Here is a 57,671-nt window from a genome sequence, read left to right as displayed (position 1 = left end):
CATCATCAAGGCTGCCGTCAGTCGTCAGCGTGAGTTTCTTGCGGATGCGTCTGCGGTACAGTACACCAGAAACCCTCATGGAATTGGAGGGGCTTTGCGCAAGCTAGCGGGCTACTCGGAAGGTTCATCCTTGCGCTCTGCGGCGGCAGAAGAATATAGCCATATGTTCTTTGGTCAAGCGAGCTTATCTGGTTTAAGTGGTCTTTTTGCCACACATCCTCCGTTGAAAGAGCGAATTGCACGTATCGATCCGAACTGGAAACCCAGTCCCTCTGACGCTTCAACATCGACGATTCAAGATTCTGCTAAAAACTCGGCTAATGTCAGTAACGCCGCGCTCACTCAATCAGGATTTGCTGGGTTAGCACCTTTATCGACCCCGATGCCCGCAAAGCAAGCCAGTCAGGACTCGATGGAACACATGGGTGATCCTGATGGACGTCACTTAAACTATGTCAGGGAACTTCTGCATCAGCTAGACGATGAGCTGCAGCAAGCAGCACACGAACCTTTTTCTGCAAGAGCATTAGTTTACGGACTGTTATTGAATCAACAGTCTGATATCCGGGAACACCAATTAGAAAAGCTAGCAGAAACGGCGCACCCCGACACCTTTGCTGCTTTGCAGGGTTATCAAACACGCTTAATCAGCTTAGATCCTAGGCTTCGTTTACCGCTGATCGAGCTAGCTTTGCCTGCATTAAAACAGTTATCCCCATCGCAATATCAAACCTTCAAAACCTGTATGGATCTGTTAATTCGTGCCGATAATCGGATCAGTTTGTTTGAGTGGTCGTTACGCAAGATTTTAACACGCCATTTGGAACCATCTCCGAGCAAACGATCTCATCTACGTCTACACGACTGTAAAGAAGAGACTCAGCGCCTGTTGTGGTTACTTGCAGAGGCAGGGCAAATGCAGCCAGATCAGGTGAATGCCGCTTACCATGCCGCGTTAAAATCCTTGAATTTTCAAGAAAAAATGACGACCCCTGAGCGTCCTGGTTTAACCCAACTAGAAAAAGATCTAGATAAACTCGCGTTACTCAAGCCGTTAGAAAAACCTGCTTTACTGAATGCCTTAGTTATTTGCGCCAGCCATGATGGTAAGATCACCGCCAATCAGGCAGAACTGCTACGTGCCGTCGCTGACTGTATCGATTGTCCCTTACCGCCACTGCTCCCAAACCCTTAAGGAAACTTCATGGCACTGAAAGCCCAGGTGATCAAAGCTGAATTACAGATCGCCGATATGGATCGCCATCATTACCAAAATTACGCATTGCGTTTGGCCCAACATCCCTCAGAAACAGATGAACGTTTAATGATTCGCTTATTGGCATTTATTCTGAATGCCACTGACAATCTTGAGTTTTCTCGTGATCTCAGTGGAGAGGGTGGTGCAGAGTTAAGTAGGGTTAATCTTGAAGGCGGCATCGATCTGTGGGTCATGTTTGGTACACCCGATGAAAAGTGGATACGTAAAGCATCGCAACAAGCGAAACAGGTGAAAATCTATGCCTACGGTGGTCGCAGTGTGCCGGTGTGGTGGCAGCAAAACTCGACTGCCTTACAGCGCTATACGAATCTGGAGGTGTGGCAATTAAGTGACGAGAGTGTCAGCGCCATGGCGGAATTGCTCAATCGGAGCGTTAATCTGCAATGTACGATTAACGAAGGACAGGTCTGGATAACCGATGGCACTAAGAATGTAGCACTGGAACCTCAGTGCCTAAAAGGCACTGAGGCGTAAGCCAACACTTAGGATGGAAAAGAGAACTGCGCCCCTTCACGCACACCGGAAGAGGGCCAGCGCTGGGTAATGGTTTTACGGCGCGTATAAAAACGCACGCCATCAGGGCCATAGGCAAACAAATCTCCAAACAGCGAGCGCTTCCAACCACCAAAACTATGGTAAGACACCGGCACAGGTAAGGGGACATTGATGCCGACCATACCGACTTTGATGTTGTCACTAAAGTAACGTGCCGCTTCACCGTCGCGAGTAAACAAGCAGGTACCGTTACCATATTCATGAGCATCGATCAGATCCATCGCTTGTTGCATGGAATCAACACGAACGACCACTAATACCGGTCCAAAGATCTCTTCATCATAGCAACGCATACCGGGCTTGACGTGATCGATTAAGGTACCACCAACAAAGAAACCTTCATTATTGGTTACTGATGGATTACGTCCATCCACAACCAACACAGCGCCTTCTTCGGTCGCACTTTGAATATAACCTTCCACTTTCGCTTGATGCGCAGCGGTAATTAGCGGCCCAAAGTCGTTTGTACTGTCGGAGTAAGCACCCACTTTCAGGGTTTTCATACGATCTTTAAGCTTGCGAACTAAAGTGTTTGCCGCTTCTTCACCCACAGCAACAGCAACTGAGATCGCCATGCAACGCTCTCCAGAAGAGCCAAACGCAGCACCGGTTAAAGCTTCTACGGCGTTATCCATGTCCGCATCTGGCATGACGATCGCATGATTTTTTGCGCCGCCTAATGCCTGACAACGCTTACCATGCGCAGAAGCGGTTTGATAGACATATTCTGCAATGGGGGTCGAACCAACAAAGCTAACCGCTTCAATATCCGGATGGGTCAGTAGGGTATCTACCGCTTCTTTATCACCATTGACGACATTCAACACACCCGCGGGTAAACCGGCTTGATGCAGAAGTTCGGCAATCAATAAAGTTGAAGAGGGATCGCGTTCAGAAGGCTTTAATACAAAACAGTTACCTGACACGATCGCCAGTGGATACATCCATAAAGGGACCATCGCAGGAAAGTTAAACGGTGTAATACCCGCAACAACGCCTAAGGGTTGCATTTCACTCCAGGAATCAATGCCCGGGCCAACATTTTTGCTGTGTTCACCTTTTAACAGTTCCGGTGCGTAGCAAGCATATTCAACGTTCTCGATGCCGCGTTGTAATTCACCCATGGCATCATGGCTGATTTTTCCATGTTCCAGACCAATTAAACGAGCGATTTCTTCAGCATGGGTTTCTAAAAGTTCTTTAAACTTAAACATCACCCGTGCACGTCTCGCCGGTGGTGTGTTTCTCCAGGCAGGAAATGCCGCTTTAGCACTGGCGATGGCTTCTTTTACTGTGGTTTTTGAGGCTAACAACACCTGTGCATGCGCTTCACCTGTCGATGGGTTATACACAGGCTGTTGACGTCCTTCGGGTGTCACCACTGTGCCATTGATTAAATGTCCAACTTGATTCATCAGTCTCTCTCTTATCTCGTTAATTCAGTCAGCTTTGATCAACTAGCTCTTTATTCAGTTGCGTTTAAGGCATCGCCCAGTGCATTGATCAACAAATCAATCTCTTCACTATCCACCGTAAAAGGTAAACCTAATTGAATCGTGTCTCCACCGTAACGCACATAGAAACCTTTTTCCCAGCATTTCATCGCAACTTGATAAGGGCGCTTCAGGGGTTCACCTGGAACGGCTGCCAGGGTCATGGCGCCAGCTAAGCCATAATTACGTATGTCAGTTAAATGACGGCATCCTTTTAAGCTATGTAGCTTCTCTTCAAAAATCGGCGCCATGCTGGCAGAACGCTGGATCAACTGATCTTTTTCCAACAGATCCAGTGCCGCTAATCCGGCTGCACAGGCCACAGGGTGGGCTGAGTAGGTATAGCCATGCGGTAATTCCAGCATGTAATCCGGTCCACCCTGTTCCATAAAGGTGTTATAAATTTCTGAACGCACCACGACGGCACCCATCGGTACGGCACCATTGGTCATCTGTTTGGCAATATTTAGAATGTCCGGTTTCACGCCAAACGCCTCGGCACCCGTTTTGGTTCCACAACGGCCAAATGCAGTGATCACTTCATCAAAAATCAGCAGAATATTGAATTGATCACAAATTTCGCGCAATCGTTGCAGATAACCCACTGGCGGTGGAATGACACCGGCAGAACCCGCCATCGGCTCAACAATCACCGCCGCCACATTGGAAGCATCGTGTAAGGTGATCATCTCTAGCAGTTCGTTTGCCAGTTCTGCACCGGTTTTCGGCATACCACGTGTGAAGGCATTTTCTTTCAGGATGGTATGGGACATATGATCCGCTTCGACCGCTTGTCCAAACATAGCACGGTTAGCGCCGATACCTCCGACAGAAATTCCACCAAAGTTAACGCCGTGATAGCCCTTGATACGGCCTATCAAGCGTGTTTTTGTCGGCATTCCTTTTTTACGCCAATAGGCACGCGCAATTTTCAGTGAGGTATCCGCACTTTCTGAACCCGAACCAGTGAAAAAGACATGATCGAGTCCTTCAGGCATAAACTCGACGATCTTATTCGCCAGTTGGAATGACTTAGGATGACCAAATTGAAAAGCAGGGGAGTAATCCAATTGCGTCAACTGCTTACTGACCGCTTCGGCTATCTCTGGACGATTATGGCCAGCACCACAGCACCACAAACCTGATAGACCATCAAAAATACGGCGACCCTCAGCATCGATGTAATATTTACCGTCCGCTGCCACGATCATACGCGGGTTATCTTTAAACTGACGATTGCCGGTATAGGGCATCCAATGGGCTTCGAGCTCTTGTCGGCTCAGGCCAGCCGCTTTTTCATTCGCCATGACGATCTCCTAGGACAATGCTTTTATATGCTGATTATTAATATTGATTTAACCAGTGTGCTAGCAATGTTAGTTTTTTAAAATATTTATTTAGTTATCTTTACTTAACCTTTTAGTTAACTAAAATTGAATGATACGTCTATCGGAAACAATCACCATGAAAACTTTAAAGCCTGCGCTATCGGGGCAAATCGCCGATGCCGATATTCGCCTATTGCGAATCTTTAGAACGGTTGTAGAGAGAGGCGGTTTCGCTGCAGCAGAAGTCGATCTGAATATCAGTCGTGCTGCCATCAGTACCGCCATGTCAGATCTTGAGCAACGCTTATCTTTAAGGTTATGTCAGCGTGGTCGAAGTGGTTTTTCGTTAACCGAAGAAGGGCGTGAAGTCTACGCTTACACTTTGCAGCTGCTGTCCGCTCTAGAGGAGTTTCGCACTCAAGTGAATAGCCTGCATGCGCACCTAAAAGGCGAGTTGAATATCGGTATTACCGATAATCTGGTGACCATGCCACAAATGCATATCACCGATGCGATAGGTGAAATTAAAGCGCGCGGTCCAGAGGTGATGATCAATATTCGCATGACTCCTCCGGCTGAAATTGAAGTGGCCGTATTGGATGGGCGTTTACACTTAGGTGTGGTACCTGTTATCAAGGCGTTACCGGGTCTTAACTATCTAGCTTTATACAGTGAAACCTCTCAACTCTATTGCAGCCATGATCATCCACTGTTTGATCAAACTCAGGTAACAAACAAACAATTAGCGACCTTAGATGTCGTCGCGGCTGCGTATGCCCAAACAGATGAAGCCTTGGCGCAGTATCAATCGCTGCGTGTCAGTGCCACCGCAACCGATAGGGAAGGGATAGCATTTCTGATTTTAACCGGCCGCTATTTGGGATTTTTACCCACGCATTATGCCGATCGCTGGGTTAAAGAAGGGCAAATGCGTGCCATTGAGCCTGAACATTGGCAATTTTCAACGGAGTTTTCTGCCATCACCCGCAAAGGGAGTCGTCCCAATCTGATTTTAGAAACCTATCTATCACTGTTGCAACACACTATTCAGATGGCATCATAAACACTGATTCTCATGATAAGAGGTTTTTCACGTGTACGATTTCATCATTATCGGCGGTGGTATTCTGGGTTTCTCTACGGCGATGCAACTGCAGCAACGCTATCCAGACAAACGCATTCTTGTATTAGAAAAAGAGTCTGGTCCCGCCCAGCATCAAACAGGCCATAACAGTGGTGTCATACATGCAGGGGTTTACTACACACCCGGCAGTTTAAAAGCACGCTTCTGTTTAGAGGGTAATCGTCGCATCAAAGCGTTCTGTGACGAACATCAGGTGCACTATGATGAGTGCGGAAAACTCTTGGTCGCCACCAACGAGATTGAAATGCAACGGATGCAAGCGCTTTGGGAAAGAACCGAAGCCAATGGGCTAGAGCGTTATTGGTTATCAGCAGATGAATTAAAAGAAAGAGAGCCCAACATCGTCGGCATAGGAGCTATTTTTGTCCCTTCGAGTGGCATCGTTAATTACGCCCAAGTGACTGCAACCATGGCCAAGGTATTTCAACAAGCGGGCGGTGAAATTCGCTATGGACATCGCGTAAATGCCCTGTTAGAAACATCCAATGAAGTGCGCGTATCCACAGAGCAAGAAACCTTCACTAGCCGCTATATGATCAGTTGTTCCGGACTGATGGCAGATCGTATCGTGAAAATGCTGGGACTTAAGCCTGATTTCACGATTTGTCCTTTCAGGGGTGAATACTACCTGTTGCCCGAAAAGCATAATCAGATAGTGAACCATCTAATCTATCCCATACCTGATCCATCCATGCCCTTTTTAGGGGTGCACTTAACACGCATGATTGATGGTACCACCACCGTAGGACCTAATGCAGTATTAGCGCTTAAACGCGAAGGCTACCGTAAAACAGATATTTCACCAGCCGATCTTGTGCAGATGTTTACCAACCTCGGCATTCTTAAGGTATTGGCAAAAAACCTAAAGCCTGGATTAGTTGAAATGAAGAACTCGTTGTTCAAATCAGCTTATCTGGAAGAGGTACGCAAGTATTGCCCAGCCATTGCGTTATCAGACCTAAAGCCCTATCCAGCGGGTGTTCGTGCTCAGGCTGTCAGTCGAGACGGTAAACTCATCGATGATTTTCTGTTCATGAATACTAAACGCAGTGTGAATGTTTGTAATGCGCCTTCTCCAGCGGCAACTTCGTCCTTACCCATTGGTGAACATATCGTTGATCAGATAACACAGTTAGTTGATGACTTGGAGAAATCGCACTAAAAAGTCAGACTCGGTAGCGTATGACGAACCCATGCAGGCAAATCCTTTGCGGGCATGGGTTTAGCAATGCCGTAACCTTGCCCGGAATAGCAATTTAATGCTAATAATTGACGACAATGAGCAGGGGTTTCAACACCTTCTGCAATCACATGCAAGTTGAATGCTTTAGCCAAACCTAACACACCTTCGATAATCGAGAGGTCATCAGGATCACCCAACATATCACGCACGAAAGCCTGATCTATTTTCAAACAATCCACAGGCAAGCGTTTAAGATAAGCTAAAGAGGAATAACCTGTTCCAAAATCGTCCAAGGCTAAACTAACGCCTAACTGACGGCACTGAGATAGGATACTTGAGACTAGTTCAATATCTTCTAAGGCACTGGTTTCCAGAATTTCCAGCTGAATAAGTTGTGGATTAATATGTGGGTAAGCATTTAATAACTTATTTAATTCATCAATGAATTCAATCCGTTGTATATGTTGTGCCGCGATATTGATACTCAGTGGACAACTAAACCCCTGCTGATGCCAATCCTGTAATTGCTGCAATGCTGCATTCATGACCCATTTACCAAGATCTAACTCTAACTGATGCCCATCTATCACCGGTAAGAACTGTCCAGGTGGAATTAATCCTTTTTCAGGATGTTGCCAACGTATCAAAGCCTCAGCACCCTCAAACATCAGTGTTTTCATATTAATTTTGGGTTGGAAGAAGAGAATGAACTCATCGTTAGACAGACCATCCTCTATACGATGCAATGCTATTTGTTTCTCTCGTATTTCTGTTTCTAGCTTAATATCAAAAAGATGGTAACGATCTTTACCTGCTTGTTTCGCAAGATACATGGCTTGATCGGCATGACGCATGAGTTGATCTGGGTCAGCATCATCTAAAGGATATATGGTTACCCCTATACTGGCTGACACTTTGAAATTTTGTCCTTCTAATTGCACGGTAGAGGAAACAGCTTCTAAAAGTCTCATCATTACGGGTTCGCAATCGTCAACCTTATCTAAACCGCCTAGCACTGCCACAAACTCATCACCACCGATCCGTGCTAAGGTATCCTCATCGCGTAATGTCTGTTGCATCAGTACGGAAAGATGCTGTAGCACGCGATCCCCCATTTCATGTCCAAAACCATCATTGATGCCTTTAAACCCATCGAGATCTAAATAAGCAACGGCCACCAATTGATGATTTCTTCGTGACAAACTGATCATCTGGTTTAGTCGATCAGAAAGTAAAATGCGATTAGGTAGGCCGGTTAAGGCATCAAAATGAGCCAGTTTTTCCAATGCATCCTGCGCTTTTTTTAACGGCGTTAAATCAACATCAACACAGTAGAGTTCTTTACCACCGTGTATAGTTGTATGCATGACATGGCTTGAAAATACCTGAAGTTCGGTACCATTTTTATGAAGAAGAGTCACTTCCTCAGAGGGTATCTCTTTATCTTGCGTTAACCACTGTTGATGAACGTCTATCACAGCTTGTCTATGCTCGGGAGGGATAATCAGATCTTCAAGCTGTTTACCTAAGACTTCTTCTTCTGTGTACCCATATAGCAATTCACTAGCATGGTTCCATAAAAATACACGGCGATTAACATCATAGCCCTGAACAGCAATGGCAGGGATGCGTTCAAATAGATAGCGTAATCGTGACTCACTGGCTTTAAGCATATCTTCAGTTCGCTTATGCTCCAACGCATGGGTAAACATCTCGCCAGAAATTCTTAGTAGGTCAATTTCTGCTGTTGACCAAAATTGCTGATCAACGACTGCATCCAATCCGATAAATCCTACTAAACGGTCTTTAGATACCATGGGTATAAGGACTAAAGACTGGATGCCCTGAGTCTGAAGAAACTCTCGCTCGAACTGATGCTCACCAGACAGGCTTGCTACGTCAGGATAATGAAAAAGTTCTTTATTTAGAATCCGTTCTGCCATAGGAAAGTTTTGGTTTAATTCAAGATTCTGCAATAGCTCCTTTTGTGGGATGATGCCCTCTGCACACCATTCATGTGTATTATTAGCAAGACCAGAATCCTGAATGAGAAATAGATAACTTCGATCAGAATGGGTAAATTCTGCTAACCAGCGCAGGCACTCTTCTATCTGATGGTCAAGCTCCGAATAAGGACACAATACAATGGCAGAAGAGATGCGGCTGATCAGGCTTTGCAACTCATATCGCTGATTGGTCGTTACATCCGTTCGGCTAGAATCCATCACTATTACCATCCAGTTAAGTGGTTAACTAAAAAAGTATAGCGTTAATAATAAACAAGAAGATCAATATTGATGATAAAAAATCAGAAAAAAGCCGTTTTTTATGCGTTAGGTGCTGTAGCCTGTTGGTCGACAGTCGCGACTGCTTTTAAACTGTCATTAAATTATTTTTCGCCTGCTCAGCTGTTATGGGTTGCCACCTTAACCTCCGTTATCTTATTGATCTCCGTTCTTGCTTATCAAAAACGACTCAATGAACTACTTCCTAGCTTTAAACAACAGCCAAGTTTTTTTCTGATCGCAGGTCTGATGAACCCAACGCTTTACTATTTGGTGCTCTTCCAAGCCTATGACCGCTTACCCGCTCAGCAAGCGCAAACACTCAATTACACCTGGGCCATCACACTCACCCTGCTAGCCGTTCCTTTCTTAGGACAAACAATTCGTCGACAAGATTGGATCGCTATTCTATTGGGTTATACGGGTGCGATGGTGATTGCGACTCGGGGTGATCTGTTAAGCCTCCAGTTTGATGATTCCATCGGTGTCGCCTTAGCACTCTTCTCTACCTTTATCTGGGCAGGTTACTGGATATTAAATACCCGTAATCAAGTCGACCCATTAATCTCTCTTGCGCTGACCTTCATTCTTGCGTTTCCTATGATTACTGTTGCGACAGCGTTTTTTTCTGACTTTCACATGACGCAATGGCAAGGTTGGGTGGGGGCAACTTACGTGGGTATTTTTGAAATGGGAATCGCCTTCATTATGTGGCTAATGGCCATGCGCTATGCGGTTAACACTGCGCGTATCTCTAATCTCATTTTTATATCGCCTTTTTTATCCTTAGTCTTTCTCCGTTTTCTGGTTGGAGAAGAGATCTACCTCGCTACTATCGTTGGTCTGGTCATGATTATTGTGGCGCTTTTGATTCAACAATTGAAAAAATCAACTTAACGAGGGGTTTCAGAGCCCGCTTTATTGACAACACAGCACTTTGAAAACTTTCATCAGATCAGTGATCCAATTCTAGGCTAACAACGCATACCTAGGTTAGTAAACAATCGTTTACCCGACTAAGCTTGTGAAAAATATTAACATAGTGAGTTAACAGCAAAGCATTACTTAATCTATTGTAATAAATAGATAAAAAGACTTAATCCACGACTTTTTCAGCGGCTTTTTACACATTAACCACAAACTTATCCACAGAGATAGATTCGATGGAACTGCGTCTGATACTAGGTGATCAACTTAATGCTGCCCACTCATGGTTTAAAGAGGTAGACGATGATGTGATCTACCTGATCGCTGAGATGCGACAAGAGACAGATTATGTTGTTCATCATTTACAAAAAATCTGTGCTTTTTTTACGGCAATGGAAAAGTTCGCTAGAGCCCTTCAACAAGCAGGTCACAAGGTCGAGTATCTGACATTGGATGACACCCAGGGTTTTGACGATTTACCCCAACTCTTAAGTCACACCATTGAACATCACAATATTAAACATTTTAGCTATCAAGAACCTGACGAATATCGTTTGGATCAACAGTTACTTAAATTCTGCCAAACCTTAAGCATTAATAGTCGTTGTGTCGAGAGTGAGCACTTCATTACGTCAAGAGACGCTTGGGAAAAACTCCCCAACCATCGAATGGAGTTTTTTTATCGGGCACTTCGAAAACAACATAATGTTTTGATGGAAGCTAACAATAAACCCTTAGGAGGACGTTGGAATTTTGATACCGAAAATCGTCAATCTCTGCCTGAAAAGGTGGCGATTACTGAACCTTTATTATTTTCTGAGGATGTGACCAGTGTTATCGAAAGACTTAAGCGACATCAGGTAAAAACACTGGGAAATATTGCTGACAAAATGCTTATTTGGCCAGTCACACGACAAGCATCAAGACAGTTGTTATCTCATTTTTTAGAACAGTGTTTACCACAATTTGGTCAGTACCAAGATGCCATGACAGAAAGAGGTTGGAGCCTATTTCACAGTCGATTATCTTTTTCACTGAACAGTAAAATGCTGCATCCTATGGAGGTGATTCGTGCCACTGAAAACTATTGGCATGAACACCAGGATAAAGTTTCACTTGCTCAAGCAGAGGGTTTTATTCGGCAAATACTCGGCTGGCGTGAATACGTTCGTGCACTTTACTGGTCACAAATGCCTGATTACAAAACTCTCAATCATTTGCATGCTGAACGACCATTACCTAGCTACTTCTGGGATGGTAAAACAAAGATGCGCTGTATGTCTCATGCGATTCAACAATCATTAGATTTTGCCTATGCTCATCACATACAACGCTTAATGATTACCGGAAACTTCGCACTATTGGCAGGGATTCATCCTGATGCAGTGGATAACTGGTATCTAGGTATCTATATTGATGCGATTGAATGGGTTGAACTGCCTAACACACGAGGCATGAGTCAGTTTGCAGACGGAGGATTAATCGCCAGTAAACCCTATGCCGCCTCAGGTAACTATATTCAACGCATGAGTCATTACTGCAAATCCTGCCATTACGATGTTAAGAAAAAAACAGGCGAGGGAAGTTGTCCATTTAATAGTCTTTATTGGCACTTTATTCACAGACATCAAGCAGAGTTTGAGACCAACCCTCGCATGGGATTTCCGTTAAAACATTGGAAATCACTCGATGACGCAGCAAAACAGCCCATTCTGGATACAGCAACGACCTATCTGGATCAGATAGACCAACTTTGATAGCGATTAGATTGAAAATACCCCCTTTTTCTATACTCTTATACTATAGTTAAAAGCTTGAAATAAAATTGCCCCTTAATCAAAAAATCATTCTCAAAGGATGTGTCATGAGTCACGTATTGCATCGCAGCCTCGTCCAAAACTACCCCACTGCTGTTAAAGGAGACGGGGTGTATATCTTAGATGCGAACAATAAGCGTTATATTGATGCCTGTGGTGGAGCAGCGGTATCCTGCCTAGGACATAGCGATTCTGCAGTCATTGACGCGATAAAAAAACAAATCGATAGCATTGCTTACGCACACAGCTCTTTTTTCACTACCGAACCGATGGAAGTGTTAGCAGATTTTTTAGCTGAGCGCGCACCCGCAAGCCTAAATTCCGTTTACTTTGTTTCCGGTGGATCAGAAGCGGTAGAGTCAGCATTGAAGTTGGCGCGTCAATATTATGTTGAAAAGGGCGAACCACAACGTAAACACATCATTGCTCGTCGCCAAAGCTACCATGGTAATACCCTAGGAGCGCTTGCAACCGGGGGTAACCTATGGCGTCGCCAACAATTTGAACCCTTATTAATCAACATTCATCATTTAAGTCCTTGTTATGCTTATCGCGAACAGCTAGAAAATGAAACTGATTCAGCCTTTGCAGAACGCTTAGCGAATGAACTGGAAGCAAAAATTGCTGAATTAGGCGCTGAAAATGTGATGGCCTTTATTGCTGAACCCGTTGTCGGTGCCACCATGGGTGCGGTACCTCCGGTTGCGGATTACTTTAAACGTATGCGGGAAATCTGCACTCGTCATGGCATTTTATTGATTGCTGATGAAGTGATGTGTGGTATGGGTCGGACTGGCGCCTTATTTGCCAGCGCACAGGAAGAAATCGAACCTGATCTTATCTGTATCGCCAAAGGCTTAGGTGGAGGATACCAACCCATCGGCGCCACACTAGTCAGTGATGACATCATTACCACGATAAAAAATGGCTCAGGATTTTTCCAACATGGCCATACCTATATAGGACATGCAACCGCATGCGCGGCATCTTTAGCCGTACAACACCGCATTGAATCGGACAATTTGCTCGACAATGTCAATATCATGGGACAAAAGCTTCATGATGCACTGGTATCAACGCTCGGTGAGCATGTTCATGTTGGCGATATCCGAGGCCGAGGATTGTTTAGAGGTGTCGAACTGGTTGAGGATCGAGACACTAAAGCGCCTTTTGATCCATCACTTAAGCTTCATGCCAAAATTAAAGCAGCGGCTATGCAGCAAGGTCTTATGTGCTATCCCATGGGTGGCACACTGAATGGTAAAGATGGTGATCATATTTTATTGGCGCCACCTTTCATTATTAACGAGAACCATATAGATGAAATCGTCAGTAAACTCGATCTTGCCATCAATCAGGTTTTAAATGGATTGTAAGGAAATCAGATGCAGTCACGCTTAACACACTTAAACTCCGACAATACCACACCTGAACAACAACGGGTGTTGACGAAGATTCTTAAAGGACCTCGTGGCAACTTGGATGGTCCTTTCCTAGCTTGGGTTCATAGTCCAGAGCTAGCTGATCCCGCTCAGGAACTAGGTGCTTATTGTCGTTACCATACTCGGATACCCTTACGCTTGAGTGAATTAGCGATTCTTACAACAGCTGTTTGTTGGCAATCACAAGCAGAATGGCAAATACATGAGCCCATTGCCCATCAAGCGGGTATAAGTAAACAGATAACAGAAGCTATCAGAGTAGGAAGCGAGCCTGTTTTTGCGAATGCTGATGAGCAACTGGTGTATCAGTTAACCACTTCACTTTATAACACTAAACGTATACCCGATGACTTGTATCAACAAGCAGTCAATCACTTTGGCGAATCTGCTTTGGTCGACTTGATCGGAATTTTGGGTTACTACAGTCTTGTAGCTATGACTTTGAATGCCTTCGAGGTCAGAAGAAATACGGATCAACCCTTACCTTTTAAAGAAGCTTTTTAGATAAGTCTTTCTAGAACCTTTGTGATATAAAAACTGCCACTAATGTGGCAGTTTTTATATCACCGTCCATTGCATTAACTTAACGCATTAACGAATCAATGGGTCCGTCATAATTCCTTCATCTAAACCCTCAGTACGACGAGGTGTTCTTCCTGGCTGCATCGGATCAGTGCGCATATTTTCCAGCATACGATCGCTCGATACACCGACAGAACGCACTTGAACACGTACCGTTTCCTGATCACCATTGTCAAAATGCAAAGTTAGATTAAAACGACTACCTGCACGCTGTTGAGATGTTATTCCCTCAAGCATCAAAAATAATGACGAATCGTCCATATTCACCGGGACAGCAATAGGCAATTCAACTCGGTCTATATAACTCATTCGCATTCTATTACTGCTCTGCGTTAGCGCTTGAATAGTCACCTGGCTGGCAACCTCCGTTGAAGCACCCACTAAAAAACGTGAGGTATCAGAAAGGTTGGTTAAGTTGAGGTAAACCGGTGCTCTATCCAAGCCTGGAACAGAAAAAGAGGGGCTCCATGCATTGTCCGAATAGATTTTTGTAGCCATAGCGGGGTTAGCAAAAACGACAGAAAGCAGCAAAACGCTGAAAAAACGACTAACTCCTAACATATCACACTCCTAAGTAATGGGGGATTTCCCTTATATTTACTCATGATATCTTAATTTGTCCACACTTCCCAATTCGATTTTAGTCGGTTGTTTTAATAAGATTTGTGGATAAAATCACAACTTAACGACAGGATATACAAAGATTAGACACAATATCGAGTGAAAAAATACTTATCCACATTAACCTGTGTGCAATATGTATAAATAGGCAGGTATAATCTGCTTACAAAAATGTGGATAACTCTATCTGTTGATAAGTGTCGGTTTTATGCACAAACTCTGGACAGGCGTAGAACACCTTGGATACCCCTATAAATACAGATTTGTCATTTAATCAATCAATTGATTTATAAGTATAATTTTTGTTTTTCAACAGAAAAAGGCTTGACCATATACAAATACAAAAATAAAGCTCTTCTTTAAAAACTCTTTATTTAATTAGTTAAGAGCTTTAAAACAAAAACTGATCAAATTTTGACCATTCCTAATCCTTGATTAGAACGGTATACTTAGCGCCCTTGAAATAACCGCCTGAATCTCAGGTAACTCAATACGGTGAAAACGAATGGTGGATTATCCCGATCACTTTGATGTCATTGTCATCGGTGGCGGCCATGCCGGTACTGAAGCTGCACTGGCTGCTGCACGTATGGGCAGCAAAACTTTACTGCTGACACATAACATCGAAACTCTCGGGCAGATGTCTTGTAACCCTGCAATCGGTGGGATAGGAAAAAGTCATCTGGTTAAAGAGATTGATGCCTTAGATGGCGCAATGGCGCGTGCCACAGATTTAGGTGGTATTCAATTTAGAATCTTGAATGCCAGAAAAGGGCCCGCTGTTCGTGCTACGCGTGCCCAAGCAGACCGTATTCTTTACAAAGCGGCCATTCGTGAACACTTGGAAAATCAACGTAACTTGCAAGTTTTTCAGCAAGCTGCGGATGACTTGATTGTTGAACAGGACCAAGTTCGTGGTGTTATTACCCAAAGCGGTATACGTTTTCATGCGCAAGCGGTCGTGTTAACGGCAGGTACTTTTTTAGGCGGCGTTATACATATCGGATTACAAAACTATCAAGGTGGTCGTGCGGGTGATCCACCTTCAGTGGCGCTGGCGCGACGTTTACGCGAATTACCCTTTAGGGTCGAAAGATTAAAAACAGGAACGCCGCCACGTATCGATGCGCGAAGTGTTGATTTTTCTGTGATGCAGGAACAGCCCGGCGATACACCGACACCGGTGATGTCTTATTTGGGAAGTGTTGAACAACATCCGCGTCAAATTAGCTGTTTCATCACTCACACCAATGAAAACACCCACGATATTATTCGCGGAGGTCTCGACCGCTCGCCAATGTACAGTGGGGTCATTGAAGGTATAGGACCGCGTTACTGTCCATCCATCGAAGATAAAATTCACCGTTTTGCGGATAAAAATCATCATCAGATTTTTATTGAACCTGAAGGCTTAACGACTCACGAACTCTATCCTAATGGTATTTCAACCAGTTTACCTTTTGATGTCCAATTAGACTTGGTTAGATCTATCCGTGGATTAGAAAATGCGCACATCACCCGTCCTGGCTACGCCATTGAATACGATTATTTTAATCCTCAAGACCTAAAGCATACCTTGGAAACCCGTTTTATCGCGGGGCTATACTTTGCGGGTCAAATTAACGGCACCACCGGTTACGAAGAAGCTGGCGCTCAGGGTTTATTAGCAGGTATGAATGCTTCCCTAAGGGTGCAAGAAAAAGAGCAATGGTATCCACGTCGCGATGAAGCCTATATAGGAGTCCTCGTCGACGATTTGATTACACACGGAACTTCAGAACCCTATCGAATGTTCACCAGTCGAGCAGAATATCGCCTGATTTTACGTGAAGATAATGCAGATATGCGCTTGACCGAAAAAGGCCGAGAGTTAGGGTTAGTCAGTGATGAAAGATGGGCTGCGTTTGAACAAAAGCGAGAAGCCATCGTTAAAGAAAAACAACGTTTGGAAACCACGTGGATTCAGCCAGCGTCTGAAGAAGCTAAAGCCTTACAAGACCGACTGAGTTCGCCTTTGACTCGTGAATACAGCTTAGCAGATCTGATACGTCGTCCCGAACTTAGCTATACCGACGTAGCTAGCCTACGTGGATCTCCTGTCAATGATACCGATGTGGCAGAACAGGTTGAAGTCGAGTTCAAATACGCCGGTTATATTGAACGTCAGCGTGGCGAAATTGAACAGATGCGTAAACAGGAAAATACCGCTCTGCCTGATGATCTCGATTATGATCACGTCGGTGGGCTGTCTAATGAGCTGAAAAGTAAGCTACAAGCAGTTAAGCCAGTGAGCATCGCTCAAGCTTCTCGTATTCAAGGAATGACTCCTGCCGCAATTTCACTGTTGTTAGTTTATTTGAAAAAGCGCCAATTAGTTGCCAAACAATCGCGGAAAGCTGCCTTATGAGTGATTATCAAACGGAATTGAAGCAGCAGTTACAACAGATGGGTATCGAGATTTCCAGCCGTCAACAACAGGCGTTGATTGGTTATCTTGAACTTTTGGTTAAATGGAATAAAGCCTACAACCTAACCTCTGTTAGAGATCCGTTTGCCATGATCAGTCGACACTTAGCCGATAGCCTAAGTGTCTTACCTTTTGTTAAACAGCCGACATTAGACAATCCTCGTTTGATTGATGTCGGTAGTGGACCCGGCTTACCAGGAATTCCCTTAGCCATCTGTTTACCTGAGTATCACATCACCACGATTGACAGCAATGGCAAAAAAACACGCTTTCAACAACAGGTTAAAATGGAGTTAGCGCTTGATAACTTAACAGTAGTCAATAGTCGAGTTGAGGCCTATCAACCCGAACCTGCTGATATGGTAATTTCCCGTGCCTTTGCCTCATTAAATGATATGCTTGATTGGACACATCACCTTTGTAAAGATCAGGGTATTTTTCTTGCAATGAAAGGTCTGTATCCTGAACAAGAAATCCAATCACTTCGTGATGGATATATCGTTAAAGAATCACACCAATTAATGGTTCCAAAGTGCGATGCTGAAAGACATCTGCTGATATTGGGGAGAGCCTAACTGTGGCTAAAATACTGACCATTACCAATCAGAAAGGTGGTGTAGGCAAAACGACCACCTGCGTTAACCTTGCGGCATCCTTGGCAGCAACCAAAAAAAGAGTGCTATTGATCGACTTAGATCCACAAGGTAATGCGACCATGGGAAGCGGTGTTGATAAGCATGAACTGGAAGGTTCATCTTATGAGTTACTGACCGGCACCATGACAGCTGAAGAGTGTATTCGGTCGGGATTACCCTGCGGCTTTGATATTATCGGTGCTAACGGTGATTTAACCGCAGCAGAAGTTGAGTTATTACAACTGCCCAGACGTGAATTCCGCTTGAAAATGGCACTCATGCCGATTGCAGATAGATACGACTTTATCCTCTTAGATAATCCCCCCTCGTTGAATCTATTAACGGTAAATGCATTGTCTGCCTCTGCCGGTGTGATGATTCCTATGCAATGTGAATACTATGCCTTAGAAGGAATCAGTGCACTAATAGGAACCATCGATAAAATTCATAAGCGTCTGAATCCTGAATTGAAAATAGAAGGGATTCTACGCACTATGTTTGATCCACGTATGAGTTTAACGCGAGACGTTTCGGTACACTTAGTGGAATACTTTGGTGAAAAAGTTTATCGCACCGTTATTCCAAGAAATGTTCGTCTTGCAGAAGCACCTAGTCATGGACTGCCCGTTTTACAATATGACAAAAGCTCACGTGGAGCACTGGCATATTTAGCCTTAGCAGGTGAACTGATCAGACGAACAGAAGCAGAACAGAAAAAACAACAAGCTGAACAACTAGAAACACAGGAAGCAGAGTAATGGTGGTAAAAAAGCGTGGATTGGGGCGTGGACTAGATGCATTGTTATCAGGAATGTCTGAAGATAATGACTCTCCATTGCACGAAGCGACAACACCACTATCGACACAAGGCGAACTCCAGCACATGGAGTTAAATCGAATTGAACGAGGTCGCTATCAACCACGTCGGGATATGGAACCACAAGCCTTAGAAGAGCTTGCTGAATCGATAAAATTACAAGGAGTCATGCAGCCGATTGTTGTGCGCCCAATAGCGCAAGGGCGATATGAAATTATCGCCGGTGAACGACGTTGGCGGGCTACCCAAATGGCAGGATTGAGTACCATTCCTGTGATCATCAGAGATGTCCCAGATGAAGCAGCCATTGCGATGGCCCTTATCGAAAATATTCAGCGCGAAAACCTCAATCCTATTGAGGAAGCTTTTGCGCTAAGTCGATTACAGACAGAATTTGAACTAACACAGCAGCAAGTCGCTGATGCGGTCGGTAAATCCAGATCAACCATCGCGAATTTATTACGCTTAATGAACCTCACTGAAGAAGTTCGCAAGATGCTTGAATATGGAGACCTGGAAATGGGCCATGCCAGAGCACTATTAGGCCTTGAAGGTGATTTGCAGATAGAAGCGGCATCTCAGGTGGTTGCCAGAGCCCTATCGGTTAGAGAAACCGAAGTGCTGGTTAAGAAGTACCAGTCAGGTGAAATGCCGAAAAAAATGCCACCTGTGGCAAATAACGAAACTTTTAAAGAAATATCCGGTCAGCTTTCAAGACGTTTCTCTGCCCCTGTGAAAGTATCTGCATCAGCACAGGGAAAAGGCAAAATTAGTATCAGTTTCAATTCACAAGAACAGCTGGATCAGATTTTGACCCTATTAGAGAAACCACAAAATTAATCAGGGTAATTAGGTTAATTGTTAATACCTTAGTAACAGAGAAGCACACTATCTGTTGAGTCATAAGGCTTAAACCCCTATAATCGCCCAACTTAACATCAGGCTGTAATTGGAACCTATGGGCCAAGATCAGGAGAGACAAATAGAATCAACTGGTTTGGCAAGTAGCTCAGGCAAAAGCAAATACAATAAACGCCTAGCCTTGAATTACCTCAGATTGTTTCTGGTACAGTTAGCATTGATCTCAATCTTATCGGTGCTGATGATGTTGAAAGATTTTGTAACAGCTTATTCGGTTTTTTTAGGCGGGCTAATTTATCTTGTGCCTGCCGGATGGTTCTCACTAAGAGTACTGGTGAAAAATAAAGCCCAGACTCCAAGGCAGATAGTTGCCAATATATACGTGAGTGAAACTGGAAAAGTGTTGTTAGCAGTGGCCATGTTCACTCTGGTATTTATGCTAGTGGAACCCTTAAATGCTGGCGCACTGTTTGTAACCTACATTTTGCTGCAAATCACCGGATGGTATCTGCAGCTAAAACTGAATCAACGATTTCTAAAACTTTGACTGAGAGTAGCTGAGAATGGCAAGCGAAAACCCAACATCCTCAGAATATATTTCCCATCACCTGAGTAATTTGACCTTTGGTAATCACCCTGATTTTGGTTGGGGGTTTGCTGGTGGTGAAAAAGCTGCAGAGATGGGATTCTGGGCGATTCATGTCGATACCATGTTCTTTTCGATCCTGACCGGTGTGTTCTTCATCTGGTTATTCAAAAAGGTTGCAGATACAGCCGTTAGTGGTGTGCCTGGTAATCTTCAAAACTTCATTGAAGTGGTCGTAGAGTTCGTTGAAGATAACGTTAAGAGTATCTTCCATCACAACAATCCCACCATTGCACCCCTTGCATTGACGGTGTTTGTTTGGATTTTCTTAATGAACCTGCTGAAACTGATTCCAGTAGATTTCATTCCTTACATCGCTGGTGAAATGGGTCTTCCCTATTGGAAAATCGTACCCACCACCGATATCAACGCCACCTTGGGTATGAGCTTTAGTGTGTTCTTCTTGATCATCTACTACAGCATCAAGGTTAAAGGCGTGAAAGGTTTCGCAGCTGAGTTATCACTACAGCCATTAGGCAAATATTTCATTCCGTTTAACCTTTTCTTAGAGTTGGTTAACCTGTTTGCAAAACCAGTTTCACTGGGCCTACGTCTATTCGGAAACATGTACGCAGGTGAAATCATCTTTATCTTGATTGCACTACTACCTTTCTGGATACAATGGGTGCTTTCTGTGCCATGGGCGATCTTCCACATATTGGTCATCGTTCTACAGGCATTTATCTTCATGGTGCTAACAATTGTCTACATGGCAATGGCACATGATGAACACGAGCACTGATCATTGATCAGTGCCTTTGATAACACGAGTTTTCAATTCACTTTAACCTTAAAAATGTTGGAGAAAAAAAATGGCTGAACTGCTGTTTATCGCTGTAGCTCTGCTACTGGGTCTGTCTGCACTAGCTGGTGCATTGGGCGTAAGTTTGCTGGGTGGTAAGTTTCTTGAAGGTGCTGCACGTCAGCCTGAACTTGTTCCGTTGCTACGTAGCCAGTTCTTCATCGTGGTCGGTCTTGTTGACGCGGTTCCGATGATCGGTGTTGGTATGGCACTGTACATGCTGTTCGCAGGTTGATAACCGGTAATTATACCTTTGGGTCTGACCCGCTGGGGTCTTAACCATACAAATCAACCGCGAGGGGTAATGGCGTGAATATTAATCTCACCATCATTGGTCAGGCCATAGCATTCGCAATTTTCGTCATGTTCTGCATGAAGTACGTATGGCCACCGATTACGGCTGCCATGGCAGAACGTAAAAAGAAAATTGCCGAAGGTTTGGATGCAGCTGACCGTGCTGAACGTGATCTAAGATTGGCTCAAGAGCGAGCTGCTGACGATCTACGTGAAAGCAAGGTGCAGGCTGCTGCTATCATAGAACAGGCCAACAAGCGCGCTAACTTAATAATCGAAGAGGCAAAAGAGCAGGCTCGTGAAGAAGCCAACCGTGTTAAAGCGGCTGCTCAGGCTGAACTGAATCAAGAAATCAACCAAGCGAAAGAAGCACTTCGTTCGCAGGTAGTTATCTTAGCAGTCGCCGGTGCTGAAAAGATATTAGAAGCCTCTGTTGACCAAAAAGCATCCGCTAAACTAGTTGAAAAACTAGCAGCTGAGCTTTAAGCGAGGTTTATGATGGCTGAACTCAACACAATCGCACGGCCCTACACCAAAGCAGCGTTCGACTATGCGCTGAATAAGGGCGGCCTCGATCAGTGGTCAGAAATGCTGGCGTTTGCGGCTATGGTCGTAAACGACAGTGACATGAAGCGAGTTCTTGGAACGCCTTCACTGAGTGCAGAGCAAAAAGCTCAACTGATAATTTCAGTAAGCGACAAGAAACTAGACGATGCCAGCAAGAATTTTATTCATTTGCTTGCTGAAAATGGTCGTCTTGCTCTGCTTCCCAAAATTTCAGTTCAGTTCGATCAGCTAAAAGCAGATCATGAAAAGTCAGTCGATGTTGATTTGACGACTGCTTATGAGCTAGATCAGAAACTGGTTGATAAACTGGCTCAAGCACTGCGCTCCAAACTGGGACGTGAAGTAAAAATGACCTCTCGAGTGGATCAATCCATTCTCGGCGGTGTCATCCTTCGCGCAAATGACCTTGTGATCGACGGTTCGGTTCGCGCTAAATTGGCGAAACTGGCCGAAGCGATGAATTCCTGAGTATGGGGAATAACAATGCAGCAACTGAATCCATCTGAGATCAGCGAGATTCTCAAGAAGCGCATCGAAAAACTCGACGTGTCTTCTGAAGCCCGTAATGAGGGCACAATCGTAAGCGTATCTGATGGTATCATCCTGATTCACGGTCTGGCCGACGTAATGTACGGCGAAATGATCGAATTCCCAGGTGGTATCTACGGTATGGCCCTAAACCTTGAGCGCGACTCTGTCGGTGCCGTGGTATTGGGTGACTATCAAGGTCTGGTAGAGGGCATGACTGCTCGCTGTACAGGCCGTATCCTTGAAGTACCTGTCGGTCCTGAACTATTAGGCCGTGTGGTAGACGCACTGGGTAATCCAGTCGATGGCAAGGGTCCAATCGAAGCAAAATTAAGCGATCCGGTCGAGAAAGTCGCACCGGGCGTAATCGATCGTAAGTCAGTTGATCAACCTGTACAAACGGGTTTGAAAGCAATTGACGCGATGGTACCTGTAGGACGTGGTCAGCGTGAGTTGATCATCGGTGACCGTCAGATCGGTAAATCAGCGATCGCTATCGATGCGATCATTAACCAGAAAGGTACAGGCATCAAGTGTATCTACGTAGCCATCGGTCAGAAACAATCGACCATTGCTAACGTGGTACGTAAGCTTGAAGAGCATGGCGCAATGGATCACACCATTGTCGTTGCAGCCGGTGCAGCAGATCCTGCATCTATGCTGTTCCTTGCACCCTATTCTGGTTGTTCAATGGGTGAATACTTCCGTGACCGCGGACAAGACGCTCTGATCATCTATGATGATTTGACTAAACAAGCATGGGCATATCGTCAGATCTCCCTGCTGTTGCGTCGTCCACCAGGACGCGAAGCTTACCCAGGTGACGTTTTCTATCTTCACTCTCGTCTACTTGAGCGTGCTGCTCGTGTTAACGAAGATTATGTTGAAAAGTTCACAAAAGGCGAAGTGAAGGGTAAAACCGGTTCACTAACCGCTTTACCAGTCATCGAGACCCAAGGTGGTGACGTTTCGGCGTTCGTACCAACCAACGTTATCTCGATCACTGATGGTCAGATCTTCCTTGAGTCTGATCTGTTTAACTCAGGTATTCGTCCAGCGATCAACGCAGGTCTTTCAGTATCACGTGTAGGTGGTGCCGCTCAGACTAAGATCATCAAGAAGCTGGGTGGTGGTGTACGTCTAGCCTTGGCTCAGTACCGTGAATTGGCAGCATTTGCTCAGTTCGCTTCTGACCTTGACGAAGCAACCCGTGCACAGTTGGAGCATGGTCAGCGTGTTACTGAATTGATGAAACAAGCTCAGTACTCGCCGATGTCAGTCGCTGAAATGGGTCTGAGCCTGTTTGCTGCCAACGAAGGCTATCTGAAAGATGTAGAGTTGAACAAAATCGGTGCTTTTGAATCTGCGCTGATCGGCTTCTTTAACAGCGAATTTGCTGATCTGATGAAGTCTATCAATGAATCTGGTGATTATAACGACGAGATTTCAGCGAAGTTCAAAGCCGGCATTGACAAGTTCAAATCTACCCAGACTTGGTAAATACTCGTCAGAGTAGTGGGTCTGCGGGTTTAAACACCTAGCAGACCATACACTGAGTTAGGAATAGAGGCGGAACTATGGCAGTCGGAAAAGAGATTAAGACACAGATTGCGAGCATTGGTAGCACACGCAAAATTACCAGCGCCATGGAAATGGTTGCTGCGTCAAAAATGCGTAAAGCTCAAGACCGCATGAAGGCTTCCCGCCCGTACGCAAACGGTATTAGAGGTGTGATTCATCATTTGGCTACTGCCAATCCTGAATACAACCACCTTTACATGCAAGAACGTGAAGTGAAACGCGTTGGTTTTATCGTCGTTTCTACTGATCGCGGATTGTGTGGTGGCTTGAACGTTAACACGTTCAAGAAAGCTGTTAGCGCTATGAAAGAGTACCACACACAGAATGTTGAAATTGATATCTGTGCGTTGGGAAACAAGGCGATTACGTTTTTCAAAAACTACGGCGGTAACGTTGTAGCAGCGAAAGGTCACTTAGGTGATACACCTGAACTAGCCGATCTAATCGGTTCAGTAAAAGTGATGCTGACTGCTTTTGAAGAAGGTAGATTGGACAAACTATTCATTGTCTCTAACGAGTTCGTGAATACGATGACCCAGAAGCCAACGGTCGAGCAGATTTTGCCAGCCAAGGCAGACGAAACTGACACAAATGAACAGCTCAAACGCAGCTGGGACTATTTATACGAGCCGGACGCACAAGAGTTGTTAGAAGCACTCTTTGTTCGCTACGTCGAATCAGTAGTTTACCAAGGTGTGATTGAGAATATCGCCTGTGAGCAGGCAGCACGTATGTTAGCGATGAAGAACGCAACAGATAACGCCGGCGACCTTATTGATGAGCTGAAAATGGTTTACAACAAAGCTCGTCAAGCGGCAATTACTCAGGAAATTTCTGAGATCGTCAGTGGTGCTGCTGCTGTATAGAGCAGTGAACAGGTTTAAACGTTGAGAGGATCCGAACATGAGTAGCGGACGTATTGTTCAGATTATCGGTGCGGTTGTCGACGTGGAATTCCCACGTGAAGCCATTCCGAAGGTTTATGACGCATTACACGTCACAAAAACCGGCCTGACACTGGAAGTTCAGCAGCAGCTGGGCGATGGTGTTGTAAGGGCTATTGCCATGGGTCAGACCGAAGGTGTGAGCCGTGGACTTGAAGTAGAAAATACTGGTGCGCCTATCTCTGTACCTGTGGGTACAGCGACTCTAGGTCGTATCATGGACGTATTGGGTAATCCCATTGATGAAGCAGGCCCGATTGGTGAAGAAGAGCGTATGCCTATTCACCGTAAAGCTCCTTCTTATGCAGATCAAGCAGCGTCAAACGAGCTGTTAGAGACCGGTATCAAGGTAATCGACCTTGTATGTCCGTTTGCTAAGGGTGGTAAAGTCGGTCTGTTCGGTGGTGCCGGTGTAGGCAAAACCGTAAACATGATGGAATTGATCCGTAACATCGCGATCGAACACAGTGGTTTTTCTGTATTCGCCGGTGTAGGTGAGCGTACTCGTGAGGGTAACGACTTCTACTACGAGATGAAAGAATCCAACGTATTGGATAAAGTATCTCTCGTTTACGGTCAGATGAACGAACCACCAGGTAACCGTCTACGTGTTGCTCTGACAGGCTTGACCATGGCAGAGAAATTCCGTGACGAAGGTCGTGACGTACTGTTGTTCGTTGACAACATCTATCGTTACACCCTAGCGGGTACGGAAGTATCAGCACTGCTGGGTCGTATGCCTTCAGCGGTAGGTTACCAGCCAACACTGGCAGAAGAGATGGGTGTTCTTCAGGAACGTATCACCTCGACTAAAGTGGGTTCTATCACGTCTATCCAAGCGGTATACGTACCTGCGGATGACTTAACTGACCCGTCTCCTGCTACAACCTTCTCGCATTTGGATGCGACAGTAGTACTGTCACGTCAAATCGCGGAATTGGGTATCTACCCTGCGGTAGATCCACTAGATTCGACTTCACGTCAGCTAGACCCATTGGTTATCGGTCAGGAACACTATGAAGTTGCACGTAATGTGCAAGGTGTATTACAGCGCTATAAAGAGCTGAAAGACATCATTGCGATCCTAGGTATGGACGAGCTGTCTGATGAAGATAAGCAAATCGTATCTCGTGCACGTAAAATTCAGCGTTTCCTATCTCAGCCGTTCTTCGTTGCGGAAGTCTTCACTGGTTCACCAGGTAAGTACGTACCGCTAAAAGATACGATCAGCAGCTTTAAAGGCATTCTGGAAGGTGAATATGATCACATGCCAGAACAAGCTTTCTATATGGTTGGTGGTATTGAAGAAGCGATTGAGAAAGCCAAGGGCATGAAATAAGTTCTGGCGGAACCTTTAAGAGGTAATCAACATGGCTGTAACTGTTCAATGCGAGATCGTCAGTGCTGAAGAAGAGATTTTCTCTGGCATGGTCGAATTTATCTCGGTGACAGGTAGCCTGGGTGACCTGGGTATTATGCCCGGTCACACTCCGCTGTTAACGGAACTGAAACCAGGCCCGGTCGAACTGCGAAAAGAGGGCGGTGAACAGGACGTATTTTACGTCTCTGGCGGTTTTATTGAGATTCAGCCGTTCAAGGTAACGGTTTTGGCAGACACCGCGTTGCATGCCAAAGATCTTGATGAAGCTGCAGCGATGGAAGCTCAGAAACATGCACAACATGCAATTTCTGATAAATCTGGTGAGTTCCAATACTCACGCGCTGCCTCCCAGCTGGCAGAAGCCGCAGCACAACTGCGTACTCTGCAGCAGATCAAGAAAAAGCTCGGCAAATAATCCCTATAGGATTTTGTCGTCACCAAAAGCAGCCTTCGGGCTGCTTTTGTTTTATATAGCCCTTGTGCTTAGCAAATGTGTAAAATATGCACATTGATAAAACGTAATAGGATTGAAGTGCACATGCATACTGATGTTGTCATTCTGGCGGCAGGCCAGGGAAGTCGAATGAAATCAGCATTGCCTAAGGTAATGCATCCCTTAGCCGGAAAGCCCATGCTTCAGCATGTCATCGATACGGCAAATCAACTCAGCAACATCGCATTGCATGTGGTGATCGGACATGGTGCTGATCGTGTCAGGCAACAACTCACACACCAAGCAGTCACTATTGCCATGCAAGAACAGCAACTAGGTACTGGACACGCGGTTGCTCAAGCCTTACCAGCGTGCCAATCAGATGGTGTTGTGTTGATTCTGTATGGTGATGTACCACTCATCCAAGCTACGACCTTGCAGGCATTGTTACAGCAAGCACAACAAGGTCATTTAGGTTTATTGACCGTTGTGCTTCAAGATCCGTCAGGTTACGGACGTATTGTCAGAAATGATGTTCGTGACGTTGTCGCTATCGTTGAACACAAAGATGCCAATGAACAACAACGACAAATCGCTGAAGTGAATACAGGTATTATGGCCGTTCCAAGTGAGCTGTTAAATAGTTGGTTACCACAGCTATCGTCAGAAAACGCCCAAGGTGAATATTATCTTACCGATATCATCGCGATGGCTGCTGAGGAAGGTGTCCGTATCAGTGCTATTCAACCCGCGACGGAACAGGAAGTTCAAGGCGTTAATAACAGACAACAATTAGCAGAGCTTGAACGCTGGTATCAACTGCAAGAAGCTAATCGTTTAATGACAGCAGGTGTGACTCTTCATGATCCTGCTCGAGTTGACGTACGCGGTCGGCTAACGGTTGGCCAAGATGTGGTGATAGATATTAACTGTGTTTTTGAAGGCGAGGTAACCTTGGCTGATGGCGTTGTTATTGGACCACATTGCGTTATTCGCAACAGCAGCATAGAGCAGGGTACCTTAATTGAAGCACATTCTCTGATTGATGGCGCTAAGATAGGTTCCAATGCTGTTATCGGTCCCTTTGCACGTATTCGACCCGGTACCGAACTGGCCGATCAGACCAAGATTGGTAATTTCGTTGAAACCAAAAAAGCTGTGATAGGTAAGGGCAGTAAAGTAAATCACCTCAGCTATATTGGTGATGCGCAAATAGGCGAAAACAGTAATATTGGTGCCGGAACCATCACCTGTAACTATGATGGTGTTAACAAGTCCGTGACTGAGATCGGCGATGGAGCTTTTATCGGTTCTAACACCTCATTAGTTGCTCCAGTAAAAATAGGACATGAAGCGACCATTGCTGCTGGGTCCACCATTACCAAAGATATACCTGATGGACAGCTTGCTGTCGCCAGAGCACAACAAAAGTTAGTCAGTCACTGGAAACGTCCTACTAAACGTCAATCATAAGGAATCGAATTATGTGTGGAATAGTTGGTGCAGTTGCAACACGTCCTGTTGCCGAAATACTGTTAGAAGGATTACGACGTTTAGAATATCGAGGCTATGATTCTGCAGGGATGGCGTTATGTTCAGAAGGTGAGATTTCACGTCTAAGACGTGCGGGTAAAGTACAAGCTTTAGCTGATGGATTAGCAGAATTACCACAGCAAGGTACCACAGGTATCGCACATACTCGATGGGCTACCCATGGTAAACCTACCGAAACCAATGCACACCCACATATGTCGGGTGAAAGTCTAGCGATTGTGCATAACGGTATAATTGAGAACTATGAACCACTGCGTGAAATGCTGAAGTCACAAGGCTACATATTTGGTTCAGAGACAGATACTGAAGTTGTTGCACATCTGCTCGATCATCTCTTAAAAACTGGTATTACGTTAATTGAAGCGCTTAAACAAGCAATCACACAGCTTGAAGGTGCTTATGCTTTAGGTGTCATTCATGCAGATCAGCCTGATCAATTACTAGCGGCACGTAAAGGTAGCCCACTGGTGGTGGGCGTGGGTATTGGTGAGAACTTTATCGCTTCAGACCAGCTAGCTTTATTGCCTGTCACTGATCGTTTTATGTTCTTGGAAGAGGGTGATATTGCTCAGATAACCACCACTCAGATACATATTTTTGATCGTCAGGGTACACCAGTAGAGCGCAGTATTTCTCAATTTGAACATGGTCAAGCTGCCGCTGAAAAAGGCGAATTTAAGCACTTCATGTTGAAAGAGATTTATGAACAACCTGAGGTCATGAAACGCGTTCTGGAAGGTCGTATTAGTAATGGACACCTTCTGGAACAGGCATGGGGCGTCACAGCATCGGACGTTTTTGATCGCACCGAACGTGTCCAAATCGTTGCCTGTGGTACCAGTTATCATGCGGGAATGATCGCTCGTTATTGGATTGAATCCTTAGTCGGTATTCCTTGCCAAGTGGAAGTCGCCAGTGAGTTTCGCTATCGCGACGTGGTGTTGTCCAAAGACACCTTGTTAATCACCCTGTCGCAATCGGGAGAAACGGCAGATACCTTGGCGGCTCTTCGTGAAGTCAAAGAACGTGTATTGGCAAGTTTAGCCATTTGTAACGTACCAGGTAGCTCTTTAGTTCGAGAGTCTGAATTGGCATTAATGACCAATGCGGGGCCTGAAATTGGTGTTGCTTCGACTAAAGCCTTTACATCACAGTTGGTTGCCTTATTGATGACCACGTTGATTTTGGCGCGTCGTAAAGGGTTAGACGGTGCAAAAGAGCAACAAATTGTTAAAGAACTTCAAGCACTACCGGCACTGATTGACTCATTGTTAGAGATGGATACAGCCGTTGCGAAAATGTCTGAAGCCTTCGCAGAAAAACATCATTCATTGTTTTTAGGCCGTGGTAGCCTGTATCCGGTTGCGATGGAAGGCGCTTTAAAGCTAAAAGAGATCTCTTATATTCATGCAGAAGCCTACCCAGCAGGTGAACTAAAGCATGGTCCTTTGGCTTTGGTGGATAAGGATATGCCCGTTGTTGCAGTGGCACCGAACAATGAGATGTTGGATAAATTGAAGTCCAATCTTCAAGAAGTCCGTGCTCGTGGCGGCGAACTCTTCGTATTTACCGGCTGTGGACAGAGTATTCAAAATGAACAGGGGGTGACGACACTGACCTTGCCACCAGTGCATCCGTTACTAGAGCCTTTAGCCTACACCATTCCTCTGCAGCTCTTGTCTTACCATGTTGCTGTTCTAAAAGGGACGGATGTAGATCAGCCTAGAAATTTAGCCAAGTCGGTAACCGTAGAGTGAAGAACACTATCACCCTAACAAAAAAGTTTAGGGTGATATTTATTTTTTGCCCCCAAATACTAATCATCAAACCATTTTTCACGATCAACAAAAGCAGCCAAGGCTTCTTGCTCTCGGCGTTTTTCAATGGCGCGACGGGCTTCAAATAGACGACGGGTGGCGGATTGTTTGCGACGGTTTTGCTGTTCAATATCGTAGCCAACCAGCAAATCGAAAACTTCAGTGGTAATGGGGTCTAGATCATGTTCCTGACGTATCAGCATACTCATACTCCAATCTGTGTTTCAGATAGAAGAGGAGCCAACTCGGTGCAGCTGACTCCCAGCTGTAAACTTTGTCCTAACTACTTTTTAACTGATTTTTTTCTCTATTTCAAATCAGTTTTAACAGATAGTTTGTAAAAGTATACGCAGAGAGTATGACAAATAGATTTCAGTCGTTATCGTCGAGTTGTCGACGTGTAGGCAGTAAGCGGTCATTTTGACGAAGACTGCGAAGACTGCGTTTAATCGTTTTTAAATGATCAAAGAGTGCAGGCCCGAGTTTCATCGCAACACCGACGGCCAGAATATCGATAACCACTAGATGCACCACACGAGAAGACATCAAGGTACTTAAGTCTTTGTCTTCTTCCACATCAACATGAATCGGTATGGTGGCTAACTCAGCCAAAGGCGTTGTCCCTGGGCAAAGGGTGATCACCGTAGCGCCAGTCTCTCTGACGAGTTTAACCGTGTGTAGCAGGTCTTTAGTGCGACCTGTTTGAGAGATAGCGACCACAACATCCCCTTGACCTAGCGTCACTGCAGAGATGGTTTGCATATGCGGGTCTGAATAGGCAGCAGCAGATACCATTAATCGATGAAATTTGTGCTGGGCATCGGCACAGACGGGAGCAGAAGCTCCAAAACCATAGAACTCTACTCGATTCGCTTTAGCCAAGGCATCAATGGCTTCTTCAAGTATTTCAGGATCGAGCTGTTCGCGGATATTGATCAGGTTACCGATCATCGAGTCAAAGATTTTCTGTTTAAACTCGATTACCGTATCCTTGGTATCCATGGAAAACTTTTCAAAACTGGTATTACTTGCCAAGCCTTGCGCCAGTGTCAGCTTAAAATCCTGAAAGCCATCGTAATTTAACGCACGACAAAACCTGACCACGGTAGGTTCACTAACGTTGGCTTCAGAGGCTAGGTCAACGATGCGCATGTGAATGACGTCACTGGGCTGAGCTAGCACATAATCGGCCACTTTTTGTTCAGACTTGCGCAGTTTGTCGCGTGAGTCAGCAATGGACTTGAGAAGATTGAAGGAGTTCAACGCACATACCTGTCAGTTGCTGGCAGTTAATTAGTCACTAGTATATCAACGAAAGTATAGCAACGAAACGAGTAACCGCCTAAAGGCGATGGTTATCTGAAACACTAAATCTGTTCGTAATCACTACAGATCCTTGGTTATACCACGTACAATAAGCTTATAACGTAAAAATAGCCCCATGGAGTATCTGAATGAGTGAATTCCAGCAATTGGAAAAACAGCTAGGTCAATTTAAGCCTTGGCAATTGACCGCATTTTCTGCGGCATTAACGGAAAGAATGCTGCCCAATTTTACGCTGTTCTCACGATTGTTAGAATTTGGTGATGCGGTACAGATACGTCGAATCCTAGATGGTGTTTGGGAGAGTTTGTCTGGCGGTGCCAGCATGAACTTTGAAGTACAGCTAGATCATGTTGAAGATAATATGCCGTCGTTGGATGAATTTGATATGTATGGCGCCATGCCAGCATTGGATGCGGTGGTGGCACTTTATTCAACGCTAGTCTGTATCCTAGAGCAAGATCCTTCAGAGGCCGCTAATATTGCAGATCTGTCACGAGAATGTGTAGCAACCTTCATTGAAGTGAACCAAGCAGATCCGCAATTGTCTGATGCTGAATTAATGCGTTTTATTTCAACACATGAATTGATGCAAGACGAAGATGCCTTTCAAGAAGAAGTCATAGAAAGATTAAGATCACAAGATCAACCTAATCGTCAGTTTATTCAATCCTTGAAATCGCTTGCGGTCAATGAAGGTGTTAGTAATTTAGGAATCAGTGATTCAGAAGAATGATACTACGAATCGGTTTACTCTTACTCGTCCTACCGGCTGTGGTATTAATGGGCGTGTTTTTCTTCGAACAGATGCAAATCAGTGACTGCCTTGCTGAGGGTGGTTACTGGGATTATCTGAAGTCAGCGTGTGATCAGCAGTCTCACCCCTTCATCCCCTTAATGGCTCGTAAACCTCTGTTAGTGAACGGGGGTATGTTACTCAGTTGTTTGGGTCTTTTGATAACAATTGTCGGACTCTATCGTCGACGCATGTAATGGCTTTTTCTAATGGGCAAAAAAATAGGCATCGTATTTCTGGTTCTAGCAGTAGTTTTTGCTGTTTGGTATCTACTTTATTCTGATCAATGGCTAGAAGCTTTCAATCAAGAACGCCAAGAAGATGCGGCAGAGTACCGTTCCATGGGTCTTGAAGCGGGTCGTTCAACCGATCAACAAGGCTGTCAGGATCAAGCTTTAGAGAATTTTGTCGCCTGTAGTGACTCCAACTTTGTTTGTACAGTCAATCAGGGCGTGTTCCTGAAAGCCTGTTTCGAAACGGCAAGCCCTTCGGAGGGTTTTTGTGATGATCTGCCAGCCTTTAATGAAAAAGCCTCCGAGCCTGAAAAAGATTGGGCGAAATACAACTGCTGGGATATGGATATTCGTGGTGAGGGCTGTCGATTGTTGCTGCGTCAACGTTTGCAACTCTGTCATGCCCTCAACACGGGTATGGATTTAAATCTGCAGGATTAACTTACCACTGACATGACCACTAGCACTGAGGCGGTGAGCATCAGCTGCTTGTGATAAGGGTAACACTTGAGCCACTTTTAGTTTCAGCTCACCTTTAGCCACACGGTTAGCCAGTTCTGCCAGTTGTAATGCATTGGGCTCAGCGCGAATGGAAAGTACGGTTACATCGGTTCCTTCTGCTGCTGCTGCCACTTGTGCTGCAGTAACCGAGGGTAAAGTGACCATCCTGCCGTTAGGTTTTAGTGCAATAAGAGCATCAATGCCGGTATCTGCACCCACGCCATCCAAAATTAAATCAAACTGATTAGCTAAAGAAGCCATCTCTAGTTGTTGATAATTCAGAACAGTGTCACAACCCAGATCCTTTAGGTAGGCATGATTCTTAGTTGAGCTGGTTGCGGTGACTTCTGCGCCTGCAGCCTTCGCTAGCTGAATCGCTAAATGACCGACACCGCCAGCTCCTGCAAGTACCAAGAGTTTTTCTCCCGATACTAATTGTCCTTTGTCGAAGAGTGCTTGCCATGCGGTTAAGCCCGCTAAGCCTAAGCCTGCTGCCGTGGTGGCTTCTAAACCTTCTGGACGTAAGGTAATTTCACTGGCGGGTGCAATGACCTCTTCAGCGTAACAGCCAGCAGGATGTGGAAAACGAATAAAACCCAGTACAGTATCACCCACAGAGAATTCGGTCACACCTTCACCGAGTGCAGCGACTTCGCCACTAAACTCCCAACCCGGTGTCCAAGGAAAGGACTCTATAAAACCAGAGGCACCTCCACCCATACAGGTTTTCCAATCAATAGGATTGACTCCGGCTGCTTGATTACGGATCAGCACTTCACCGGGACCCGGTTGCAAAGAGTCCACCGACTCTAGGCGCAGGTTGTCGGGTTCAAACGCATGAATTCGAATTGCTTGCATGACGATACTCCGCTGATAAAACAAACCAATATTGGCTTTATGAATCAGCCATTATGAGATGCAGTGGCTTCATTTTCTAGTGTAATCACGCTTTCAGGCGGAAAGTGACAACTAAAACAGCTGCCTTTACCTAGGGTGCTTTGAATTTTGAGATGACCGTCATGGCGCACTAACACATATTTGACGATGGATAGGCCTAGCCCCGTTCCACCACTGTTACTGGCCCGGCTTTCATCAACACGGTAAAAACGTTCAGTTAAACGAGGGATATGATAAGGCTCGATACCTTGACCATTATCCATAACACTTAAAAGACCACCTTGATCATCAGCCTGCCAATTTATGATGATTTCGCTCTGCTCTGGTGTGTGTCTTACAGCATTGAAAACTAGATTAGAGAAGGCGCTATGAAGCTCCTTTTCTTGGCCCATTAGATCATAATTTTCATCGGCTTGAATGATGATGGTTTGATTTTTATCACCACTAAGAATCATCGCATCTCTACGAATATCTTTTAGCATCTGATGAATATCAACGGGGATATCTTCGGTTAGATGTTCAGTTGATTCCAATTTAGAGAGCATTAACATATCCCGTACCAAACCTTCCATACGTAAGGTTTGCTGTTCCATTTGCTTTAATGCTCTTAACATCGATGATGGTAAATCTTGATCCTGAAAGGTCTCTATATACCCTCTAAGAACCGTTAAAGGTGTTCTCAATTCATGTGATGCATTCGAGACAAAGCTCTGTCGAGTTTGCTCAAGCTTTTTCAGTCTAGAAATATCACGGGCAACGACCAGTCGGTCACCCTCACCAAATTGAGTAATGTGATATTGCAGAATGATTTGATCATTAACGGGTGATTTTAGCTCAAAGGGTTCTTGGTAGTTTTGCTTTTTGTAATAGCGAATAAAACGTGGATCGCGAAGCATATTCAAAACTGATTTACGCAAATCAGTTTTAGGCGATAAACCCAGTAACCTTTCAGCCGATTTGTTCCACCATTCAAGGTTATTTTTAGGGTCAATCAAAACTATGGCATCACGAAGCGCAGCTGAGGATTGTTGGAAACGTGAAATGATACCCTTTAGCTCTTTCTCTTTATCCAGTTCACGACGTTGAAGTCGATATAAGCCATCCAGTAGCTCTCCCCATGCTCCGTGAGCTTCTGGAGGTACACTTCCATCCTCTTTCTTTAACCATTTCATCATCCTTTCAAACTGAACAATTTGAAAGATGGCCCATAAGAGTAAACTGATGATCAGTAATTCTTTTGGATACCCCAGCAAAAACCCAGCAAACAATGCCAGTGCCAAGGTACTTATTAAGCTAAAAATCATCAGCTTATCAGACTGATACATTCATGGGTCTCTGAGAAAAGTTATCGGAGTAAGACATAAACCCCGTTTTAATTTTTAGCGGAAAAACGATATCCCGTTCCACGTACGGTCTGAATCAGGTAGTCATGTCGTTCACCGAGGGCTTTTCGTAAACGTCGTATATGAACATCAACTGTACGCTCTTCAACATACACATTACCGCCCCATACCATATCAAGCAACTGATTACGCGAGTAGGCACGATCTGGGTGAGTCATAAAAAATTGTAGTAAACGAAACTCTGTTGGCCCCAAATCTACCGAGTTATCTTCCGATAGAACACGATGAGAGATAGGATCCAGGGTTAGCTCATCAATGGTAATTGGCTCTTCTATCCCTTTAGGCGTGGTACGGCGAAGTACTGTTTTCAGCCTAGCAACTAATTCACGGGGTGAAAAAGGCTTAGTGATATAGTCATCAACGCCCACTTCTAGACCTTGAATTTTATTATCTTCTTCAGCCTTAGCCGTCAGCATAATGATGGGAATATCTGCAGTCACTTCATCCTTGCGCAGGCGTCTGGCAAAGTCGATTCCACTGACACCGGGCATCATCCAGTCCAGTAAAACCATATCGGGTTTATGATCTAATATGGCAGCATGCGCTTGCTGAGCATTTTGCGCTTCAAAACAATCATAGCCTGCCATTTCTAGAGCTACAGCAATCATTTCCCTAATAGGTGCTTCATCGTCAACAATGAGTACACGTTTTGCAACCGACATGGATGAACCTCAACTTTGATTATCTACCCCGCTATTACAAGACGTTTTCGTTACAGTAATATGACAGTATGGTGCGGATTGTTAAAAAAGTGAAAATTAAGCGGCATAATGCAGAATAATGCCGATTAAAACAGCCAATTCAGCCAAATGGTTATTTAGAAAGGCTTGAAAGCACTTCTCTCGCTCTCGGTTACGAATTAAATATTGTTGCCATATAAAAAAACCAACAGCAGCCACAAGACCTGAATAGTACCAAAAGCTCATCTCCAGCAGTTGGCCTATGATGATGAGAAGCAGAAGGGATACACCCTGCAATACGCCTACCATCAATTTATCCGCATCGCCGAAGCGTATGGCGGTCGATTTAACGCCAATTTTTAAATCATCATCACGATCAACCATCGCATATTGCGTGTCGTAAGCGACAGTCCAGAGTAGTTTAGCTAAATACAATAACCACGCAATCAAGGGTAGAGTTCCTGTCACCGCGGTAAAGGCCATTGGAATAGCCCAACCAAAGGCTGCTCCCAAAACGACTTGAGGGTAGTGCGTATAACGCTTCATAAAGGGATAGCAAAAGGCGAGGGCAACACCGATAAACGATAGCTTAATGGTTAAGGCGTTGGTAAAGAGAACGAGAACAAAAGCACAGAGCATTAAGCCTACAAATAAGCTCAAGGCTTCACGTTCTGTTACTTGACCGGTTGCTAAGGGGCGAGTCGCAGTGCGTTTAACATGGCCATCGATATGGCGATCTGCATAATCATTGATGACACAACCAGCCGAGCGCGTTAGGAATACGCCTAGCGTAAAAATAGCCAACAACAAGGGTGAAGGAACACCTTCCGATGCGATCCACAGTGCCCATAGTGTGGGCCATAACAGTAACCAAGTGCCGATCGGTTTATCAGCTCTCATCAGACGAATATAAAGCGGTAGTTTCTGATGAATTACTGACGTCAAAGCTGACATAACGCGTATCCTTGTCACGAAAATTTCATGTTAAGGTGCGTATTGTACGCCCAGAGTTAGCTTGATGTCAGCGTTGCTTATATTTGGGGAAGTCTATTTCCGCCATAATCGGGTAAAAGACTTCAGTGACTAATAGCGGATGCTGTTGAATATAAAAAATAGAACGCCTTGCTGGAAAGGTGTCTAACCCCTGATGCAGATGCGTGACTTGTATTCTGCCACGGTTGATTTTGGGATCGCTAAATAGCAATGAACCCAGAGATCGATTTCCGAGTTGGTGAAGTTGTGCATGGCAATGAGTCAGTGTGCTGTCGGGTACGACCGAACGGGCATAGATCCACACCTGTCCTTGCCCCATCAGCTCTACTTCTCGAACCATCACTTTTTTGTAGGGTGATATGGCTAATGCCTGTGCTTCATCCTTGCTGGGATAGGCACGACCAAGTTTAAGCAGTCTGACTGTAAATTGATCTTGACTGGCATGGATCAGAGAGTGAGTGAGTGAACCGCTTTGGCATAACCATTCTCGCCAGTGCGGCGTCAGAGCCGGACGTCGGTCAGCATACAACCAGTGTCGTCGTCGAAGTGTATCTAGATAAAGTGTACGGATCCTCACAAAACCTCGCAAAACCTCGCCAGAGCTAAATATCTGGCGAAGTTTAGCATTATGAAGGATTAGTAATCACTCACTTTGGTAATTATCTGATTCATCATCAGGAGAAGCATCATGGATAGCTTCTTTGATTTCACGAAGACTCTTATGGCGAACATCTTCACCACTGACTTGATAGATCAAGTGAATAGCAATGCTTCGTGCATGATCACCAATACGTTCTAAGCTACGTAAAATCCACATCACATTCAGAATAACGGAAATTGAGCGAGGATCTTCCATCATATAGGTGACCAGTGAGCGTGTCGCTGAACGGTATTCATCGTCCACTTCTCGATCACGCTTGGCGATCTTATAGGCCATTTCAAGATCACCTCGTGAAAAGGCATTCAGCACATCGCGCACCATTTCGGTCACTATCGTACCGATATGACGAACTTCTTGATAACCAAAGCGCGTATTCATACCAGTGTTTGCTATCTCAATGGCATGTTTTGCGATACGTCCAGACTCATCACCAATACGCTCTAAGTCAGATGCAGCACGGCTGATAGAGATAATCAGGCGTAAATCACTCGCGGCCGGTTGGCGCAGCGCAATGATTTTGGTGCACTGTTGATCAATATCTATTTCCATTTGGTTAGCCGTTTTATCGCTTAAACGTGCCTGTTCAGCTAATTCAACGTTGCCGTTCATCAATGCTTCGATAGAGTCACTGACTTGACGCTCAACGATGCCGCCCATGCTCAGCATCTGGGTACGAATTTGCTCTAATTCAATATTGAATTGATTAGAAATATGCTTTGAAAAACTGTCGTTTGTGGGTGCCATAATCTGTTTATCCCTTGATATCTAAAGGCTGTTCGGTCGGTTGATGGTAACAATCAACCGTATCGGCCAGTGATGTAGTCTTCAGTTTGTTGTTTTTCCGGCTTAGTGAACAGCGTGTCTGTATCGCCAAACTCGATCAGATCACCCATATACATAAAGGCTGTGTAGTCAGATACACGGGCGGCTTGTTGCATGTTATGAGTAACGATGACGATGGTGTACTCGTTTTTCAACTCATTGATTAACTCTTCAATTTTTAACGTTGAAATTGGATCGAGTGCAGAAGCGGGTTCGTCTAACAAAATCACTTCTGGCTCGATGGCCACCGCACGCGCTATGACCAGACGTTGCTGCTGACCTCCTGACATACCAAAAGCGTTATCATCTAAACGATCTTTAACTTCATCCCACAAAGCTGCGGCGCGAAGTGAGCGCTCAACCACTTCATCAAGCACACGCTTAGAATTGACACCCTGAAGACGTAAGCCATACGCAACGTTCTCATAAATCGATTTTGGGAAAGGGTTAGGTTTTTGAAAAACCATACCTACATTTCGACGCAATTCAGCCACATCAACGTTACGATCATAGATGTTTTCACCATCCATGAGGATTTGACCTTCAATTCGGCAAATATCAACTAAGTCGTTCATGCGGTTGAAGCAGCGTAGTAAGGTTGATTTACCACAACCCGATGGACCGATAAAAGCGGTCACACGCTTCTCAGGAATCAACATATTGATGCCCTTCAGCGCTTGATCGTTGCCATAATAAAGATTCAGATCATTAACATGAATTTTAATTTTTTCATCTTCCATACGCATGGGCATACGGTCACTGTTATCACGCGCCTGACTGGCCGAGATAGAAATATTAGTTGTTTCGCTAGCTTGTGAATTCATCAGAATTTACTCTCTTTAATAATCTAAGGTGTCAGGCCTAATTAATCAGATGCACTGCGGTAGCGTTCGCGTAGTCGGTTACGAATATTGATTGCGGTTAAGTTAAGAATAACAATCAATATGACCAATACTAGCGCGGTCGCATAAACCAGAGGTCTTGCAGCTTCAGCACTCGGGCTCTGGAAACCAACATCATAAATGTGGAAGCCCAAGTGCATGATCTTTCGATCCAAGTGTATGAATGGGAAAGTCCCATCGACAGGCAAGGTGGGTGCAAGTTTTACCACGCCCACCAGCATCAGAGGTGCTACTTCACCTGCTGCACGTGCGATCGCTAAAATTAATCCAGTCATCATCGCAGGCGTTGCCAGTGGAACAATGACCTTCCAAAGTGTTTCAGACTTTGTCGCACCTAAAGCCAAACTGCCCTGACGTATCGTAGATGGAATACGTGCTAGGCCTTCCTCTGTAGATACGATAACGATTGGCAGAGTTAGTAATGCAAGGGTTAATGAAGCCCAAATCAAACCAGGTGTTCCAAAGGTTGGCGTGGGTAAGGCCGCTTCATAGAAGAGCCTGTCGATATTGCCACCTAAGAAGTAAACGAAGAAGCCTAAACCAAATACTCCGTATACTATCGAAGGAACGCCGGCTAAGTTATACACCGAGATACGAATAATACGGGTCATCAGGTTTTGACGTGCATATTCACGCAGGTAAATCGCTGCCAAGATACCAAAAGGAGTTACGATGATCGACATAACGAACACCATAGTCACCGTACCAAAGATCGCAGGGAAGATACCACCTTCTGTATTTGCTTCACGCGGTGGAGTGGTTAAGAACTCCCATAAACGTTCAACATACTGTCCCATCTTCTGAGGAACAGACATGGCATTCGGCGCAGTAATGCGCACAATCGCAGCCAAACTTAGGTCCACTTCCCGATCATCAGCCATGCGCATACGCAGGGTGTCGCGCCGTGTGCTTTGGTAAAGGGCATCCAGCTCTACCCGCAAAATCGCATATTCATCATCAAGACGAGCTCTTTCAGCTGCAATTCTTGCCTCTTCCGCAGCACGCTGTTGAGCTGTCGGATTTGACAACTCTAGACGACGACCATCTAAACGAAGACGTTCAATCTCAGAGTTCATTCGTCCTATCTCGCCACGCTCGATACGATGAATATCCCTATGGATTTGTAAGCTACGATTTATTGATTCTTGCAACAGCGACCAGAAATTCGCATCGTTAGGTGTCGCAATCACGTTACCTTCACGCGAAAGCGAAACAGGTTGACCGTAAAAATTACCCCATTCACGGCGTTCAATTTGGAAGGCATCTTTAGGATATTGGAATTCACCCATACCCGTTTCAAAATGCCAGGCAAAATCGTTACCGGTTTGATCACGGTTACCTTGTTTGAACAGGTAACGGGTTATTAGATCAACCCCCTCTGGTATATGGTGACCGCCATCTCTTGCTACTGCGGCAGTTATGGTTTGTGGACGAACGATTTCACCCATAACCACTTGTCGATTGCCATTGGCATCGATGATTTCCACTTTAGCAATATCTGCGGGCCAGAAGTGACCGAAGCCACGAACAGCGATCAGTCCTATTAGACCAACCACCATGATCATACAAAATGCTACTGCACCACCGTTCAACCAGATCCAGGGTGAGCCGCTTTTAAACCATGCTTTCATTTTAAATCCTCTATCCCATCATCACAGGTTGCTGTAGCGAGCACGTAAGCGCTGGCGAATGATTTCGGCAATCGTGTTGACAACGAATGTCAGCGCCAAGAGCACTAAGGCTGCTAAGAACAACACCCTAAAGTGCGATGAGCCCACCGCTGTTTCAGGAAGTTCTACAGCGATGTTCGCCGACAAGGTACGCATCCCTTCAAAGATGTTGAAGTTAACAACTGGGCTGTTACCCGTTGCCATCAACACAATCATGGTTTCCCCGACTGCACGACCAAAGCCCATCATCACCGCAGAGAAAATACCTGGGCTTGCGGTTGGAATAACCACACCCATCACGGTTTGCCAGCGTGTAGCCCCCAGTGCTAATGAACCTTGGGTTAGGTGTTTCGGGACGGTGAATACAGCGTCTTCTGCGATAGAGAAAATGGTGGGAATAACCGCAAAGCCCATCGCTATACCGACAATCAGTGCGTTACGTTGGTCATAGGTGATACCGATATCAGTAAACCACTGACGCATACTGCCATTGAAAAACCAGATTTCAATCCAAGGGCTTGCAACAACACACAAATAACCAAAAATTAAGATCACAGGTGCCAGTAATGCCGCTTCCCAACCATCTGGAATCATTTTACGAATAGGTAGCTTAGTCCAGATGAAAGCAAACAACAGCATCATTACTGGCATTAAAATAAAGAAGCTGAAAACCGCAGGTAAGTTATCCTCTGCGAAGGGCGCTAACCATAAACCAGCCAAGAATCCTAGAATAACGGTCGGTAAGGCTTCCATAATCTCGATGCTTGGCTTAACCACACCACGAAGTTTCGGTGTCATGAAGTAAGCGGTATATATAGCACCAGCGATCGCTAAAGGCATTGCAAACAGCATGGCATAAAATGCCGCTTTTAATGTACCGACAGACAGAGGTACCAAGCTGAATTTCGATTCAAACTCATCAGATGCTGAAGATGACTGCCAAATATATTCAGGGTTCGCACGACCTTCATACCACACTTTATTCCACAAAGCAGAGAAGGATAGTTGTGGGTGTCTATTCCACAACCCTGCTGCTTGTATCTGATTATTCGCGTCTAATAACAGAATACGATTGTTAACCTGTGAAATGGCAACACCGATTAGTGCGGTATTTGCTTTTTGCTCCAAGAAAAGAGTGCGAGCAGACGTTCCGTAATGAACACCTAGATGACCTGCAGCATCGACTGCGAGGAAACCTTTACGCGTATATTCAGGGGCAATGTTGGTAATGGCAGCACCGTGTGCTTTAAAATCACGGATCCTTACTAAGGAATTTATGTTCTGCTCATCACGAACCAAAAACCATTGACTGAGTTCACCTGATTCTGTACCAATGATCAAAGATACTGTTCCGACCAAGAAGTCGATTGCTGTAATCGCGCTTCCTTGACCCGCATCGTAACGATCCACTAAACGTGGATTATTAAGATCAGAAACATCGTAGTAGTAAATAAACCCAGACTGATCGGCAATAAATAGGCTTCTTAAGGCCTTATCCAACAGCATTTTTACTGGCTGTTCTGGCACTGTGTCTATTTCTGCATGGCGAGTGGCAACAGTAGTTTCACCAGTCATCATATTGCTGCGTGTTTCTAGGTGCGTCAATATCAGACGATTATCAGCAGTGATAGCGGCCATTAAAGAGCCCCCTCTACCTCGAGTCACTGTTTCGATCGCCAAATGCTCTAACGCCATCCCTGCAGGATCAACCGTGATAGGTTCTTCACCAAATGGGAATTCCATTTTCGGGGTAATGACCCGTCGATCAACAGGGAAGCTTAAATCAAACGCGTGCCTGCTAATAATGGCTTGCCCATTACTTAAACCCTGTGCGGTTACAGCGCCAATGGCTTCAGTATGAGCAAAACTGGTGATTTCAGTCTCTTCAGGAATGGGTAACTCAAATTGGCTGCGAATTTCACCGTTATCAGCGTCAAAAAACGTGACGCGTCCATCATCAGTATATTGAATGCCAAGCTCTTCATAACGCTCAATTAAAAAGCGTTGTAAACCAGCATCTTGAACCGGTAGGTTGTAAGTGGCTTGAGGTGTTACCGTTGCACCTTTAAGGATTGGCATCACTTCATAAAACAGATAGATGAAGATCATTGCCAAGGCAAACACAACACCATAACCTGCAATAGTGATACCCCAACGAGAGGTTTTATCACGACGAGCACGTTTTCGGCGTAACTTCTGCCTAGCTTCAGTATCGGGCAGTAAAGACCGACTGCGTATTGAGGGCGGAACCGCCGGGGTTACCGTATCATTCATGGGAAATCGCTCTTGTAGAATCGAAAATAATGATGCTGGCTAGAATAATGCAGGTATGTGACATTAATGTTACGGAGGCTTTTTTTATTAGAAATGACTGCAGTGCTAGCATCCCTGTTATTACCCAATAAAAAAGAGGCCGCAAGGGCCTCTCTTTATCCAACCGGATCGTATTAGTCGATGCCTAAGTCAGCACGAACACGTGCAGCAACAGCTTCTGACAGTGGAACATATCCATCACGGAACACGACTTCTTGACCTTGCTTAGAGTAAAGCATTTTCACGAATTCGCGAGTCTGTGGGTCCAGATCTTCGTTTGGATTTTTGTTGATGTAGATGTAGAGGAAACGAGCCAGTGGGTAATCACCTGATGCCGCATTTTCTGCAGTCGCTTCAAAGAACTCACCACCGTGTTCTTGTGTTAAAGGAACAACGCGGACACCAGAAGTACGGTAGCCGATACCAGAGTAACCGATACCATTGATGGACTCGCTGACACCTTGAACTACAGAAGAAGAACCTGGCTGTTCATTGATGCTAGACTTGAAGTCACCACCGCAAAGTGCGTTGTCTTTGAAGAAACCATAAGTTCCAGATACAGCGTTACGGCTGTAAAGTGCAAAATCACGGTTTTCCCAAGCACCTGTCATACCCAGTTGACCCCAACGAGTGATATCACTGTCATGGCCGCAACGACGAGTTGCAGAGAAGATTGCATCTACTTGTGGGATGCTCAAACCTTCAATTGGGTTATCTTTGTTAACATAGACTGCCAGCATATCAACAGCAACTGGAAGCTCGTATGGCGCATAACCGTGACGCTCTTCGAACGCTTGGATCTCAGACTGACGCATACCACGGCTCATAGGCGCTAGAGTTGCAGTACCTTCAGTCAAGGCTGGTGGCGCAGTAGAAGAACCAGCACCTTGAACTTGGATGTTTACGTTTGGATAGAAGCGGTTAAATTCTTCAGCCCATAGTGCCATCAGGTTGTTCAGTGTATCTGAACCAATACTAGAAAGGTTGCCAGACACGCCGGATACCGCGGTGTACTCAGGCAGGTTAGGATCGACATCAGCCACAGCATAGCTGCTTACAGCGATAGCGCTGGCTAGCGCAGCTGCCTGAAATACTTTTTGCATCTTCATCGTGTTCACTCCGTCAATTTAAGACTTAGGTGTTTTTAATTCACGAGACTGACTATAAGGATGAAATGTGACGAACGTGTGACAGCTAGAATTTTTTTTAAAACGTGAACATTCTTTTCGCCAGACTTTCGTCAACTATACTGAAACTAACGATATCAAGGATCCGCGTTTAGGAGAGAAATCGTGTATGCACAGCTATTAGCGCTTTATCGAGCAAATCCTAAAGAGGGTAAAGTGCTAGCCTTCATGATCGCCGTGTTTTTATTGATCTATTTTCTACCGGCAGGAACCGAGCGCTTTGATAATGCGATATTAGAAGCTTTTAGGCTTACCAATTGGTATGCACGCGAACATGTGATCTTATGTTTGCTACCTGCATTTCTGATTGCTGGCGCGATGGCAACCTATTTAAGCCAAGGCGCGGTAATGCGCTATCTAGGTCCCGATGCATCCAAACCTGTTGCTTTTAGCGTTGCTTCGGTATCAGGAACACTGCTTGCTGTTTGTTCTTGTACTGTTTTACCGCTTTTTGGTGGTATCTATAAACGCGGTGCAGGTTTAGGCGCTGCCATCGCTTTTCTATATTCAGGCCCTGCCATTAATGTGATGGCTGTGGTCGTCACCGCTAAAGTATTGGGTGCAGAAATTGGTATCGCCCGTGCAATGGGAGCCATTGTTTTTGCCCTAGTCATTGGCACTATCATGCACGTTATCTACCGCAAAGAAGAGGCACTGCGATCCATCACCAATAAGCGTGGCTTTACCGGTGGTGACAGTGAGAAGTCCATGGCAATCGTGGCGCTTTTCTTCGGTTTAATGGTCGGTATTCTCGTGTTTGCTAACTGGGCCGCCGCTGACAGTGAATTCTGGATGCAGATTTATGCATGGAAATGGCATATAACCAGTCTGTTGTCGCTGGCTTTAGCTGTATTACTGATATTGAAATGGCAGTGGCCTGTTCTGCCATTACTAATACTCACCTGTGTGATAGTGCTTTTCGCGATTATTGTGCCGGTAACACCCGAGTTACCTTTTGTCATAGGTATTGGCGGCTTGATGTTAATCTCATCACTAAGAGATCAAGATAGAGAGTGGGCAATACAAAGTTGGGATTTCGTTAAACAGATCACGCCTTTGTTATTAGCCGGTGTATTTGTTGCAGGGTTTGCACTGGGTCGTCCCGGGCATGAGGGTATTATTCCTTCAGAATGGGTGGTGGCTGCGGTGGGTGATAACACTCTAACGTCAACAATATTGGCTTCACTATTGGGTGCATTAATGTATTTCTCCACCCTGACTGAAGTACCCATTGTGGAAGCATTACTGGGCGCTGGAATGGGTAAGGGTCCTGCATTGGCATTATTACTGGCAGGTCCAGCGCTCTCTTTGCCCAATATGCTGGTGATTAGAACCATTTTGGGTACTGAAAAAACCTTGGTCTATTGCGCACTTGTTGTGGTGATGGCAACGATAACAGGGTTTTTTTACGGTAATGTATTTTAATAAAAACAATTATTTAGGAGCTTAAATATGAAATTAACTATTTACGGCAAAGGTTGTAAAAAATGTATTCAGCTAGCCGAAAATGCTGAACAAGCTGCCCTCGTTAAGGGTGTGAGTTATGAATTAGTTAAAGTAATCGATACCAATGCCATCATAGATGCAGGTATTCTGAGAACGCCCGCATTAGCCATAGATGATGACATTGTGATTGAAGGGAAAGTGGCAAGCGCTGAAGAGATTGCTGGTTTTTTGGATTAAGCCAGCAGCGGATCTGCTTGAAGCCCGAACCACGAAGCTGAACTCCCCGTAAGCCTTTTACCTTGCCTTATGTGGAGCACCAGCAACTGCATGAGGGGATAGCCGTGTCGCTTAGTTTTAAAGGTTATTTTTTAACCTAAGAAAGTGGTTGCTTATCAATATACTTGTCATTTGACAAAACTCATATATGTCCATATTCTTGGAAGTATGGAAATAAAAGATGCTTTAAATACTTTTGCCGCACTTTCTCAAGAAACTCGCTTGAAAGCATTTCGTTTGTTAGTTCAATCCGAACCGGATGGATTGCCGGCTGGCGAGATTGCTAGACAGCTCAAGGTGCCGCATAACACCTTATCCGCCCATTTATCTTTGCTTTCACAAGCAGGCTTAGTGGTTTCTCAACGACAAAGTCGATCAATCGTTTATCGCGTGAACTTAGATCAGATGCGCGCCATCATTCAGTTTCTTGCTCAGGATTGCTGTGACGGTCATCCAGAGGTTTGTGCCCCACTGACACGTGATCTAAACGAGATAGAGATGAAGTGTGGTCAAGCTAAGGTGGGTACAACAACTTGATAGCCCTTTTTTACGCATAACTGGAGTTTCTATATGAACACTCATGATAAAGATGATGTGCCTAGCACAACGGAAGGTATGGGGTTATTTGAGCGTTACTTAACGGTGTGGGTTGCTTTGGCGATCGTTGTGGGAATTTTGATTGGTCAATTTGTACCCGCTATTCCTGAAACCTTATCACGCTTTGAATATGCTCAGGTTTCTGTTCCCGTTGCAATCCTTATCTGGGCCATGATTTTTCCGATGATGCTGCAGATCGATTTCAGCTCCATCGCCGGTGTCCGTCGACAACCTAAAGGATTAATTATTACCACATCCGTCAATTGGCTGATTAAGCCTTTTACGATGTTCGCGATAGCGTGGTTTTTCCTGATGGTGGTTTTTAAGCCACTCATTCCAGAAGACATGGCTCGTGAATACCTTGCGGGTGCTATTTTATTGGGAGCGGCACCCTGTACAGCGATGGTGTTTGTGTGGAGTTACCTGACTCGTGGCGATGCTGCCTATACGCTGGTGCAGGTAGCTATCAATGATCTGATTATGCTGTTTGCTTTTGCTCCCATCGTTGTGTTCTTACTGGGGATATCCAACATTCAAGTGCCTTGGGATACGGTGATTCTATCGGTTGTACTCTATATCGTGATTCCTTTAGGTGCAGGCTATTTGGCACGCCGATGGGTCATTCAGCGTTATGGTATTGAGTGGTTTAATAATGTGTTTTTGAAGCGATTGGCTCCGGTTACGCCAATTGGTTTGATTATCACTTTGGTACTGTTATTCGCATTTCAGGGTGATGTCATCATCGCTAATCCGCTGCATATTCTGTTGATTGCGATTCCATTAATCATTCAAACTTTTTTGGTCTTTTTTATCGCTTATGGCTGGTGTAAGGCTTGGCGGGTGCCTCACAACGTAGCCGCGCCTGCGGGCATGATCGGAGCGAGTAATTTCTTCGAACTTGCCGTTGCAGTAGCAATAGCCTTATTTGGTCTTCAGTCTGGTGCGGCATTGGCTACGGTTGTCGGCGTATTGGTTGAAGTGCCGCTGATGTTAGCCCTTGTTCGTATCGCGAATAAAACAAGACATCATTTTCCAGCAACGGTGAGTCAATAAAATGTTTGATCACTTACCTAAATTGGTTTTGTTTACGGAAAAGGTGGCGTAGGTAAAAGTCGAATGGCTTGCGCGACAGCCGAAATGACAAAAGATGACATGTGTTCTCAACATGTCATCTGATTTGTTTACTGTATATTTTTTCCATATATCAATAAAAAGGTGAAGCAATGACAATTAAAGTAGGTATCAACGGTTTTGGCCGCATGGGACGTTTGGCGCTTCGCGCTGCGTGGGGTTGGCCAGAATTTGAGTTTGTGAAGATTAATGATCCAGCCGCTGGCGCAGAAAGCTTGGCGCATCTACTGAACTTTGATTCGGTTCATGGCCGATGGGATCGTGAAGCATCAGCGGAAGACGGTGTGATGATCATCGATGGCACACGCATTCAGGTCACCCAAGAAAAAACCATCGAAGCCAACGATTGGTCTGACTGTGACCTGGTATTTGAATGCTCAGGTAAAATGAAAACCAAAGCGCTGCTTCAAACCTATCTGGATCAGGGTGTTAAACGCGTGGTGGTGTCAGCACCGGTGAAAGAAGCGGGTGTATTAAATGTGGTGATGGGTGTGAATGATCATCTGTATGATCCAGCACTCCATCCCATCGTGACGGCTGCTTCTTGTACAACAAACTGTTTAGCGCCAGTAGTGAAAGTCATTCTTGAAAATCTTGGCATTCGCCACGCGAGCATGACCACCATCCATGATTTAACCAATACACAAACCATACTGGATGCTCCCCATAAAGATCTGCGTCGTGCCCGTTCTTGTGGTACTAGCTTGATTCCAACCACCACCGGTTCAGCTAAAGCCATTATTGAAATCTTTCCAGAATTAGCTGGGCGCATTAACGGTCATGCGGTGCGTGTGCCTTTAGCCAATGCATCCTTGACTGACTGTGTCTTTGAAGTTGAAAAAGCAACCACTGCAGAAGAAGTAAATGCTTACTTAAAAGCAGCTGCTGAAGGCGAGCTAAAGGGTATTCTTGGATACGAAGAGCGTCCATTGGTGTCGGTCGATTATCGTGGCGACTCGCGTTCCAGCATCATCGATGCGCTTTCCACCATGGTGGTGAATGGCACCCATGTCAAAATATACGCGTGGTATGACAACGAATGGGGTTATGCGCTAAGAATGGCGGAACTGGGTCGTAAATTAGCGGTGATGGATCAAGAGTAAAGACAATGTTAGCCGGGCTTTCTGCAGGGGTTAAACAGTATCTGGTTGTTACCGGAAATTACTGGGCTTTTACACTGACCGATGGTGCATTACGCATGTTGGTGGTGCTGTATTTTAATCAATTGGGATACAGCCCTCTGCAGATCGCTTTTCTGTTTATCTTCTATGAGATTTTTGGTGTGGTCACCAATCTCGTCGGCGGATGGTTAGGTGCTCGCTTAGGCTTAAATCGCATCATGAATGTGGGTTTGGGTTTACAGGTGTTTGCCTTACTCATGTTAACGGTACCCAATGAATGGCTGACCGTGGTCTGGGTGATGGTGGCGCAGGCACTGTCGGGTATCGCTAAAGACCTGAATAAAATGAGTGCTAAAAGCTCAATCAAAATGCTGGTACCGGAAAATGCCCAAGGCACACTGTATAAATGGGTTGCGATTCTCACTGGATCTAAAAATGCCTTAAAAGGTGTTGGCTTCTTTATGGGAGCCGTCTTGTTAACTTGGCTTGGATTTACCGGTGCCGTGTTAGCTATGGCCGTGATGCTGGCGTTGGTGTGGATTTTATCGATGATCCTGCTAAAACAGGACTTAGGTAAAATGAAAAATAAGCCTAAATTCACCGATGTGTTTTCCAAAAGCCGCGCGATTAATGTGCTAGCCGCTGCTCGGATGTTTTTATTTGCTTCCCGTGACGTCTGGTTTGTGATTGCACTGCCGGTGTTTTTGAAAGAAGTACTCGGTTGGGATTTCTGGCAGGTCGGCTTCTTTATGGCCAGTTGGATAATTGGATATGGCATTGTGCAGTCGATTGCACCTTATTTTACCGGCAAACGTAGCGGCCGCATTCCGGGGCGCAAAGAAGTCGTCATTTGGGGGGGATTATTAGCCTTCTTCCCCGTTCTGATCGCCGTGGGGCTGACTCAAGCATGGCCTGCCAGCAGTGTGATCGTGGTTGGATTACTCTGTTTTGGTGTGGTATTTGCCGTTAACTCATCCTTACATAGTTATTTGATTGTCAGCTTTGCACGCGGTGACGGTGTCTCGTTAGATGTGGGCTTTTATTACATGGCCAATGCGATGGGTCGGTTAATAGGCACGCTTCTTTCCGGCTGGATCTATATGACTTGGGGGCTAGAGGCTTGTTTGTGGGTCTCCAGTGTGATGGTGCTGCTTGCTGTTTTAATTTCGTTAGCGCTGCCACCTGGTAGAGCCGAAGCTCAGCTTTGATCTGATCATTAAAAATCGAAAATAGCGGGGAGCATTTCCTAACCTAAATGAGTCATAATCCTACTGAATACATTCATAGGATGTTATGTCATGGCTGCAAAGCGATCGTTTGGTTGGGTTTATTGGGTCACGCTCGGGTTATTGCTATTGGGTATGAGTGTACATGCGTCTGCCACCACCAGAATAGCCGCTGCTTCTAGCCTTCAGTTAGCACTTAGTGAGATCGCTGAGGTATTTTTAACAGACTTTCCTGATGCAGATTTGAGTCTGACGTTCGGTTCTTCCGGTGTCATTGCGAGTCAAATTCAACGGGGGGCACCTTTCGAGTTGTTCCTTTCTGCCGATGTTGTCAATGTTGATCGTTTAGAGTCTTCCGGTTGGATTGACGCTAAACCCTATGATTACGCCTTAGGTCAGTTAGCCTTCTATAGTCGACAACCCTTGGAGGCGACGACTGCCCGTGATGCACTGAATGCCTGGTTAACTGTGCGAGGAGAACATAGCAAAATAGCGATTGCTAATCCCCGTCATGCCCCCTTTGGCATCGCTGCAGAGGGGTGGCTATCTAACCTAGATCAATCAGATCGCGTTCGTGGTTTTTTGGTACAGGGTGAAAATGTCGGTCAAGCGGTTCAGTTTGTCCTGTCTGGCTCTGCAGAAACAGGCATTGTGGCATGGTCATTATTGAAAAATCGTGATGACTTACAGGGATATTCTTGGTTGATTCCAACGTCAGAGTATCCGCCACTGGTTCAGCGAGCGGCATTAATTAAAGGAGCTGGACAGATAGCACAGGACTTTTATCAATTTATCCAAACGCCTAAGGCAAAACAAATTTTCATTCATCATGGATTTGGTGCGTTAGAGTAATGGATTGGCAAGCCTTAAAAGTATCTTTGGAGTTAGCCTTCTGGACCAGTTTTTTTCTGTTTCCCATCGGGATTTTTGTTGGACGCGCGCTGGCGGTTAGGCAACTTCCATTTCGTCCGGTGATTCAAAGTCTTATCTTTCTGCCATTAGTATTACCGCCCACCGTTTTGGGTTACTACTTTCTGGTTGCGATTGCGCCTGACGCACTGTTAGGTTCAGGTTGGTTTTGGTTAACCGGTCGTCCTTTGGCGTTTACCTTCGAGGGGTTATTGATTGTTTCACTCATTGCAAATTTACCCTTTGCTATACAGCCAGTGCAGAATAGCTTCGCCGCTATCGATTCGGATGTTAGGGATGCAGCCAGAGTTTGCGGTTTAAATTTTTGGCAAGCCTTATGGAAAGTTGAACTTCCCTTGGCTTGGCCGGGTTTGCTGAGTGCCTTTTTACTGACCTTTACCCATACGCTGGGAGAGTTTGGCGTTGTGTTGATGGTGGGTGGTAATTTAGAGGGTGAAACACGAACACTCTCGATTGCTATTTATGACGAAGTTCAGGCATTAAACATGACGGCTGCCGGTCAAATGTCATTATTGTTATTAGTCCTTGCCTTTGTCAGCTTGTTACTGGTGCAATGGAAAACGCAGCGCTTTGCTGACAAGGGGCAAAGATGAGTGATCAAACGCTTTTGGGTCTGGAAGCGAGCCTTCGCTCAACAGGTCAGATTCCGTTAGAGATAGATCTACATTGCGCTTCAGGAGAAATTCTTGCGTTGATCGGTCCGTCTGGCAGTGGTAAAACGACATTATTACGCAGCTTGGCGGGTCTTTATAATGAACTTGAAGGCTATGTGCGTTGCCAGGGCCGCTTTTGGCTAAACAGCCAACAGCAGATTTGCCTTAAACCCGAGCAACGTCGCGTCGGTATGGTGTTTCAGCAATACGCTCTCTTTCCCCATTTGAATGCCTTAGATAATTTGCTTTTGGCGATGACACACCTACCGAAATCAGACCGGCAGACCAAAGCTTTGGCAATGATGGAAAGAGTCAATTTAGCCGGGTTAGAAAATCGCTTACCTCACCAGTTGTCGGGAGGACAGCGTCAACGCGTTGCCTTAGCCCGTGCATTGGCTTCTGAGCCGGATCTACTCTTATTAGATGAACCTTTTTCGGCCGTTGATCAAGTCACCCGTTTCCGCTTAAGAAGGGAACTGGCACGACTGCGCAAACAGATCGACATTCCTATTTTGCTTGTGACCCATGATTTAGATGAAGCCATGCAGTTGGCAGATCGCATCTGCGTGTTGCATCATGGTGAATTATTACAAGTGGCATCGCCTAGGGAGTTGATGCAGCGTCCTGTTAGCCCTGATGTGGCAAGACTACTGGGGTTGCAGAATATCTTTACCGGCAGGGTGATGGAGGTTGAACAGGATTCGTTACTGCTGGATTGGGATGGCTGTTCTATTCGCATTGCTCAGTCAACATCCTATGAACTGGGTCAACAGGTTAGCTGGATAGCGCCACCACAGAGTATCCTACTCCAACGTCCAGATCGACCTGTTCCGGGTGATAGCGAAAATCCAGTTGCTGGAACACTAACTGAGCTGGTTGTCATGGGGCCTCATACGAGTGTCAGAGTGACTCCTAATCATGCACCTGAGCTTCCCTTAAGCTTTTTCATTCCCTTACATTATGTTGAGCGCCAGCAACTGCATGAGGGGATGGCCGTCTCGCTCAGTCTGAAAGCTCATTCTTTGCATGTTTTTTGAGTAATCTAATTCATTTCAACAAATACTAACTTTGCAAAACTTTTGCGAAAGATCCAAACAAAGCGCTATAGTGTTAACATTGTTAAACACAGTTTAACCTAGAATAGGTGAGCATATGTTAGGTGTCCGATTAGATGAACAACTCGAACGTCGTTTAAATGCGTTAGCTGCGAAAACACAACGCTCTAAAAGCTTTTTAGCCAAAGAAGCATTAAGTCGTTATATTGAGGAAGAAGAAAAAGTCCAGCGAGAAAATGAAATCGCAATAGCGCGCTGGGAGGAATATCAAGAAACCGGCGAAAGCGTCAGTAACGATGCCGTGACTGACTGGCTAGAGTCATGGGGCAGTGATCTGGAGAAATCATGCCCAGCGAAATAATCTGGTTGCCAGCAGCCGTTAAAGATTTAGATCGCCTGCGCAATTTTATAAAATCTGAAAATCCTCGTGCTGCACAACGCGCGGCGGAACGTATCATTGAAGGTGTTCGCATACTGCAAAAAAATCCAGAAGCGGGCATTCCAGTTGTCAATCTAACCGACTTTAGGGATTTAGTATTACCCTTCGGATCTGGTGAGTACATTATTCGATACCGAAGAGAAGTCTCCGATCGTATCGTCATCATCAGAGTTCGCCATAGCAAAGAAGATGGCGTTCAAAAAAGCTAACTTCCAATTAACTTAGCAAAAATCCGTGTAAACCCTCGACAGGGCGGGGAGCAGTCACCGTATTATGTTTTTGACGTTATGACAACTAGTGGCTAATTGCTTGTTGATTAATCGAGTTGTTTCTCGTTTGACCCCTAATTCTTTAGCAACATTACTGAACGCTGATACCACATCAATCAGTTCCTCAATCACATGTACGGCGCTTTTCCAGTGAGAAAAGCCTGCAGAGCTTGCCAGCTTTTGCAATGCCTTGAGGGGTGGTTGTTTGCCATATCCAGCATAGGATGTCGCGTGTTCACCAAAAGGGTGAGGACTAAAGGTGACGTCGTAAAAGGGCGCCGGTTGCCATTGACCCTTATCGTTTTGCAAAAATGCCCAGTTTTTACTGTGATCATCATGATTGCAAACCAACAGGTTAAAAATAGCTCTTTTGAATTGTAATTGGCCTACCGCGGGTGATTGGCATAGTATTCTGCTGGCTTTAATAAGATCGTCATAATCTAAACTGGGTGAACGAAAATCGGCATCCAGAAGACCGCACGCACTGTGTAAATGAAGCCTGCCAGATGATCCGTCAGGGTGGTTGATATATTCAAAACGCTTCAGTGCCAGCCATTTTTCAGCACCTGAAGCTTTTGGGGCATCGAGTAATTGCCATTTAGGTGGATTAAGTTCTGCCAAATCTGCCAAGGTTAAATAAACGGCTTCGCAAAAGCCTTCTTCATGACCCAGTGGTAAATTTCTAGAGGTAAATTTAACCAACCAGGCTTCATCATTCGATTTTGCTCTAGTGTGGCATAGCTTATGGTTTTCACCATCAATGTAGATAAGTGCTTTAGGTCTAGCTCCACCAGAGCTTCCGGCAGCCACGAGTTCTGCTAAAACATCTTCAGTTTGACCATCAAAGATAGCTTGAGCATTGAGTCCTAACTTATCGATGCTAGTGTCTTGATCATATTCATGAAGATATTCCGAAGTTGGGCTAAAAGATAGAGCCCCCATTCCTGAGTTACCTACAAAAGCCAGTCGGTCCATTGCGGTAACCGTAGCAGGTAAAATTTCGTGCTGGCGAAAAACACGATCTTGCAGTAATAATCCCCAACCGTCTGGCAATGCGTCAGCGAACACTCCATGAAGTCCTCCATGAGGAGACTTGGGCGCTGGTTGCAAGGATGCATCAAATTGGATAGCAAAAGGTGACAGATTTTCAAAGTTTGCTAGATATTCTTGATCATACTGAAAAAAAACGCCTTGAGTGTTTTGCGCCAGTACGCCAACCACAATCGTTTTACCCGATGAAAGCCTGCGAGATACCACCAGTTTTTGCACCGGTTTAAAGGCCATCCTTTAGCACCTCTTCGATGGTTGTTGGCTGCTTGAACCGCTCTGACTCTAATTTCGTCAACGCATAAAGACGCTTTAAGTCGTCAAGGGTTTGCCAAAGTAACAGAAGCTGCCGAAAAGAAATTTGCCCGGTCGACTCAAATTTTTTGATGGTGGCTGCAGGCACTGTGCTTTTCTTGGCTAATCCTTCACGTGAAAGTTTAGCTTCTTCCCGTTTGTGACGCAGATAATCTGCAAAAGCCTTTTGCACATCATTCTCGGCCAGTAGTAAATATTTCATCAAGCTTCCTTAGATACAATAATATCTATTATAGCTAAATAGTGTATATTTTAGATACCATTGTATCTAATTTTGAGGCGGTTTTGAGTTTGAGTGCATCAAACATACACGACTAATAATCGTGTGCTTTGTTGATGATTAACGCACGAGCCATTTAACAGGCATCACAGGGAACAGGTTGATAGCCTTCCGATATCAGTCGAAAGATCCCACCTTCAATATTAATAACGTCCTGTGCAAGGTGAGGCTCAAGCATGCGTGCCAGCTGTGTCGTGCGGTTGCCTGTTCGGCAAATCAGTGCGACGGGACGATCATCCAAGTAAGGTGCCAAGTCTTGAAGAAAATTGCGTGAGGCTGTGATCGGAATCGCACCTTCCACTATGCCCGTTTCAGCCCATTCAAAGGGTTCGCGAATGTCGATTAGCAACACATCCATCTCTTTTAGTTCTTCTGCCGAAGGCGCAATCGACTGAAATGCAAATGCTGGAAGGCTCAATACAGAGATTATCAAGGTTAAAAAAAGCGACTTAAGAAATTTCATGAGCGTCTCTGAAAACTATTAAACTAAACCAACGAATTGAGTGCTTTGTCATTACTTTGAAGGTTCAAACTGTTTATCGTTCAAAAAAACCTTACCTATTGTCATGACACGATTTAATTTCTTTTATGGCAAGCTTCATTAACTAGCTTATATCTATAAAAATAACCAACCCGCGATAGCGCCCATAGGCACTAACAGCAACACGGGCACTCGACCACTGGCCAGTAACCCGAGTAAGACACAAGCTAATAATGCATCTTTCCAATCGCGAATACCGGCGGTAATGACTGGGTTATAAAGAGCGGCTGCTAAGAGACCCACAACGGCTGCATTCACACCCAGTAAAAGTTGTTGTAATCGTGGATTGGTACGAACGGCTTGCCAGATTGGCAGAATCGTTAATAACAGTAAGCAACCCGGTAAAAAGATACTGATTAATGCAATCAAGGCGCCTAGGCTTCCACTGGCTTGAGCGCCAATAAAGGCAGAGAAGCTAAACAATGGGCCAGGCATGGCTTGAGCAGCACCATAACCTGCTAGAAAATTATCGGCAGTAATCAGTTGTTGGTTAACGGTTTCGGCATGTAACAAGGGTAAGACTACATGGCCGCCACCAAACACTAATGACCCTGCACGATACATCGAATCACTTAATAACCAAAAACTGTGGCCAGAAGAGATCGCAATGACTGGAAGCAGTATAAGTCCAGCAATAAAAAGAAGCCCCGCGGTCCATGCGATCGATTTTGATAGATGAATATTCAGGCCATCAACCTGTGTATTGGGTTGTTTCGGTGTAAGTAATATCAGTGCGAGTAATGCACCACAACAAAGAGCACCCAACTGACCAAAAACTCCGGGTACAAACAGCGCAATAAATGCTCCTAAGACTGCGATCCCTCGTCTAGGCAGGTCAGGTGTTAAGCTCTTAGCCATGCCCCACAATGCCCATGCAACGACGGCAACAGCTGTTATCTTGAGCCCTTGTAATACACCTTGGTAACTGGATAGGTCGAGGTGAAATAATGAGACACCTAACAGCCACATCAGCATCGCAGAGGGCAGGGTGAAGCCGACCCATGCAGCAATGGCTCCTCCTAGACCGGCTCGGTGTAACCCTATCGCAAAGCCTACTTGGCTACTCGCAGGACCCGGAATAAATTGACATAAAGCGACCAATTCAGCATATGCGCTTGAGCTTAGCCAACGCTTCTGTTCAACAAAGGTGGTCTGAAAGAAACCTAAATGTGCCACTGGGCCACCGAAGGACGTTAGCCCAAGTAATAAGAAGGTTCTAAATATTTCTGTGATCGATCTCGACTCTTGTGTATTTAATCCATTATCCGACATGATTTAATTGTATCTCAGGATTATCAGTTTCTTTATCTATGCCCGTGGTAACAAGCAGTTTATGTAAAATATCCTTGGCTTGATAGGCTTGCAGTCTATCCTGAGCTAAGCGTTGCATACGCTTTTGCTCGATCTCCGATGTGGTTAAATATTTCACCACATGCGACGCCATTTCAGTGGGTGAATCAGATAAGTAGCCCTGTTGCTCATGTTCAATGATATCGGCAGGCCCTTTGCTTCGATAGGCAGCAACCGGTAAACCTGTTGCCAAGGCCTCAAGTACCACACAACCAAAGGTATCAAAGCGAGAAGGTAAGAGTAGCATATCGGCTTGTAAATAAGCCTCCTTCATTGCGCCTTCACCTATCCAGCCTAAGTATTCAGCTTCAGGTAATTGGCGACGTAGTTTCTTGAGTGCGGGTCCATTGCCTGCTACTCGAATACGTATATTGGGAATCACTTTCCTGACCCACTGGAATACTTCAGGTAGATCCAATACGCCTTTCTCACGGCTAACGCGCCCTGCGTATAAAAGCGTGGGTGTGGCTCTAGGTAAATTGCGTAGCTCAAACAGATGAGCATTGTTAACGCTGGTTAAAAACCGCAGTTATATGCCGCAGTTTTTTTGCAGCAAATAACTGGTATTAGAGGTTACGCTACTCTGGTTGTTTTCTGCGTCACTCAGTACTTAGAAGTCCCCGTCATCAT

58 protein-coding genes (1 of these 58 running past the window's edge) are annotated in these 57,671 nt (G+C 45.1%); 37 read left to right on the top strand and 21 right to left on the bottom strand.

What is annotated here, in order from left to right; genetic code table 11:
• Both F7R24_RS09295 and F7R24_RS09290 read left to right on the top strand, forming a co-directional pair.
• A protein-coding gene (locus F7R24_RS09295) for a M48 family metallopeptidase (RefSeq protein WP_151670982.1) crosses the window boundary here: on the top strand, positions 1 to 1,195 show its 3' portion. Its footprint begins 734 nt before the window's first position; 1,195 of the gene's 1,929 nt are visible here — the last part of the coding sequence; its start codon lies off the left edge, out of view; its stop codon occupies positions 1,193 to 1,195.
• Positions 1,196 to 1,204: 9 nt separating this feature from the next.
• Positions 1,205 to 1,753: a YaeQ family protein gene (locus F7R24_RS09290; RefSeq protein WP_151670981.1), complete on the top strand. Its 549-nt coding sequence runs from the start codon at positions 1,205 to 1,207 to the stop codon at positions 1,751 to 1,753.
• 8 nt (positions 1,754 to 1,761) lie between these two features.
• Here the strand turns inward: F7R24_RS09290 and F7R24_RS09285 are convergent, their stop codons facing one another.
• Together F7R24_RS09285 and aptA are read right to left on the bottom strand one after the other, a co-directional pair.
• A complete protein-coding gene (locus F7R24_RS09285; RefSeq protein ID WP_151670980.1) occupies positions 1,762 to 3,249 on the bottom strand; it encodes a CoA-acylating methylmalonate-semialdehyde dehydrogenase in 1,488 nt (495 codons plus the stop codon).
• Positions 3,250 to 3,299: 50 nt separating this feature from the next.
• Positions 3,300 to 4,634: an omega-aminotransferase AptA gene (gene aptA / locus F7R24_RS09280; RefSeq protein ID WP_151670979.1), complete on the bottom strand. Its 1,335-nt coding sequence runs from the start codon at positions 4,632 to 4,634 to the stop codon at positions 3,300 to 3,302.
• Between the two features lie 157 nt (positions 4,635 to 4,791).
• Between aptA and F7R24_RS09275 the strand changes: the two genes are divergently transcribed.
• Both F7R24_RS09275 and lhgO read left to right on the top strand, forming a co-directional pair.
• Entirely contained in the window at positions 4,792 to 5,718 is a 927-nt protein-coding gene (locus F7R24_RS09275) for a LysR family transcriptional regulator (RefSeq protein ID WP_151670978.1), read from the top strand.
• 31 nt (positions 5,719 to 5,749) lie between these two features.
• On the top strand, positions 5,750 to 6,961 hold the full coding sequence (gene lhgO, locus F7R24_RS09270) for an L-2-hydroxyglutarate oxidase (RefSeq protein ID WP_151670977.1): 1,212 nt from the start codon (positions 5,750 to 5,752) through the stop codon (positions 6,959 to 6,961).
• On the opposite strand, the gene F7R24_RS09265 is transcribed toward lhgO, so the two are convergent.
• Positions 6,958 to 9,207 (bottom strand): putative bifunctional diguanylate cyclase/phosphodiesterase, encoded by a 2,250-nt coding sequence (locus F7R24_RS09265; RefSeq protein ID WP_168926808.1) that lies wholly within the window; start codon positions 9,205 to 9,207, stop codon positions 6,958 to 6,960. The two genes, lhgO and F7R24_RS09265, sit on opposite strands and share 4 nt — an antisense overlap.
• Before the next feature lie 72 nt (positions 9,208 to 9,279).
• Here F7R24_RS09265 and F7R24_RS09260 point away from each other — a divergent pair, with 72 nt between their 5' ends.
• The 4 genes from F7R24_RS09260 to F7R24_RS09245 all read left to right on the top strand — a co-directional run bounded on the left by F7R24_RS09260 (position 9,280) and on the right by F7R24_RS09245 (position 13,957).
• Positions 9,280 to 10,164 (top strand): DMT family transporter, encoded by an 885-nt coding sequence (locus tag F7R24_RS09260; protein ID WP_151670975.1) that lies wholly within the window; start codon positions 9,280 to 9,282, stop codon positions 10,162 to 10,164.
• A gap of 266 nt (positions 10,165 to 10,430) precedes the next feature.
• Positions 10,431 to 11,951, top strand: coding sequence for a cryptochrome/photolyase family protein (locus F7R24_RS09255; protein WP_151670974.1), 1,521 nt, complete (start codon positions 10,431 to 10,433; stop codon positions 11,949 to 11,951).
• 107 nt (positions 11,952 to 12,058) lie between these two features.
• Positions 12,059 to 13,387 (top strand): aspartate aminotransferase family protein, encoded by a 1,329-nt coding sequence (locus F7R24_RS09250; RefSeq protein ID WP_151670973.1) that lies wholly within the window; start codon positions 12,059 to 12,061, stop codon positions 13,385 to 13,387.
• A 9-nt stretch (positions 13,388 to 13,396) separates the two neighbouring features.
• Entirely contained in the window at positions 13,397 to 13,957 is a 561-nt protein-coding gene (locus F7R24_RS09245) for a carboxymuconolactone decarboxylase family protein (RefSeq protein WP_151670972.1), read from the top strand.
• A gap of 87 nt (positions 13,958 to 14,044) precedes the next feature.
• On the opposite strand, the gene F7R24_RS09240 is transcribed toward F7R24_RS09245, so the two are convergent.
• Positions 14,045 to 14,596 carry a copper chaperone PCu(A)C gene (locus tag F7R24_RS09240; RefSeq protein WP_151670971.1) on the bottom strand — a complete coding sequence of 184 codons (552 nt, stop codon included), beginning with the start codon at positions 14,594 to 14,596 and terminating at the stop codon, positions 14,045 to 14,047.
• 568 nt (positions 14,597 to 15,164) lie between these two features.
• Here F7R24_RS09240 and mnmG point away from each other — a divergent pair.
• The 15 genes from mnmG (at position 15,165) to glmS (ending at position 29,923) form a co-directional block, all read left to right on the top strand.
• Positions 15,165 to 17,063: a tRNA uridine-5-carboxymethylaminomethyl(34) synthesis enzyme MnmG gene (gene mnmG, locus F7R24_RS09235; RefSeq protein WP_151671064.1), complete on the top strand. Its 1,899-nt coding sequence runs from the start codon at positions 15,165 to 15,167 to the stop codon at positions 17,061 to 17,063.
• Positions 17,060 to 17,698, top strand: a complete 639-nt coding sequence (gene rsmG / locus F7R24_RS09230; RefSeq protein WP_151670970.1) for a 16S rRNA (guanine(527)-N(7))-methyltransferase RsmG — start codon at positions 17,060 to 17,062, stop codon at positions 17,696 to 17,698. The genes mnmG and rsmG overlap by 4 nt, the downstream gene beginning before the upstream one ends.
• A gap of 2 nt (positions 17,699 to 17,700) precedes the next feature.
• Positions 17,701 to 18,516, top strand: coding sequence for a ParA family protein (locus tag F7R24_RS09225; protein ID WP_151670969.1), 816 nt, complete (start codon positions 17,701 to 17,703; stop codon positions 18,514 to 18,516).
• Positions 18,516 to 19,415, top strand: a complete 900-nt coding sequence (locus F7R24_RS09220; RefSeq protein ID WP_151670968.1) for a ParB/RepB/Spo0J family partition protein — start codon at positions 18,516 to 18,518, stop codon at positions 19,413 to 19,415. The genes F7R24_RS09225 and F7R24_RS09220 overlap by 1 nt, the downstream gene beginning before the upstream one ends.
• Before the next feature lie 118 nt (positions 19,416 to 19,533).
• Positions 19,534 to 19,983, top strand: coding sequence for an ATP synthase subunit I (locus F7R24_RS09215; protein WP_151670967.1), 450 nt, complete (start codon positions 19,534 to 19,536; stop codon positions 19,981 to 19,983).
• Positions 19,984 to 19,999: 16 nt separating this feature from the next.
• Positions 20,000 to 20,824, top strand: a complete 825-nt coding sequence (gene atpB, locus F7R24_RS09210) for a F0F1 ATP synthase subunit A (protein WP_151670966.1) — start codon at positions 20,000 to 20,002, stop codon at positions 20,822 to 20,824.
• A 70-nt stretch (positions 20,825 to 20,894) separates the two neighbouring features.
• Positions 20,895 to 21,119 (top strand): F0F1 ATP synthase subunit C, encoded by a 225-nt coding sequence (gene atpE, locus F7R24_RS09205; protein WP_036520659.1) that lies wholly within the window; start codon positions 20,895 to 20,897, stop codon positions 21,117 to 21,119.
• A gap of 74 nt (positions 21,120 to 21,193) precedes the next feature.
• On the top strand, positions 21,194 to 21,664 hold the full coding sequence (locus F7R24_RS09200; RefSeq protein WP_151670965.1) for a F0F1 ATP synthase subunit B: 471 nt from the start codon (positions 21,194 to 21,196) through the stop codon (positions 21,662 to 21,664).
• 12 nt (positions 21,665 to 21,676) lie between these two features.
• A complete protein-coding gene (locus F7R24_RS09195; RefSeq protein ID WP_151670964.1) occupies positions 21,677 to 22,213 on the top strand; it encodes a F0F1 ATP synthase subunit delta in 537 nt (178 codons plus the stop codon).
• 15 nt (positions 22,214 to 22,228) lie between these two features.
• Positions 22,229 to 23,773, top strand: coding sequence for a F0F1 ATP synthase subunit alpha (gene atpA, locus F7R24_RS09190; protein WP_151670963.1), 1,545 nt, complete (start codon positions 22,229 to 22,231; stop codon positions 23,771 to 23,773).
• A gap of 77 nt (positions 23,774 to 23,850) precedes the next feature.
• The gene (atpG, locus tag F7R24_RS09185; RefSeq protein WP_151670962.1) at positions 23,851 to 24,720 is read left to right on the top strand and encodes a F0F1 ATP synthase subunit gamma; all 870 of its coding nucleotides are present in this window, start codon (positions 23,851 to 23,853) and stop codon (positions 24,718 to 24,720) included.
• Positions 24,721 to 24,757: 37 nt separating this feature from the next.
• Complete coding sequence (gene atpD, locus F7R24_RS09180; RefSeq protein WP_151670961.1) at positions 24,758 to 26,137, top strand: F0F1 ATP synthase subunit beta; 1,380 nt, start codon at positions 24,758 to 24,760, stop codon at positions 26,135 to 26,137.
• Between the two features lie 31 nt (positions 26,138 to 26,168).
• The gene (locus F7R24_RS09175; RefSeq protein WP_036542552.1) at positions 26,169 to 26,594 is read left to right on the top strand and encodes a F0F1 ATP synthase subunit epsilon; all 426 of its coding nucleotides are present in this window, start codon (positions 26,169 to 26,171) and stop codon (positions 26,592 to 26,594) included.
• A gap of 123 nt (positions 26,595 to 26,717) precedes the next feature.
• Positions 26,718 to 28,085 (top strand): bifunctional UDP-N-acetylglucosamine diphosphorylase/glucosamine-1-phosphate N-acetyltransferase GlmU, encoded by a 1,368-nt coding sequence (glmU, locus tag F7R24_RS09170; RefSeq protein ID WP_151670960.1) that lies wholly within the window; start codon positions 26,718 to 26,720, stop codon positions 28,083 to 28,085.
• A gap of 11 nt (positions 28,086 to 28,096) precedes the next feature.
• Positions 28,097 to 29,923, top strand: coding sequence for a glutamine--fructose-6-phosphate transaminase (isomerizing) (glmS, locus tag F7R24_RS09165; RefSeq protein ID WP_151670959.1), 1,827 nt, complete (start codon positions 28,097 to 28,099; stop codon positions 29,921 to 29,923).
• Positions 29,924 to 29,982: 59 nt separating this feature from the next.
• Here glmS and F7R24_RS09160 read toward each other — a convergent pair whose 3' ends face one another.
• Positions 29,983 to 30,186: a PA3496 family putative envelope integrity protein gene (locus tag F7R24_RS09160; RefSeq protein WP_151670958.1), complete on the bottom strand. Its 204-nt coding sequence runs from the start codon at positions 30,184 to 30,186 to the stop codon at positions 29,983 to 29,985.
• A gap of 169 nt (positions 30,187 to 30,355) precedes the next feature.
• Entirely contained in the window at positions 30,356 to 31,246 is an 891-nt protein-coding gene (gene hexR, locus F7R24_RS09155) for a transcriptional regulator HexR (RefSeq protein WP_151670957.1), read from the bottom strand.
• A gap of 191 nt (positions 31,247 to 31,437) precedes the next feature.
• Here hexR and F7R24_RS09150 point away from each other — a divergent pair, with 191 nt between their 5' ends.
• From F7R24_RS09150 to F7R24_RS09140, 3 genes are read left to right on the top strand one after another with little or no spacing between them, the layout of a single operon-like run.
• Complete coding sequence (locus tag F7R24_RS09150) at positions 31,438 to 32,043, top strand: YjaG family protein (protein WP_151670956.1); 606 nt, start codon at positions 31,438 to 31,440, stop codon at positions 32,041 to 32,043.
• A complete protein-coding gene (locus F7R24_RS09145) occupies positions 32,040 to 32,300 on the top strand; it encodes a hypothetical protein (RefSeq protein WP_338087105.1) in 261 nt (86 codons plus the stop codon). Before F7R24_RS09150 ends, F7R24_RS09145 begins: the two co-directional genes overlap by 4 nt.
• Positions 32,301 to 32,312: 12 nt before the next feature.
• Positions 32,313 to 32,777: a hypothetical protein gene (locus F7R24_RS09140; protein ID WP_151670955.1), complete on the top strand. Its 465-nt coding sequence runs from the start codon at positions 32,313 to 32,315 to the stop codon at positions 32,775 to 32,777.
• On the opposite strand, the gene F7R24_RS09135 is transcribed toward F7R24_RS09140, so the two are convergent.
• The 10 genes from F7R24_RS09135 to F7R24_RS09090 all read right to left on the bottom strand — a co-directional run bounded on the left by F7R24_RS09135 (position 32,760) and on the right by F7R24_RS09090 (position 44,287).
• Entirely contained in the window at positions 32,760 to 33,695 is a 936-nt protein-coding gene (locus F7R24_RS09135) for an NADP-dependent oxidoreductase (RefSeq protein ID WP_151670954.1), read from the bottom strand. The genes F7R24_RS09140 and F7R24_RS09135 overlap by 18 nt on opposite strands.
• A gap of 44 nt (positions 33,696 to 33,739) precedes the next feature.
• The gene (gene phoR / locus F7R24_RS09130) at positions 33,740 to 35,059 is read right to left on the bottom strand and encodes a phosphate regulon sensor histidine kinase PhoR (protein WP_151670953.1); all 1,320 of its coding nucleotides are present in this window, start codon (positions 35,057 to 35,059) and stop codon (positions 33,740 to 33,742) included.
• A 47-nt stretch (positions 35,060 to 35,106) separates the two neighbouring features.
• Positions 35,107 to 35,799: a phosphate regulon transcriptional regulator PhoB gene (phoB, locus tag F7R24_RS09125; protein WP_151670952.1), complete on the bottom strand. Its 693-nt coding sequence runs from the start codon at positions 35,797 to 35,799 to the stop codon at positions 35,107 to 35,109.
• Between the two features lie 96 nt (positions 35,800 to 35,895).
• On the bottom strand, positions 35,896 to 36,771 hold the full coding sequence (ubiA, locus tag F7R24_RS09120; RefSeq protein ID WP_151670951.1) for a 4-hydroxybenzoate octaprenyltransferase: 876 nt from the start codon (positions 36,769 to 36,771) through the stop codon (positions 35,896 to 35,898).
• Between the two features lie 67 nt (positions 36,772 to 36,838).
• Positions 36,839 to 37,387 carry a chorismate--pyruvate lyase family protein gene (locus F7R24_RS09115; RefSeq protein ID WP_168926806.1) on the bottom strand — a complete coding sequence of 183 codons (549 nt, stop codon included), beginning with the start codon at positions 37,385 to 37,387 and terminating at the stop codon, positions 36,839 to 36,841.
• A 66-nt stretch (positions 37,388 to 37,453) separates the two neighbouring features.
• Complete coding sequence (gene phoU, locus F7R24_RS09110) at positions 37,454 to 38,215, bottom strand: phosphate signaling complex protein PhoU (protein WP_151670949.1); 762 nt, start codon at positions 38,213 to 38,215, stop codon at positions 37,454 to 37,456.
• Positions 38,216 to 38,268: 53 nt separating this feature from the next.
• Complete coding sequence (gene pstB / locus F7R24_RS09105; RefSeq protein ID WP_151670948.1) at positions 38,269 to 39,117, bottom strand: phosphate ABC transporter ATP-binding protein PstB; 849 nt, start codon at positions 39,115 to 39,117, stop codon at positions 38,269 to 38,271.
• 41 nt (positions 39,118 to 39,158) lie between these two features.
• Positions 39,159 to 40,826, bottom strand: a complete 1,668-nt coding sequence (pstA, locus tag F7R24_RS09100; RefSeq protein WP_151670947.1) for a phosphate ABC transporter permease PstA — start codon at positions 40,824 to 40,826, stop codon at positions 39,159 to 39,161.
• A 21-nt stretch (positions 40,827 to 40,847) separates the two neighbouring features.
• Positions 40,848 to 43,139 (bottom strand): ABC transporter permease subunit, encoded by a 2,292-nt coding sequence (locus F7R24_RS09095; RefSeq protein WP_151670946.1) that lies wholly within the window; start codon positions 43,137 to 43,139, stop codon positions 40,848 to 40,850.
• 173 nt (positions 43,140 to 43,312) lie between these two features.
• Entirely contained in the window at positions 43,313 to 44,287 is a 975-nt protein-coding gene (locus F7R24_RS09090) for a PstS family phosphate ABC transporter substrate-binding protein (RefSeq protein WP_151670945.1), read from the bottom strand.
• Between the two features lie 183 nt (positions 44,288 to 44,470).
• Here F7R24_RS09090 and F7R24_RS09085 point away from each other — a divergent pair, with 183 nt between their 5' ends.
• The 11 genes from F7R24_RS09085 to F7R24_RS09035 all read left to right on the top strand — a co-directional run bounded on the left by F7R24_RS09085 (position 44,471) and on the right by F7R24_RS09035 (position 53,448).
• Complete coding sequence (locus tag F7R24_RS09085; protein ID WP_240776065.1) at positions 44,471 to 45,790, top strand: permease; 1,320 nt, start codon at positions 44,471 to 44,473, stop codon at positions 45,788 to 45,790.
• 27 nt (positions 45,791 to 45,817) lie between these two features.
• Positions 45,818 to 46,048: a thioredoxin family protein gene (locus F7R24_RS09080; RefSeq protein ID WP_151670944.1), complete on the top strand. Its 231-nt coding sequence runs from the start codon at positions 45,818 to 45,820 to the stop codon at positions 46,046 to 46,048.
• A gap of 207 nt (positions 46,049 to 46,255) precedes the next feature.
• On the top strand, positions 46,256 to 46,624 hold the full coding sequence (locus F7R24_RS09075; protein WP_151670943.1) for an ArsR/SmtB family transcription factor: 369 nt from the start codon (positions 46,256 to 46,258) through the stop codon (positions 46,622 to 46,624).
• Between the two features lie 33 nt (positions 46,625 to 46,657).
• Positions 46,658 to 47,737 carry an ACR3 family arsenite efflux transporter gene (arsB, locus tag F7R24_RS09070; protein ID WP_240776064.1) on the top strand — a complete coding sequence of 360 codons (1,080 nt, stop codon included), beginning with the start codon at positions 46,658 to 46,660 and terminating at the stop codon, positions 47,735 to 47,737.
• A gap of 170 nt (positions 47,738 to 47,907) precedes the next feature.
• A complete protein-coding gene (locus F7R24_RS09065) occupies positions 47,908 to 48,918 on the top strand; it encodes an ArsJ-associated glyceraldehyde-3-phosphate dehydrogenase (protein WP_151670942.1) in 1,011 nt (336 codons plus the stop codon).
• Between the two features lie 5 nt (positions 48,919 to 48,923).
• Complete coding sequence (gene arsJ, locus F7R24_RS09060) at positions 48,924 to 50,144, top strand: organoarsenical effux MFS transporter ArsJ (protein WP_151670941.1); 1,221 nt, start codon at positions 48,924 to 48,926, stop codon at positions 50,142 to 50,144.
• Positions 50,145 to 50,234: 90 nt separating this feature from the next.
• Complete coding sequence (gene modA / locus F7R24_RS09055; RefSeq protein WP_151670940.1) at positions 50,235 to 51,014, top strand: molybdate ABC transporter substrate-binding protein; 780 nt, start codon at positions 50,235 to 50,237, stop codon at positions 51,012 to 51,014.
• Positions 51,014 to 51,685, top strand: a complete 672-nt coding sequence (modB, locus tag F7R24_RS09050; RefSeq protein WP_151670939.1) for a molybdate ABC transporter permease subunit — start codon at positions 51,014 to 51,016, stop codon at positions 51,683 to 51,685. The genes modA and modB overlap by 1 nt, the downstream gene beginning before the upstream one ends.
• The gene (locus F7R24_RS09045) at positions 51,682 to 52,782 is read left to right on the top strand and encodes an ABC transporter ATP-binding protein (protein ID WP_151670938.1); all 1,101 of its coding nucleotides are present in this window, start codon (positions 51,682 to 51,684) and stop codon (positions 52,780 to 52,782) included. The genes modB and F7R24_RS09045 overlap by 4 nt, the downstream gene beginning before the upstream one ends.
• Positions 52,783 to 52,897: 115 nt before the next feature.
• On the top strand, positions 52,898 to 53,161 hold the full coding sequence (locus F7R24_RS09040) for a CopG family ribbon-helix-helix protein (RefSeq protein WP_151670937.1): 264 nt from the start codon (positions 52,898 to 52,900) through the stop codon (positions 53,159 to 53,161).
• Positions 53,146 to 53,448: a type II toxin-antitoxin system RelE/ParE family toxin gene (locus F7R24_RS09035; RefSeq protein ID WP_151670936.1), complete on the top strand. Its 303-nt coding sequence runs from the start codon at positions 53,146 to 53,148 to the stop codon at positions 53,446 to 53,448. The genes F7R24_RS09040 and F7R24_RS09035 overlap by 16 nt, the downstream gene beginning before the upstream one ends.
• A 54-nt stretch (positions 53,449 to 53,502) precedes the next feature.
• Here F7R24_RS09035 and F7R24_RS09030 read toward each other — a convergent pair whose 3' ends face one another.
• From F7R24_RS09030 to F7R24_RS09010, 5 genes are all read right to left on the bottom strand, one after another.
• On the bottom strand, positions 53,503 to 54,792 hold the full coding sequence (locus tag F7R24_RS09030; protein ID WP_151670935.1) for a type II toxin-antitoxin system HipA family toxin: 1,290 nt from the start codon (positions 54,790 to 54,792) through the stop codon (positions 53,503 to 53,505).
• The gene (locus F7R24_RS09025) at positions 54,782 to 55,072 is read right to left on the bottom strand and encodes a helix-turn-helix domain-containing protein (RefSeq protein ID WP_151670934.1); all 291 of its coding nucleotides are present in this window, start codon (positions 55,070 to 55,072) and stop codon (positions 54,782 to 54,784) included. Before F7R24_RS09025 ends, F7R24_RS09030 begins: the two co-directional genes overlap by 11 nt.
• A gap of 154 nt (positions 55,073 to 55,226) precedes the next feature.
• Positions 55,227 to 55,613 carry a rhodanese-like domain-containing protein gene (locus F7R24_RS09020; protein ID WP_151670933.1) on the bottom strand — a complete coding sequence of 129 codons (387 nt, stop codon included), beginning with the start codon at positions 55,611 to 55,613 and terminating at the stop codon, positions 55,227 to 55,229.
• Positions 55,614 to 55,766: 153 nt separating this feature from the next.
• Positions 55,767 to 56,963, bottom strand: coding sequence for a chromate efflux transporter (chrA, locus tag F7R24_RS09015; RefSeq protein WP_151670932.1), 1,197 nt, complete (start codon positions 56,961 to 56,963; stop codon positions 55,767 to 55,769).
• Complete coding sequence (locus tag F7R24_RS09010; RefSeq protein WP_276613250.1) at positions 56,953 to 57,537, bottom strand: glycosyltransferase; 585 nt, start codon at positions 57,535 to 57,537, stop codon at positions 56,953 to 56,955. Before F7R24_RS09010 ends, chrA begins: the two co-directional genes overlap by 11 nt.
• Between the last annotated feature and the right edge of the window lie 134 nt (positions 57,538 to 57,671).

Source organism: Nitrincola schmidtii (genome assembly GCF_008973715.1).
GTDB lineage: Bacteria > Pseudomonadota > Gammaproteobacteria > Pseudomonadales > Balneatricaceae > Nitrincola > Nitrincola schmidtii.
The sequence above is the reverse complement of the archived record's forward strand: the minus strand, read 5'-3'. Positions and strand labels throughout refer to the sequence as shown.

Bases quoted from the DNA above. Each gene is read 5' to 3' on its own strand.
- F7R24_RS09145 (WP_338087105.1), top strand. From the start codon at position 32,040: ATGATACTACGAATCGGTTTACTCTTACTCGTCCTACCGGCTGTGGTA.
- F7R24_RS09250 (WP_151670973.1), top strand. From the start codon at position 12,059: ATGAGTCACGTATTGCATCGCAGCCTCGTCCAAAACTACCCCACTGCT.
- atpD (WP_151670961.1), top strand. From the start codon at position 24,758: ATGAGTAGCGGACGTATTGTTCAGATTATCGGTGCGGTTGTCGACGTG.
- atpB (WP_151670966.1), top strand. From the start codon at position 20,000: ATGGCAAGCGAAAACCCAACATCCTCAGAATATATTTCCCATCACCTG.
- F7R24_RS09045 (WP_151670938.1), top strand. From the start codon at position 51,682: ATGAGTGATCAAACGCTTTTGGGTCTGGAAGCGAGCCTTCGCTCAACA.
- F7R24_RS09080 (WP_151670944.1), top strand. From the start codon at position 45,818: ATGAAATTAACTATTTACGGCAAAGGTTGTAAAAAATGTATTCAGCTA.
- phoU (WP_151670949.1), bottom strand. From the start codon at position 38,215: ATGGCACCCACAAACGACAGTTTTTCAAAGCATATTTCTAATCAATTC.
- F7R24_RS09135 (WP_151670954.1), bottom strand. From the start codon at position 33,695: ATGCAAGCAATTCGAATTCATGCGTTTGAACCCGACAACCTGCGCCTA.
- F7R24_RS09095 (WP_151670946.1), bottom strand. From the start codon at position 43,139: ATGAATGATACGGTAACCCCGGCGGTTCCGCCCTCAATACGCAGTCGG.
- modA (WP_151670940.1), top strand. From the start codon at position 50,235: ATGGCTGCAAAGCGATCGTTTGGTTGGGTTTATTGGGTCACGCTCGGG.
- F7R24_RS09040 (WP_151670937.1), top strand. From the start codon at position 52,898: ATGTTAGGTGTCCGATTAGATGAACAACTCGAACGTCGTTTAAATGCG.
- F7R24_RS09090 (WP_151670945.1), bottom strand. From the start codon at position 44,287: ATGAAGATGCAAAAAGTATTTCAGGCAGCTGCGCTAGCCAGCGCTATC.
- ubiA (WP_151670951.1), bottom strand. From the start codon at position 36,771: ATGTCAGCTTTGACGTCAGTAATTCATCAGAAACTACCGCTTTATATT.
- aptA (WP_151670979.1), bottom strand. From the start codon at position 4,634: ATGGCGAATGAAAAAGCGGCTGGCCTGAGCCGACAAGAGCTCGAAGCC.
- F7R24_RS09175 (WP_036542552.1), top strand. From the start codon at position 26,169: ATGGCTGTAACTGTTCAATGCGAGATCGTCAGTGCTGAAGAAGAGATT.
- F7R24_RS09285 (WP_151670980.1), bottom strand. From the start codon at position 3,249: ATGAATCAAGTTGGACATTTAATCAATGGCACAGTGGTGACACCCGAA.
- F7R24_RS09195 (WP_151670964.1), top strand. From the start codon at position 21,677: ATGGCTGAACTCAACACAATCGCACGGCCCTACACCAAAGCAGCGTTC.
- phoR (WP_151670953.1), bottom strand. From the start codon at position 35,059: ATGTATCAGTCTGATAAGCTGATGATTTTTAGCTTAATAAGTACCTTG.
- F7R24_RS09035 (WP_151670936.1), top strand. From the start codon at position 53,146: ATGCCCAGCGAAATAATCTGGTTGCCAGCAGCCGTTAAAGATTTAGAT.
- F7R24_RS09160 (WP_151670958.1), bottom strand. From the start codon at position 30,186: ATGCTGATACGTCAGGAACATGATCTAGACCCCATTACCACTGAAGTT.
- glmS (WP_151670959.1), top strand. From the start codon at position 28,097: ATGTGTGGAATAGTTGGTGCAGTTGCAACACGTCCTGTTGCCGAAATA.
- atpA (WP_151670963.1), top strand. From the start codon at position 22,229: ATGCAGCAACTGAATCCATCTGAGATCAGCGAGATTCTCAAGAAGCGC.
- pstB (WP_151670948.1), bottom strand. From the start codon at position 39,117: ATGAATTCACAAGCTAGCGAAACAACTAATATTTCTATCTCGGCCAGT.
- glmU (WP_151670960.1), top strand. From the start codon at position 26,718: ATGCATACTGATGTTGTCATTCTGGCGGCAGGCCAGGGAAGTCGAATG.
- F7R24_RS09150 (WP_151670956.1), top strand. From the start codon at position 31,438: ATGAGTGAATTCCAGCAATTGGAAAAACAGCTAGGTCAATTTAAGCCT.
- F7R24_RS09275 (WP_151670978.1), top strand. From the start codon at position 4,792: ATGAAAACTTTAAAGCCTGCGCTATCGGGGCAAATCGCCGATGCCGAT.
- F7R24_RS09065 (WP_151670942.1), top strand. From the start codon at position 47,908: ATGACAATTAAAGTAGGTATCAACGGTTTTGGCCGCATGGGACGTTTG.
- F7R24_RS09030 (WP_151670935.1), bottom strand. From the start codon at position 54,792: ATGGCCTTTAAACCGGTGCAAAAACTGGTGGTATCTCGCAGGCTTTCA.
- F7R24_RS09245 (WP_151670972.1), top strand. From the start codon at position 13,397: ATGCAGTCACGCTTAACACACTTAAACTCCGACAATACCACACCTGAA.
- rsmG (WP_151670970.1), top strand. From the start codon at position 17,060: ATGAGTGATTATCAAACGGAATTGAAGCAGCAGTTACAACAGATGGGT.
- F7R24_RS09025 (WP_151670934.1), bottom strand. From the start codon at position 55,072: ATGAAATATTTACTACTGGCCGAGAATGATGTGCAAAAGGCTTTTGCA.
- arsJ (WP_151670941.1), top strand. From the start codon at position 48,924: ATGTTAGCCGGGCTTTCTGCAGGGGTTAAACAGTATCTGGTTGTTACC.
- F7R24_RS09290 (WP_151670981.1), top strand. From the start codon at position 1,205: ATGGCACTGAAAGCCCAGGTGATCAAAGCTGAATTACAGATCGCCGAT.
- F7R24_RS09265 (WP_168926808.1), bottom strand. From the start codon at position 9,207: ATGGATTCTAGCCGAACGGATGTAACGACCAATCAGCGATATGAGTTG.
- F7R24_RS09215 (WP_151670967.1), top strand. From the start codon at position 19,534: ATGGGCCAAGATCAGGAGAGACAAATAGAATCAACTGGTTTGGCAAGT.
- F7R24_RS09075 (WP_151670943.1), top strand. From the start codon at position 46,256: ATGGAAATAAAAGATGCTTTAAATACTTTTGCCGCACTTTCTCAAGAA.
- F7R24_RS09240 (WP_151670971.1), bottom strand. From the start codon at position 14,596: ATGTTAGGAGTTAGTCGTTTTTTCAGCGTTTTGCTGCTTTCTGTCGTT.
- F7R24_RS09020 (WP_151670933.1), bottom strand. From the start codon at position 55,613: ATGAAATTTCTTAAGTCGCTTTTTTTAACCTTGATAATCTCTGTATTG.
- chrA (WP_151670932.1), bottom strand. From the start codon at position 56,963: ATGTCGGATAATGGATTAAATACACAAGAGTCGAGATCGATCACAGAA.
- arsB (WP_240776064.1), top strand. From the start codon at position 46,658: ATGAACACTCATGATAAAGATGATGTGCCTAGCACAACGGAAGGTATG.
- F7R24_RS09220 (WP_151670968.1), top strand. From the start codon at position 18,516: ATGGTGGTAAAAAAGCGTGGATTGGGGCGTGGACTAGATGCATTGTTA.
- modB (WP_151670939.1), top strand. From the start codon at position 51,014: ATGGATTGGCAAGCCTTAAAAGTATCTTTGGAGTTAGCCTTCTGGACC.
- atpG (WP_151670962.1), top strand. From the start codon at position 23,851: ATGGCAGTCGGAAAAGAGATTAAGACACAGATTGCGAGCATTGGTAGC.
- F7R24_RS09140 (WP_151670955.1), top strand. From the start codon at position 32,313: ATGGGCAAAAAAATAGGCATCGTATTTCTGGTTCTAGCAGTAGTTTTT.
- pstA (WP_151670947.1), bottom strand. From the start codon at position 40,826: ATGAAAGCATGGTTTAAAAGCGGCTCACCCTGGATCTGGTTGAACGGT.
- F7R24_RS09260 (WP_151670975.1), top strand. From the start codon at position 9,280: ATGATAAAAAATCAGAAAAAAGCCGTTTTTTATGCGTTAGGTGCTGTA.
- F7R24_RS09255 (WP_151670974.1), top strand. From the start codon at position 10,431: ATGGAACTGCGTCTGATACTAGGTGATCAACTTAATGCTGCCCACTCA.
- phoB (WP_151670952.1), bottom strand. From the start codon at position 35,799: ATGTCGGTTGCAAAACGTGTACTCATTGTTGACGATGAAGCACCTATT.
- atpE (WP_036520659.1), top strand. From the start codon at position 20,895: ATGGCTGAACTGCTGTTTATCGCTGTAGCTCTGCTACTGGGTCTGTCT.